Origin of the sequence: Mesorhizobium sp. M1182 (genome assembly GCF_040318335.1) — a bacterium.
Lineage (GTDB): Bacteria > Pseudomonadota > Alphaproteobacteria > Rhizobiales > Rhizobiaceae > Mesorhizobium.
Window position 1 is genome coordinate 1 of sequence record NZ_JAMYMD010000010.1, and the last position, 53,858, is coordinate 53,858.

Consider the following 53,858-nt stretch of genomic DNA (forward strand, 5'->3'; position numbering starts at 1 on the left):
CCTGAGGGCCTTGGCCGCCTGAGCACCGTCATGTGTCCGCCGCTCCGCTAAACACGGGGGCTGCGCGGCGGACACGCCGACGTCACCGCAATGCCACGCCATTTTGCAGAACTTGACGCACACAACTGCAATGGAGCCAGTGAACTCAAAAGATGGCGACGTCTTCATATGTTCAGTAAGCGACTTCCACACATGGTCCGACATACCGTCATCAGATGACTCGGGATTCGTCGCAGCTAACAAGGCCAGGAAATTTGATATCCAAGAATTTGCCGATCACTTCATTGTAACCAGCAAATCGGGCACGTTCAAACCATCGTCAACGAAATACGATATCTTCCGACGAAACGTATATCAGATCGCTGCATTTGACAGCACGACATTTATGCTCGACACCTTCGTTATGAGGACAGCAAATATTGAAGGTCCTCCGACCAAGGCGCGGGTCACGCTACAAACTCCAACATATCTGAACACGTGGTATTTGGACTGCACCTTGCAGAATTGATGCCCGCAGAACCGATGGCTATTCGCGTTCAGGTTTTGCAGTCCATCAGCTAAATCTCTGACGTGCGAAGTCACTAGGATCATTCAATCCTTTTCCGGCTCGTCGAATGAATGAATCCCGGCCGACTCATTGCCGAGGCGCTCAAACACGTCTAGCGCCCGCTCTGAAACAACAAGCGTGTGGTTCGAAGCCATGCCGAAGTCATCATGTCCTGGCTGCCCATGGATCTTCATCCAGACGAAGGTTGGAAGTTCTGTTTCTGGCTGCAGCCGATGAAACAACTCCGAAGCAGTAACCTCGACGTCGGCAAACGTCGCCCCTGAAACTCGCATCTTCAGCAGCTCCAGCTCGGCTTCTTTGGTGACAAGATAACAGGGAAAACTCCTTATCAGGACATCACCTATCCAAACGTCAATCTCGTAGTGAAGTTTGTGCACAATCGGCGGGTGAACGCGGTTATCGAGAACCGTATTTTTGCCAAAATCACCAGCAACAAATGGCTCTACATAATAATAATCCATTTTTCACCTATATTTTCCGACAGGCGGCACGAAATGATGGCCATATTTCTTATCCATCATTGTAGAATGATCCAGAATCTGCTGCTCCGTTGGATACGGGTACTTTTCATAGAATTTGTCATTTTCGCCCCTAATGATAACAAGATGCAGAATATCGTTTAAATCCTTAGGGATCCCGCGGAGATTTTCTATCGAATTGATCTTTTTCTTCGATAGGAAATTTAGAAGCCTCTTAAGTAATTGCTGCTCAGCCGGATGATGAATTACTACATCCTCGATGTTCACGTCGGGGTTCGCCTGAGCATACGCTTTCCGATAATTATTTGTAGTCGCCTCGCCAAATTTTGCACCGGGATGCTCTACGCGACTAGGGTCTCTGGCAAACAGCTCGCTCGCCACTGCGGCGATCATCTCGCGGTCCAATTTTGACTTCCGAGGCGAACGGGTCGTCTGGTGTCCGCCTTGCACGGGGCTGGGCGTCGTAACGCCAGAGAGGGCGTTGGAGTCAGCGATCGGAAGTTCTCCAGCGGCATCAAGCGACGTCCTGGGTAGTTTGGTGAAATCCTCCGGCTGTGCATTCGCCGGCATGGCTGGCGCAGTGCCTTCGCCAGCACCTAGCTTCTCAAGCTGACCGGGAGCAACCTTGGAACTTGGTGCGGCTTCCAGACTGCCTATGGATCGTTCTGCATGCCCTGCCGCCCCGGAACCGACCAACTCAATTGCTTGCGGGATTCCTTTCTCGGCAACAGCGGCTCGACCAAACGCGGGCGACGGTATCGACCAGCCCAATGCGTCAGATCCCTGATGCATCATCAGATTTTCGTCGCGGTTCGACGGCTCGTAGTAGGCATCCTTGTAATCTGGAGGGCTGATCGTTCCTCCGGCCATGCCGTAGGCAACCCAATCATTTACATTGGCCAGGGCGATCCCCGCATTGGCAACTACCTTGCCAAGGGCTTTCCCCTCTGATGCCAACACCAAAAGCGTCGAAGGGGCCTTGTAGCCAGACTCAACCGGTATAATCCAGGCCAGATCGGCATCCGCCAGTTGCCGGGCCACGCCTGCTCGAGCGGCAGGGCCGGACGTTCCGGCAAGCAGCGTGCTTACTTTCGCGTTTATGTCCTGCTGGTACATGCTCGCGCTGTCATAATTGTCGGAGAGATCACGGATAATGGACAGCGGCACGGGCTGAGGGTTCTCAATACCCAAATGTTCTTGCGCGGCGACCGACATGGCTATCGCTTTGTCATAGGCGTCCTTGTCATAGCCGTTTGGATCCTCAAGCCCGCCGCCGATCACGGCTTTCCAGGCGGCATCGACATTGGGAAACACCTCCCTGACGTAGCCTCCGGCATCGGTTCGCCTGTGGTTCATGACCAGCCCTACCGCGGCAGCGGTCGCCTGACGGCGCGTCTGGTCTTCCTGCGTACCGTTCGGCCCGGAATCGGGGTCGCGTAGCGCCGCATGGATCGCTTGGTTCGGCATGGTGCGCATCCCGAAAACCTGCCCACCGACATCGGCTCGCCAGTCGAAATCTCGGAAGCGTTTGTCGCCCTTGTCGAGCCCATAGGCGATCCTGAAGGCGTCCCGGCCAGGCATCTTGCCGGAATAAGCGCCAGTCCGTGCGATGGCGTCCGGCGCGTTCTGCTCGGCGAGACCGATGTTGGTGCGAAGCTCAACCTGCTGAGCAGTGTTGGCCGCCTGCGCCTGTCGGATCAGCGCTGCCTGTTCCTGTTGCGGAAGGTCGTCCCTGAACGCCTGCGCCACCCTTTCATCAGGCGTCTGCTTGCCGACGCGGTCACCCTTCGCTGCCGCCGCATTGGGCGCACCAAAGGCGCTGGAGCCACCCAGGGCCGCGGCGGTGTCGTCCTTGGTTCGGCTTCCAGCCTGCGCAGCACCCAACATCTCGGCAGCCCGCTTCGGATCCTGGGCGATCATCGCTTGAACCAGCGCCTTGGCCGTATTGCTGCGCCAGGCGACTTCCGCCGCTTGTCGGGCAAGCGGGTTGCGGAGTTTGGCGATCAGGTCAAAGCCGTTCTGCCGGATCGCCTCGAAGTTCTCGGTGTCCTTCGGGTTGCTTTGCGCGATGGCACTGGTTGAGATGTTATCGACCTTGGTCCACTCGGCCTGCTCATATTCGTCGCGCCGCTGAAGCTGCCTCGCAGCCATGCGTAGTGAGCCGGCCTCGCGCATGGCCTCCTTCTGCCTGGCGAAAGCGGTGCGCTGACTCTCGGGTATTTTCGGCAAGGCGTCGTCGAACAGCGTGTCGAACAGGCCAGGCTTGGTGACGAGGCCGGTGCGCGGATCGACCTGGCCGTACATCGTGTCATGCAGGCCTCCGCCATCGGCCGGCGCATTCGCCACCACCTCGTCTTCCGCCTGCGCGATCTGGCCGTTGAACCGACGCCGCGCGAGTTCAGCGTCGAACGCTTCCTGCTGCTGCTTCTGCTGCTGATAGCGCTCTGCGACCGCAGAGAGCTCGTCGCCAAAACCCTGCATCGCCCTGCCGATCGGCGACCCTTCGGGATAGGAGAGCACATTGCCGGTATCGAGCCGGCGCTGAGCAAGCTGGAGAGGTATAGTCGCCATTTAATATTCCTTGCCCAAGGAGCCCGCAGACTCGAACTGCCGAAGATCACCGCGCGGTCGGGCGCCGCACCGGCGATCCGGCCGGGTCCTGCCGCCTTCGTCGGGTCATGAATTTTGGAGAGGTCGCCAATGAGGAATTGGCCGACATTAATGATGCTCAAAGCCGACGGGCGTCGGCTAAACGGGGATTGGCCGCGGCAACCTATGGTGATCCTGCTGTGAACTGGCCGAGGTCGCCGGAATGATCGGCCGGAGCGGGCCGTGACCCCTGCAAGGCCGGCGCTCCTAAGCCCCTACGCCTCCGCCCTCGCCGCCTTCTCCAGTGCCGCCAGTTGCGCCTCGTCCAGCGTCAAAAACCCCATAATATGCTGCACCACTTCGGCCCGCGCGTTGCTCAGCGCGCTGTGCAGCTCGAAGCCGTTCGGCGTCTTGGTCTTGGCCAGCCACTCGCCATAGGATGGGCGGCGGTAATAGCCGGTTGCGGCCGCCAGGTCGGCCAGCACCATTTCGCCGTCCTGGCCCGAGAACACCCTGAGATAGGCCTTGGCCAGGGCATCCCGCGCCTTGGCCGGGCCGCCGGCCTGGCTGGAATGGGCGAAGCGTTTTTGGCTCATGCGCCCTGCCCGCCCGAAGCATCTTGCACATCCTGCGGCATCAGCCCGCCGAGCCCATCGAGCAGGCCGCTGTCGCGCGCCTGCACTGCCGCCGGCACGGCATCCCTGGCGACCTTGCCGGCGGCAGCCATCGCCGCCATGCCGGCCTGTTCAGCTTGAGCCTTGGCTCTGGCATCGCGGATGCCGGCCACCTCGTCCTGGCGGCGAAAAATGCGCTGCGGGCTGCGGCCGGCGCCCTGAACGATCTTCAGCGCCTCGTCGCCGTCGATATTGTCCATCACGCCGGGGTCGAACTGCGCCATCTGCATGGCCGTGGTGACAACCTGGATGGTGTCGCGCGCCTCGGCCGAACGGCGCAGCACGTCGAGCGGACCGGTGAAGGTCGGCCGCAGCGCCTTGCCGGCAAGGCTCGCCGGCGGCAGGAAGCGGCTATCTTCCTCGTAAAGTCCCTTGTCCTCGAGAATGCCCAGCTCGCGGTCGAGATTAGAGGCAAAGCCGGCCTGGATGATCGAACCGGACGGCCCGAGCAGCGCGCCCTTCTCCTCCTGCCGGATCAAGGCTTCGGTCGCCGTCATCTGCGGGTTCTGTACCAGCGTCTGGAACAGATTGACGAACATCATGTCGCGGATCTCCTCGGCCCGGCTGTCGGCATAATTGAACGCATAGGTCGGGTTCTGGCCGGTGGCGATCGGCGCGATCAGCGGCCGGCCGGCATCGTCGATCAGCCCGGGATAGTTCTCGCCGGGATTGAGCACCGGCACATAGTCTAGCCTTGCCTTGGAGGCCGTCGCCGGATCGGTGATCTGCTGCAGCGCGCGCAGGCCGGAGCGCCGCACGGCGTTCTCCTCGCGCACCGTCGTCAGCGCCTCGATGGTCGGCGAGATGCCGTACGGATCGCCCTCGTAGCGGCGCCAGTTGAAGCACGACACCGGGAACGAGCGAAAACCGCTTTCCCTGACGACCGCCTCCTCGTCCTCGATGACGTGATAGGAAGCGAACGCCGTATCGAGATACTGGTAGGAGCCACTCAAGCTGTACATCTTGCGCTCGTCGCGCGGCTGGATGCACTGGATCAGCGAGATCTTCGTCTCGCATTTGGCGGGGTCGTCGACCAGGATTTTGATCCGCGCCGGCAGTCTGTCATAGCCGAGCAGTTGCGCGGCCTGTCTTGCCGTGCGCTCGTAGCGGCGGTGGAAAATGTCGACCTGGCCCCAGCGGTTGCGCGAGAGATAGCCCTCGACCACCGGGATCGAGGCATAGCGGATCAGCGTGCCGCCAAAACCTTCCTCGGCATAGAGATAGGCCGGGCCGTAGCGCACGACATTGCGCAGGCAGGCCTGCGTTGCCGGCACGAAGTTCGAATTGGCGGAGTAGCGCAGCGAGAAAAGGAAATCGCGCAGCGCTTCCGCCCATTCCTTTTCCTCGTCGGTCTCCTCGTCGTTGATGGCCGCGGTCGACAACCCATGCCATTTCTCCGACTGCGGAATGATCAGGCTTTCCAGCCCGGCGGCCAGCCGGTTGGCGGCCGAGTTGATGGTGTTGGCGTAGACACGCGCACCGCGCCGCTCCTGCCGCTCGGCCTGCGAGTCCGTGCCCGCGTGGCGGCGGCCGCTCCACATGTCGGGAGCATCGGGATCGCAGAATTCGGACACCGCCTCCCAGACATGCTCGTATTGGCTGCGCTCGCTCTCCAGTTCAGCCTGTCGCGATAGAATATCGCGAGCACGGGAATCGCTCATGGTCAGCCTCGCTTGATGGATGAATGGGAAAAGAAAGATGGCGGGACGTCGAAACTGCCAATCTCCCCACTTGAGGGGGAGATGTCCGGTAGGACAGATGGGGTCGTCTCGCGTGGATCGGCGACCCCCTCTGTCGCCTTCGGCGACATCTCCCCCTCAAGGGGGGAGATCGGCAGCGCCTTATTCCGCCGGCGTCGTCTCCAGCGCGGCTTTGCGCCCAAAGCGCTGCACCACGAAACGGCCCATCTTCTGGCCGGGCACTTCGATCAGCGTATAGGTGATCCAGGACAGCAGGCACACCACCGGCAAGACGACGACAGTGACGACCGCGAAGCGCAGCGGCGACGACAATTCGTGACCGAACTGGGTGATGACCAGAGCCGCCACCGGCTGGAGAACCAGCAGATGGATCAAATAGATGCTGAAGGAAAGCTCACCCATCAAATGAAAGAACCTGTTGGCGAGCGTCATGGCGATCTTTCTGGCCACGATGCCCGCCATTCCCGGCAGCATCCGGTAGAGAACCAGGGCAAAGAACCCCAGGACGAGCGCTTCGCGCATCAACAGCTTGCCCAGCCCATAGCCGCCGCCGAAGGGCAGCGCCGCCAGCAGCATGGCCAGTGCCAGATGCACGAAGGGCCGCTTCTGCCTTTGATGGACGACACCCGCCAGCAGCATCCCGCACAGGAAAATCTGCATCTTCAACGGCAGGAACGACGGCATCGGAAAATGCACCGACAACTGCCCCATCAAGAACACCATCGCGCTGCCGATCGCGGCGGTCAGGATGGCCGCCCATAGCCAGTCAAGCCTGCGCACCAGCAGCATGATGGCCGGAAACAGCGCGTAGAACTGCATCTCCAAGCCCAGGCTCCAGTCGGGCAGCGGCGTGCGATAGGCGAAATTCGGCACCAGGCCGAACAGGAACAGCAGATGGGCGCCGATATTCTTCAGGCCGCTGTCGAGATAACGCTCGGGCGCCTGCGGCGACCTCAGCAGGAACTCGTCGATGACCATTCTCGACCCGTAGAGATAGGGGCCAAGCGCCAGGGCAACGAACAGCATGACGTAGAACAGCGGCGCTATCCTGAAGTAGCGGCGGGTCCAGAATTTCAGCCAGGTTTCCGGCCTTTGCCAGGGCTCGTTGTCCTGGCGCAGCTGGTAATGGAACACCATCAGGAAGCCGGACAGCATGATGAACAGATCGACGCCGAGGTCCGGTTCGCCAAGAATAGGAATCTGCCAGCCGGTCAACAACAAGCAGTGCCCGATGAGTACCCAGATCGCGGCGAGCGCCCGAAGCCCGTCCAGGCACTCGATGCGCGATGACCCGGCTTCTGTCATGCCGAACTCCTCGATGGCCATGTTGCAATGCAGCATGGCGGCTGAGGGAGGAATGTCAACCGTGCGGAAGGAACACGATTTGCGCTCGGTTGTTACGGAAAAGGCGGAACATCTGAGGGCAATTGTAGAGGCATGCACTTGAACACCCGGGGCGCGAAGGATCGCGGCTTACGCGATCCCGGCAGGCAAGCTCCCGTCTACCTCTTCTTCACCAACCGCGCGTGCCGGCGCCAGTACCACCAAGCCAGCACCCGGTTGCGGAACACTCTTCTCATGGCGCCCATGTCACACCCCCAGCAGCACGCGGCGCTGGCCGGTGAGCTCACTGGGCGACAAATCGGTCTTCACGGTTCCGGCGGTGCCATCATTGGCCGCAAGCTGGGCCCGCAAGGCGGCTTCGCGCGCCTGCACGTCCTTATCGGCAATGGTCGGTGTCGGCGGCAACGGCTTCAGCGCCGGCGGCTTTTGAAAAAGGCACATGGTTTTCTCCAAAGTGAGAGGCTCTTGTCCAGTCGTAGAGCAGAAAATCCTCGCCGTTCCGGCCATAGCCCGGCAGGCGGCAGCGTTGCGTCGCGCCCAGCCGGGCAAGCCAGCGCAGCGCTAGTTGATTGGCCGCCAAGGCGCGGGCCTCGACACGCCAGGCGCCGCGCGCGGCAACTTCAGGCCCGAGCACGGCCTGAAAGAATTCCGTAATCCCAGGGACGCAGCGCCTCATGCGGCGCGTGCCCCAGCTCCAGGCGATCCACAGCCCGCTGCGCTGCTCGGCAGCGCCGAAGCCGGCCTCCGGATTGCCGTCGAGCTCGGCGACATAGGCAAACCCCTGCAGCGCCGTCAACGCCAGCAGCGCCGGCGACCAGTGGTCGAACTGGCAATCGATCTCGGCGCGGTCCTCGAGCCGGAGGTTGGCAGCGATGTAGGAGAGGTCGCGCAAAGTGGCGGGAATGATGCGGAGGATCATGTTGGGTCACTTCCGGCACGCTGCGAAGCGGAGAGCCCTAGGGAAACGAGGCGCCAAGCTAGATTGACTCTCTTTGCCGTCTGGATTTCCTTGGCCTGTGACTTGTGGATGTACCTATGGGAACAAGCGCATGACTTGTAGTAACTGCGCGCCGATCGAGGAGACCCGTACGATCTTTAGCACCGGTCGTCTCGCGGCGGCGATCACGATGGCCAAAGAGGCCATACGCGACGGTATTCTGCAGGAAGTACCGGGTGGTCCTATGTCGAGTGTCATCCCGTTTTCGGATCTCAACCCGGATGGACCATGGGACGATCTGCTTCGTTACCGCTTTCGGTGCACGACCTGCGCACAGGTTTTCTTGCTCTCCGCAGAGACCTATCATGGCAGCGGCGGCGAATGGGCTAAGGAGCCCGGCTAAGCTTTTCGGCACTTCCTCACCGAAACGCCCCCAGCGGATCGCTCTGCCCAGCCTTCCGCCGCGCGGCCTTGAACATCGCCGGGTCGACCTGCGCCTCCCTCAGCATCATCACGCCGTAGCGGGTCGCGGCCATCAGATCGTGGCGCAGCTTCACCACTTGGCCGTCCCTGCGATGATAGAGACGGAACTCCTCGAACCAGGGCAAAAGCGTCGAAACCATCTTGAAGCGGCTTGATTGCATGCGGCCAAGCATCGGCCCGACCGCCACCGAACCGCCGGCGAACTGCGCGCGGGTGCCAAGCCTCTACTTGTAAGCCACTGCTGCGCTTGCAGGTCCCGCCAACGGAATAATCTCGCAGCGACTAAACCCTGCCTCTTTGCACCACTCGGTGAACTGGGCGCCGGTGAAGTCAAACGCCTCGCCAAATTCGATCAGCATGTTCAGCGACATCATGAGACCGAAGCCGTTTTGCCTGCGTTCGTCGTCGATGATGTTCTCGATGGCGACCAGCGCGCCACCGGTCGGCAATGCACGGTAGGCCTTGGCGATCAGCATTTTCTTGTTCTCGAGATTCCAGTCGTGAAGGATCATTCCCATCGTGATGATGTCCGCCTTGGGGAATTCGTCCGCGAAAAAGTCGATCGTCTCGGCGATGACCCGGCCGCCGAGATTGCGCTCCCTCAAGCGCCGTTCGGCGATCGGCTGCACATCGGCGAGATCGCACGTCCGGCATTGCATATGCGGATGCCGCGCCGCGACGATGGCCGAAAGCTGCCCGGTTGCGCCGCCTATATCGGCCAGCGTCTTATATTTGGAAAAGTCGAATTTCTCGGCAAACGCCGTGAAATTGCCCATGGAGATGCCGCTCATCGCGTCCATGAACTGCTCCAGGCGCGCCGGGTCCGCATAGAGCTCGCCGAACATCGACTTGCCTGTCTCCTTGATCTCGTTTTGAGGCTTTCCGGTTTGCAATGCCGGTGTGAGATCGCCCCAGAACCGATACAGTCGTGCGTTCGCCATCTCAAGGATTCCACCGATGTATTGGGGGCTCCGCTTGACCAGGAACAGCGCGGTCGATGGCGTATTGCCGTATTTGCCGGTTTCACCGGCGCCGTCCCTCTGCAGCAATCCGAGCGCGACGAGGGTGTCGAGAAAATCATACGTTGCGCGCGGATGCAGCCCCATCGCGCCTTGCAGTTCGAGGCCCGTTTTGGGGCCGTCCGCAAGCAGCGAGAAGAGTCCCAGTTCCACGGCGCTCAACAATGTCTTGGCTGGCCAGAACCCAAAGCCAATTTGCAGTATGTGGTCTGGAGAAATTCCGTCTTGCATCTGAGCCTCCCCTATCGGCGAACGCCCCCGTGAGGCCACGCCGATGCGTCCCTTGAGCGGGATCATTCGATGCTACACCACGTCCACGGACGTTCACTACAGTTTTCCAATCGGAGCCGGAGCGCATTGCCTCCCTCCCGATTTTCCTCACCGAAACGCCCCCAGCGGATCGGCCTGCCCGGCCTTGCGCCGCGCGGCCTTGAACACCGCCGGGTCGACCTGCGCCTCCCTCAGCATCATCACGCCGTAGCGGGTCGCCGCCATCAAATCGTCGCGCAGCTTCACCACCTGGCCGTCCCTGCGGTGATAGAGCCGGAACTCCTCGAACCACGGCAAAAGCGTCGCAAACACCTTGAAGCGGCCTGAATGCATGCGGTCGAGCATCTCCATCAGCCCGGCTTCGACCGAGACCGAACCGTCGGCGAACTGCGCATGGCTGGCGAGCATGTTCAGCCCGTGTGCGGAATATTGCTTCGCCAGTGCGGTGCCGGCACCTTCCAGCGTCTCGCGGCGGCCGTCGCGCGGCCATGCCCAAGGCAGCCATTCGCCCCATGGTTTCAAGGTCAGCGCCTGCATGGCGGGCGTCTGCTGCGAAGCCCGGCAGGCCTTTGTGACATAGACGACATCGGCCTCCGTATCCCAGGCGAGCTCGACCGCCGCCGAGGGATGGTCCCAGCCGAAATCGAGGGCCCCGAGCCGCGGCCAATAGCGCGGCAGCGGGAACGGCTCGCAGGCGATCAGCTCCTCGGCCACCGGAAAGATGCGGCCGGAGCCGAGCACCGGAATGCCCTTGGCCCGCGCCTCACGCTCATGCGCCGGATAGGCGGCAATGATCTCGGCGCGCTGCTGCGGCGTATAATGCCCGGCATCGTCGATGGTCATGAAGGTGACGTGGCGGGTCATTGTGCGCCCTCGCGGCATTGAATCGTGGTGGCAGGCGCTGGACGTATGGTGCTGTTTGACAAAGAACTTTCCGATGGCGGGACAGCGCCCCTCTCTGTCCTGCCGGACATCTCCCCCACAAGGGGGGAGATCGGATGCCACTCCAGCTTTCGCCAACCTCCAACGTCGACTGCAAAGCGCGGCCGGTGAAATTGCCAATCTCCCCCCTCGTGGGGGAGATGTCCGGCAGGACAGAGGGGGGCGCGAAGGAACGCAACGGATGAGAAGAGCGAATGCTTCTTTCCTGAACTTGCCTCACCCCCTCCCCATCCCTCCCACCTCCCCCGCAGACAAGAACAGCAGCACCACATCGCTCATGCCGAGCAGCGGCGTGAAGGTGACGATGGTGATGCCGCCGGTGGCGTTGGTGCGGGTCAGCCCTTCGGAATAGATGTCGAGCGGCGGTTCCTCGTCGAACCAGACGCCGTGCAGTGTTTCGCCCTGCCATTTCTCGCGGCCCTTCTCGTAGCTCTTGAACGACAGCACCGATTCGCCGGCCTGGACGTCGCCGCCGCCGCCCCAGCGCACCACGACGCTGTCGAGCGCGCCCGGCGCCCGCCCCGCCATCGTGCTGACGAGGGCGTCGGCCGGGATCATGCCGGTGCCCCAGGCCGCCTGCTGCTGCGGCGGGCCGATCAGGATGCGCTGCGGGTTGTCGCGCGTGCTTTCGCCGGTGACGCCGGCCGCCCACATCCGAACCGGACAATCGAAAACCTTGCCTTGCCACCAATCTGGATAGCGGCCGGTGAGATGCATCGCCCACTCGGCGCCGCCGGCCCTGGTCTTGCCGAGCTGGTTGCCGGCCATGAACAGGCGCTCGCGATTGGTAGCTCCAGCGGCGTGGAACTCGGCCTGCCGGGGATAGGGCCGATAGGCGGCAAGCTGGTTAGTGCGGCGCCTGCGGTCCAGCTCCGCCAGCAGGCTGAGATATTCCGTCCTTGCCGCCCGGCTCTGCGAGGCCTTTTGCGAAGCCCGGCTTCTCGAGGAACGGCCTAAGGACGGCTTCGAGGCCGCGGATGCGCTGCCTGATTTCGTCATCGCTCAATGCATCCAGATTGTTGATGTTGACACTAATATCCTTGGGCAGCACCGACAGCACGAGCTTCAGATACTGATCGGGCTTTTCGGCGCGCACCTCGGCGATGACGCCGGCGCCATGGGCGCGAAAATCAGCGCGGATCGCTTCGAGAAAGCCGTCAGCCAGCGTCTTCTTCGGCCGCCTGGTTCGGCTGCCGGGTGCTTGATCGTGCGGCTGCGGATCGCCGGTAGAAGGAGCCTTGGCCATGCCCTACTCCGCCGTCCCGGCGGACATCGGCTTCTTGTTGCCTGGCCGCACGATGCGCCTGCGCGGCCTGGCCTTCTTGCCGGCGCGTGCCGACTTCGGCTTCCGCGGCTGGCTTGCGGGTTTCGCATCAGTCGTCGTGCCGGGCTTCATCGCAGCGGCGTCAGGCAAGGCGTTCAGCCTTGCCCTGAGAATTGCCACCGCGTTGCCGTCGAGTGCTTCCGACGGGAAGCCGAAGCCGCCGACCGCATCGACGGTACCGCCGCGCACCATGCCGATCCGCACGCCGGCGGCGACCTGCTCGAAGCGGCCATGGCGTGCGTAGGGTGCGGCGCCGGCAAACTCGCCAATGGCGCTGACGACCTCGCGGCCGTCATCGTCGGTGATGATGGTGGCGTAACGGTTGGACATGGGGATGTTCTCTGAAGTGGGCGCACGGGCGCGTTGGGAAATCTATGGACGATAGGTGATTGCGGACCGGGATAGTCGGTCGCGTTCATTCGCGCCGACATACCTCGGCAGCACACGCAACATTCGGTCGAACAGGAGCCCGAAATGAAAAACCCGCCTCGACGGGCGGGTCGTTGGAGCCAATTAGCACCATACCGAAATTAGTAGCATAGCTGCCGGCACAAAGCAAGAACAAAATGTGGCGCGGCGGCAGAAAAATGCGCTGCCGACCTCGCATCCCCGTCGGTGAACGGATGGAAAGAGGGGCGAAAAAGGCGGGGCATTGCGTGAGACTTGCGTTGATGGGATGGTGGTTGCGCTTGAGGGGAACGCGTCATGGGCAATGTCACCAGTCACTACGGCAGCGAGGGCAGCGACGGCATCGTCGATCGCATATTGGCCGCGATCCCGGACGCCGACCCGGCCGGCAAACTCGCGGCCGCGCAACTCTATCCGTTCGATCAGTTCCATGGCCGCGAGCTGACCGCCACGCAGGAGCATGCGGCCCGTCTTGCTCCTTCGCCGACAGATCGAATCCTGGATATCGGCAGCGGCATTGGCGGGCCGGCAAGGTTTCTGGCCTCGGCCTATGGCTGCGAGGTCGACGGCATCGACCTGACACCAGCCTTTGTCGCCGCGTCGAGCCGACTGACCGCACTCAGCGGACTGGCAGACAAAGTTCGCTTCCATCAGGCCGACGCAACGAAACTGCCTTTTGGCGACAGCACCTTCGATGCGGCGATCTGCTTCTATGTGGGCATGAACATCGAGAACAAAGCCTCGGTCATCGACGAGGCCTGGCGCGTGCTGAAACCGCGAGGCAGGCTGATCTGGACCGAAGCCGTGCTCGCCGGCGGCGAGCCCTACTATCCCATGCCCTGGGCGGTTTCTGCGGCGACCAGCCACCTCGCCGATCGGGAAAAATTGAAAACCCTGTTTGTCGATGCCGGATTTCGCATCGACGAAATCGTCGACGAAACCGGCGAACATGTTGAGCTGGCGCTGAAGAGAGCCAATTCCGGCATCGTGCCCTCGCCGGCGCAGCAGCAGGCAAATGAAGTCGTCATGGGCGCGGAATTCCTGCAGCGCCGCCGCAACTACATCCGAAGCCTGAGTGACGGAAAACTCGCGTCGCTCGCCGTGATCGTCTCCAAACCGGCCTGAAACAAAAAAACCGCCTCGGCGGGCGGGTCGTTGGAGCCAATTGGCACCATACCCAGATTAGTAGCATAGCTGCCGGCACAAAGCAAGAACAAAATGTGGCGCGCGGCGGCAGAAAAATGCGAATTCCGTTCAGCGCCTCGCCTTGTCCGCCTCCCGATTGACCTTCCAAGAAGACCGCTAGGCTGCATTCCTTCGCGCCCCCCTCTGTCCCGCCGGACATCTCCCCCACTTGGGGGGAAATCGGCTTTCGCGCCGGCTTTCGCCAATCTCCAACGTTGCAGGAAGAGCGCAGCGCCGAAACCGCCAATCTCCCCACTTGAGGGGGAGATGGCCGGCAGGCCAGAGGGGGTACTGTCCCGAGCGCTGTCCCGCCGACTTCACAGCCGGCAACACAAGCAACGTTCGATCGAAAAGAAGCCTGAAAAACAAAAACCCGCCTCGGCGGGCGGGTCGTTGGAGCCAATTGGCACCATACCCAAATTAGTAGCATAGCTGCCGGCACAAAGCAAGAACAAAATGTGGCGCGGCGACAAAAAACCGAATTTCTCTTCGGCGCCTCGCGTTACCCGCCAGCCACTTTGTGGGCGCGAACGCAGCGTCGGCAATTGGCGCTTCCTCCATTTGCCGAGGCATCTCACCGGCCGACGAGCAGCCGCAGCCGCGGATCAGAACAGGCATTCGCGCGTTTGAACCCCAGCCAATGGGAGCAAAAGCCATGAACGTCGCCAATCTGCAACTCGAAGGCCTGCTGATGGCCATCGCATCGATCAATCAGGTCCTGGTCCGCAAGGGCGTGGTCTCCGTCGAAGAGATAGACATCGCCTTGCGCAAGGCCGAAGCCAGCGAGACCAACGAGGAAAGGTCCGAAGGCATGTCGGCGTCGAGCCGCGATGCCGTCAACTTCCCGATCCGGTTGCTGGAGTTGGCCAATCAATGTCAGCCGGAGACGGACATGCCGTCCTTCTCGAAACTGGCGCGCATGGTCGGTCAGATCAAGGAATCTTACAACGACCAGATGTGACGCGGCGACCGAGGATGACCGCCGCAGCAAGCTTGGCATCACCCCCTGCCAAGCCTCAGCGCCAGGACGCGGCCCGGCCCGTGCACGGCGGCAAACAGCAGCCCGGCCAGGAAGGTAAAGTGATCGACGAAGAAGCCGAACTCCGCCTGGTTGCCGGCCCAGTGCGACGGCCCGTGGAAGGCGAAGCCGAGGAACAGCACATAGGCGCCGGCGACGAGTGCTGCCCATGAGAAGAAGGCGCCAGTCAGGAAACATAGAACGAGGACGACCTCGAGCAGGGCTGCGCACCAGGCCAGGAACAGCGGGAACGGAAATCCAGCCGCCGCGATATAGCCGGCGGTGGCGCCGATATCGATGAATTTGAAGATCACGGCCATCAGGAAGACGGCGGCGAAGATCAGGCGGGCGATAAGGATTGCCGCGGTCTGCCACGGCGACTGAACGGTTGATTGAGCGGTTTCCAAGGTCATGATGTCCTCCCAAGAGTTACGGTGGTTGTGCCCCAAGGACGCACCACCAGCCGCAAGCCCGACATCATCCCCCGAAAAACCTGAGAGATACAAGCGCCGGCACCAAAGTGGCGCCTTCCCTTCTCCCCTTGTGGGAGAAGGTGTCGCCGAAGGCGACGGATGAGGGGTGCTCCAGCTTGGCGCCGGCGGCACTCCGTCCAACACCCCTCATCCGTCTCGGCGCTGCGCGCCGATCCACCTTCTCCCACAAGGGGAGAAGAAAGGTTGCGCTACCCCAACTTGACCCCCGGCTTGCTGATCGGCTCGCGTACCGTTCCATACTGGCTGCCCCAGCGGTCGGTCATCGCCCAGCGTATGTCCCAGAGTTCCGGGAAGAAGCGGTGGCGGGCGCCGGCTTCCAGCAATTCGACCGGCCGGCCCTTCAGCGATTTCGCGCCGAGGCCGATCGTGCGGTGGATGAGATAGAGGTGGTTGGCACGGAATTTCTGGAACAGCTCGTCGAACTCGATCAGCGCTTCGGCAACGACATAGCTGTCGCCGTGATCGTAGCCGGTATCGTAGACATCCTCGACCGAAAGGCCGCGGTCGTCGAGGTACGACGCCTTGAAGGCCCGCCACAGATCGGGCGGCAGGCGCAACAGCTGCTTGAAACCTGGCGATTCCTGGCCGCTGCCATTGCCGAGTTGCAGCCGGATCTGCTGGTATTCCTTGGGCGACATGGTTTCGAGCAGGTCGAGCTGCGCCGTCATCAGCCGCATCAGCCGGTGCACGCGCCCCATCAGTGTGACGATGCGATGCGTGTCCTGCTTTTCCAGGAAATCAACGACATCGACCAGCGTATAGGCGATGAGCTTCATCCACAGCTCCTCGACCTGATGAACGATCTGGAACTGCAGCTCGTCGGCATTCACCATCTCGGCCAGCGGCTTCTGGCAGGCCAGCAGCCTGTCGCATTTGAGGTAGACGCCATAGTCGCGCATCTCAGGCGTTTCGATGCGGGCATAATAATCCTGCTTGTCCATGGCCATGCTCCTTGCCGCGGCCGTTGGGCCGCAGGCGCTTGTTGGATCCCGTTCCCGAGTCTAATCGCTTTCTTGCCGAACATTGTCCCTTTCTGTTATTCGATTAGCGCAAAATGAAGGACAAACACTGCGTCTGAAGCGGATAGGAAGAACGAATGATGCTGGATGCGGTCGACCGGAAGATCATAGCTGCGCTCGAACGCGAGGCCCGCATCTCCTTTGCCGCGCTCGCCGACGAGGTCGGCTTGAGCAAGACGCCGTGCTGGAAGCGGGTCAAGACGCTTGAGGACGCCGGCGTCATCCGCGGCTACTCGACCCTGATCGACCCAGCCAAGCTCGGCTTCGGCATCGAAGCCTTCATCCAGGTGTCGATCGATTTCGAACTGTCGGACGCCTTCGAGGCGGCGGTCAAAAAGCATCCGCTGATCCGCCGCTGCCACGCCACGACAGGCGAGGCCGATTATCTCCTGCAGATCGTCACCGTCGACATGATGGCGCTCGACAGGATGCTGCGCGAGGAGCTCAGCCGGCTGCCCGGCGTGCGGCGCACCATCACCTCGATGGCGATGCGCGAGATCAAGGGCGGCATCTCGTTCGCCAATGCCGTCGGGCATGCGCAGACCAAGCGATAGTCAGGCCCTGGTCATCAATTCGCGTCCCAGCCGCTTCGGTTGCTCGGCGCGCAGAACCACATTTGTCGTCACCGTGCCGTACCGGCCGATGCTGTCGACGATGCTTTCAAGATCGGGCGGTGACGGGACCACGACCTTGACCAGAAAACAATCCTCGCCGGTCACCCGCAGCACCTCGACCACCTCCGGCAATTGGGCGAACTTCTTCAGGCAGGCCTGGATATGCTCATGCGTGGTGCGCAGGCGGATGACCGCCATGGTGCCGAGCCCGAGCGCTGCCGAATTGATCACCGCCTTGTAACCGGTGATGACGCCGCGCTCCTCCAGCCGCTTCACCCGTTCCGAGGTGGCGGGCTGGGACAGTCCGACGCGGCGGCCAAGCTCGGAGATGCCGATGCGGCCATCCTCCTGCATGATCTCAATGATCGCCAGATCGGTGGGGTCGAGCCTTGGCCGATAATCGCCGTTCCGCATGATCGCCCTTTAATCCATCGGATTTCGTCGCTGCTTTCCGATGATCTCTCATTCCGCCACCTGGGAGAAGACCTAGAATTGCACGCGCTGCATCAGGAAAGAAGGGCTTCGCATGACCGACTTCATCATTGTGCCGGGCATCGGCGGATCGGGCGAAGCCCACTGGCAGACACGTTGGCAGCAGGCAAACCCGGCGATGCGGCGGTTCAACCCGGCGAGTTGGGACGCGCCGAACCTCGACGACTGGGTGGCTGCGCTGGAAACCGCTGTATGCCAGGCAAGGACACCGCCGGTGCTCGTCGCCCATAGCCTCGGCTGTCTGCTCGTCGTACACTGGCAGCGGATCTCCCCCCGCTCTATCGGCGGCGCGTTGCTGGTCGCGGTTCCGGACCCTGCGTCGCCGGCCTTCCCCTCCTCCGCCCGGGCCTTCGCCGACGCACCGCAACAACGGCTTCGCTTTCCGTCGCTGATTGTCGCCAGCACCAACGATCCCTACGGCTCGCTGGACTATGCCAGGGCGAAATCCGAGCGATGGGGCAGCGATCTCCATATCGCCGGACCGCTTCGCCACATCAATGGCGACAGCGGGCTCGGCGACTGGCCGGCGGGAATGGAGCTGCTGACAGCTTTTCTAGGTCAAACGCAAGCAATCGCCCGAGGCGCCGTGCTTCAGCCGTAACCGCACCAGGACGGCTATCGCGCCGCCGCCCTGATCTGGTTTGCGCCGCGCCTCAGTTCGATGCTGCGGCAGGCGTGCTGAGTTCGAGGAACGGTACGGTCGAGCCCGGGATCATCGACTTCGGCAATTCGCCGTTCCATCTCTCCGCCTTGGTCAGTTCGACCAGCAGCGGATTGTTGGCGATTGCGGCGGCGCGAGCCTTGATGGCGCCCGCGGTCGCATCGCCTTCGACCCTGGTCTTGTAGGCGCTGGCCTCGGCTTCGGCCTTGACGCTGTCGGCGCGGCCCTTGGCCTGGGTGACGGCGATATCGGCCTTGATCTTTTCCTGCTGCAGGTTCTGTTCCTGCTTCTGCACCTCGACCTGCGCCGTCATCCTGGCTTCGACCGCCTGCTCGTAGGCATCGGAGAAGTCGATGTTCTCGACCTGCACGCTGTCGATCATCACCGGGCCGTCGGTTACCGCCGCGATGGCCTCGGCGACGTCCTTGTTGAACTTCGCCCGGTTCTGGATAACCGACACCGCGTCGTACTGGCCGAACACCGTCTTGATCTCCTGCGGTGCTTTCCTGGCAATGACGCGGTCGGCCAGTGCCTCGATCGATCCATAATTGGTGTAGACGTTGCTGACTTCGGCGGCCGGCACGTGGAAATTGACGGTGACGCGCATGTCGGCCGGTTGCTGGTCGCGCGAATAGGCCTGCATGGCCGGCAGGCCGCTGCAATCGTTCTGGTTCTCGCAGCCCCATTTGAGCACCTGCTGGCGCAGGCTGATCTTCTCGACACGCTGTAACCACGGCAGCTTGAAATGCAGTCCGGGATCAACGACCGAACTCAGCGCTCCGTTGGTCAAAAGCACGCCGCGGTCGCCCTGATCGATCGTGTACCAGGATCCAAACAGCGCAAAGACGCCGAGCGCCACGATGACGAGTGCGATCAGGCCGGAACCGATCGACCCCGATGCCATCCCCGGCTTGCCCTGCGGACGGCTTGAATTGCCTTGCGTTTCGGTCATCACCCCACCCCAACCTGATTGCCCGTGCTGCTTTTGCCCACAATAGTGGCGGCATTGCAATCCTCTGGATATGGAAAGACCTTCGGGGCAGCCGGCCGGACCGGCGGGTGGTTCAGGGTGGCCAGCCGATTTCCCCTGCAGCCGCGGCTGCGGGCTGGGACGCGTTGCCTGGCGTCTGCTTCTGCCGTCCGGCATCGGTTCTGCGCTTCGGGCAATCCTCGTAGTCGTGGTCGCAGATTGCGAAGGCTTGCGCACCGGCAAGGTCGATTTCGCCACGGAACCGCTGCCGCCGCATGAAAGTTATCTGCTCATTGCAACGGGAGCACAGGACATGGCCGACGACCCGAACCGCTACGAGACCGGAGCGAGGAAATATCCGGCAAAGACGAGCCGCGACGCGGCCGACGAATTTTCGCAGGATGCGGCCGGCAACAAGCCACCTCCCGGCGGCATGGGATTGACTAGGCCGGCTGACGATTTCGACGACAGGACCCTGCATTCGGAGGGCCAGAACCCGCCGCGCGCAGCGATCCGGCCAGACGGCAAGGCCACCGCCAAGAAGCCCGGCAAGGACGCAAGACGATGAACGTCGCCAATCTCCAGCTCGAAGGATTGATGATGGCGATCGCGGCCGTCAACAACGCGCTGGTCCACAAGGGCCTGCTGTCGGTCGACGAGGTCGACATGGCGTTGCGCCGGGCCGAGGCGGCGATGACCAGCGAGGAGCGTCTCTATGAAGACATGTCGCCATCCAACCGCGACGCCGTCTGCTTTCCGCTCAGGCTGCTGCAGGCGGCCAACAATGCCCAGGGTGAAACCGGCGTACCGTCCTTTGCCGAACTGGCCAGGATGGTCGGCCGGACCAAGGAGCCCTATAACGACCAGATGTGATGGAGGACGCCATGGCCGACGACAAATCCAAGACCAAGCAGGATCGCAAACTGGTCTCAGGCGAAGAGCCTTACGAGGTCGCTGCCTTTGCCCGCAAATACGGCATACCGCAAAGCGAGGCCGCGACCATCATCAAGCGTTACGGCCCCTCGAGGAGGAAGCTCGACGCGCACATGGCGAGCCGCAACGCCTGATCCAACTCTGGCGGCGGCCGCCGTTCACGCCGGAAGCGTCCCTGCCCTGCTGCCTTGTCGAGAGCATCGGCACCGTCAGCCGTGACCTGTCGGGTTCGCCCTTGTGGGGATTCAACGCCTGGTTTTGACAGCCGCGGAATACGCTCGCGGCGCAACAACTCATTTACCTCGACGCTGTACCAGTCCGATGAGCAAAGCCGGGGGGTCGGATGCAGGAACAATTATTGCGCTACGAATGTGTCATGGAGCCGAACGGCCGATGGATGGTGTGGGACATCGTTCACGATCTGCCGGCGCAATTTTCGCAAATCGCGCTGATCGGCCTGAGCCGTCGTGAAGCGGTTTCGCTCTGCCGGCTGCTCAACGAGACGAGCCGTTCCGAGACGCGGCAGAGCCGGGCCTCCTGAGAAGCATGCTCTCAGGCCTGCCCAAGCGCGAGGGGATCTACATGCGATCGACAATATTCGGTCTGGTCCTGCTGCTGCCGGCCGCCGCCCTGGCAGAACCGATCGAGACGCAGAAGATCATCACGGCGGCGACCGGCGACTGGAACAGCGACGGCGCCGCCGATCTGGCGATGATCGTGGAGACCGAGCCCGGCCATCCCATGGACATGTATTTTTTCCTCAAGGATCGCGATGGCGATTTTCTAAAACCTGCCGGGGTCGTGCATGAACAGATTTACGGCGAATGGAAGGATTATGACCGGCCGGGCCCCGCCACATTCGACACCGAGCCCGAACTCACCGCGCTCCCCAACGGTTCGATCAAGCTCTATGTTCCGGCGATGGAGATCGGCAGCGAGCGGACCAACAAGACGCTGACGCTCGCCTGGCGCAACGGCACGTTCGTCGTCGCCGGTTTTGCCTACGATTATTGGGATTACATGGACGACAATGTTGCCGGCGACTGCGACTACAATGTGCTGACCGGCAAGGGCAAAAGCAGCAAGAAGCTGGCGGACGGCAGCACCAGGCAAGCGACCGTATCGGTCGAAGGCAAGGTCATCGCATTCGCGGAATGGACCCCGGGCACTGGCTTCAGCGCTTGCGGAGAGTGAGAGGTTTCGGTTGCCTCACTGCAGCGGCGGCTTCCACAGCAGGCTGTTGCGATCGGCGGACTTGACGCGCAGCCAGGTTTCGCGGCCATCGCGCAGCACCCGGAGCGGGATCTCGGCACCCGCCGGGCCGCTCTTCCAAAGCTTGCGATAAAAATCGGCAAGCCCATCGACCGCCGTGTCGCGGACATCCGAGATGACATCGCCTTGGCGAAGGCCCGCCTGGGCGGCTGGACCGCCCTCGGCGACGCTCATCACCACGACCTTGCCGTCGCTCTCGGCCGAGAAGGCGCCGAGCCACGGCCGCGGCGGCCTGGCGACCTGCCCGCGCGTCAGCAGATCGTCGAGGATGGGCGGCAGAAGATCGATCGGCACCACCATGTTGATGTCGGCGACCTCGCCGTTGCGGCTCATCTGCAGGCGCAGTGAACCGATGCCGAGCAGCCTGCCATCCGCGCCGATGAGGCCGGCGCCGCCCCATGAGGGGTGAGCCGGCGCCGTGAAGATCGCCTCGTCGAGCAGATATTCCCAATAGCCGGCGAATTCCTGCTTGGTGACGATCCGCGCCCGCACGGAGCGGCCGACGCCGTCGGCGAGCACGACGGGATCGCCAATCTTGGCCCTGGACGCATCGCCGAGCGCAATGGCGGGCAGCCCGAGCGGCGCCAGCGCCTGCACCAGGCCGAAGCCCGACTCCTGGTCGTAGGCGAGCGCATGGGCGGGAACCACGCGCCCGTCCTGGTCGGCCAGCCAGACCTCCTCGGCCTCGGTGATGAGATAGCCGATGGTGAGTACCAGCCCGTCGCCGCGGATGACCACGCCACTGCCCTCGCGGCGGGTGCCAAGTGTATTTGCCGTGAAGGCGTCCTCTGGCACGGTGGCGCGGACGGCCACGATGGATCGCAAAAGGGGTTCGATATTCATGCTTTGGTTCCTGGCAATGTTCGCAGCTGATATGGGCTATAGGTATGGCGCAGGTGATCAGGCGCAAGAGGTGGCGCCGGCTTTGGCGTGGACCGGCGCCGCGCCGTTCGCGCCGGGGTTTTGCAACAGCGCCGGCAGCCCTATCTGTACCTACGGCTATCCCAAGCTGCCCTATGCAAAGTTCCTCCGCCATTGCCCACGTTGATATCTGATATCCTCCCAACCCAACCCTTCCAAAGGCCTCCCAAATGAACGACTACGCAACGGACCAATACACGCCGCCAAAAGTCTGGACCTGGAACAAGGCAAATGGCGGCGCTTTCGCCAGCATCAACCGGCCGATCGCCGGCCCGACGCACGACAAGAAACTGCCGGTCGGCAAGCATCCGCTGCAGCTTTATTCGCTGGCGACACCGAACGGCGTCAAGGTGACGATCATGCTGGAGGAACTTCTGGCGCTCGGCCACAGCGGCGCCGAATACGACGCCTGGCTTATCAGGATCAACGACGGCGACCAGTTCGGCAGCGGCTTCGTCGAGGTCAACCCCAACTCGAAGATCCCGGCCATGATGGATCGCAGTGGGAAAAAGCCGGTCCGCATCTTCGAATCCGGCTCGATCCTGCTCTACCTCGCCGAAAAATTCGGCGAATTCCTGCCGACGGAGCAGCCGGCTCGCGCCGAGACCCTGTCATGGCTGTTCTGGCAGATGGGCTCGGCGCCCTATCTCGGTGGCGGCTTCGGCCATTTCTACGCCTATGCGCCGACGAAGATCGAATATGCCATCGACCGCTTCGCCATGGAAACCAAGCGGCAGATGGACGTGCTCGACCGACGCCTCGCCGAAAGCGAGTATTTAGGCGGCAGCGACTATACGATTGCCGACATTGCGGTGTGGCCCTGGTATGGCGGGCTGGCCAAGGGCCGTATGTATGACGATTCCGGCGAGTTCCTTCAGGTGGAGCAGTACAAGAACGTGCAGCGCTGGGCCGACGCCATCGACGCGCGGCCGGCGGTCAAGCGCGGCCGCATGGTCAACCGCACCTTCGGCGAGCCTTCGATGCAACTGCACGAGCGCCATGACGCCAGCGATTTCGAGACCAGGACGCAAGACAAGCTCGCGGCGGCCAAAAGCTAAGCGGACGACTGAAACTGCTGATCTCCCCCCACAATGGGCAGGGCTATTGCAGATGGAAAGCCGAGGCTTTCGCTCTACGATGGACCCCCACCCCTAACCCCTCCCCACAAGGGGGAGGGAGACTTCCGTTGGCGCTGACCTCGGCAAATTGCCTGCCTTTCGGCGCCAAAAGGGGAAGTAAGGGCGCGCGGCAGCATTCCCTCCCCCTTGTGGGGAGGGTTAGGGTGGGGGTCCATCTTCGTAAGAATCCAAATGCGATTGCCCCGCCACAAGGGGGGAGATCGGGAGCTTCGGCCGACTGCTCAAGCTCGCCTTCACCGCCGCCATCCACAGCCGGTCGATGTTGGCCAGGAATTTCTCGTCGAGCTTTTCGAGGTGCTTCCAGTACATGCCGTCCTCGAAGAAATAGCCGAGTTCCTTCTCGATCCTGTCGGCCTCCTCCGCCTGATCGAGCCGCAGGCCGGCAAGCATCTCGGCCTTCATTTCCGAAAGCCGCGAGGAAGAAAGCGCGCCGACTTCATCGAGCGTCAGCCGCGGGAAGACCAGCCGGCTGCGCGGCAGGTCGGATAGGTTGACGCACAGGCAGCCGCGCCGAAGCGCATGGATGAGCAGGCGGGCCGACTTCGCCTCGAGGTTGCGCAGGGTGACGTCGTTGCGCAGCGGATCGGCGCGGCCGACGCCGTAAAAATGCGTGTTGCCGGGCTGGTCGTAAATCATGTCGCAGCCAAGGAATGCCAGCACGTCCGGCTTCTGACTGTGGATCGTCCAGTAGGCCGCCGTCATCGACATGGTGCCCCCGGCATAGACGAAGCCGCCAAAGCTGTTTTGCGCCGGCACGTAATGCGAGGCGCTGAAGATCTGCGCCTGCTGCAGGGGACCGCCTTGCGGCATCCGCTCCGCCGGGAAATCGCCGGCATGGACGAGGAAATCCCAGTCCGGCCGCACGCGCCAGGCGTTGTTGATGGCGACGATCTTGCCGAAGGCCTGCTTGGGCCAGGCGGCGCAGCGCACCACATCGGGGGCGCTGCCGATCAGCAAGATCACGTTTGGCGTTCCGTCGATCACCACAACCCTCTCGACCGGCCGAAATGCATCCCGATGCCGCCCGGTTGAACGGCTTTATAGCCTCAACCGCCCATCGAAAACACCAGCCGGATTTAGGCTGCGTCAACGAAAGGGAGCTTGCCAGCCGGTTGTAAAATGCGGACTTAGGCACAGTCGTACAAGCAGCAGGCAGGTTTTCCCGCTAGCCCAAAAACGACGATATGAGTTGGGCGATATATATTAGTTGGCTAAACTAGCGGAACGTCCAACGCACATTCCCAGAACCGAACATGTCCTGTCTAGACCATGATATCTATATGGGACATTACTGCATAAGCTGAATGCGACCTCGACGGTTCGGCGGCACAGCCCTCAGACGCCGCGGCTTTGCCGCCGCGCCTTTCGCCCCGGATCCGTAGATCAACCGGACGACGAACAGGAAATATCCAACCTGCATGACGATCAAGGTCAAGATCGTCCAGGCCAGCGTCTTCCAGATTGAACCCGTCGCAAAGTAAGTCGAGATCGCCACGATGGACGATGTGGTGGTCAGCCCCACCAGGAACTGTGGAAAGTTCATGACTTTTCTGCGCCGCCCCGAAACTCGCAACAGCCGGGACGAACTCCCCTAACCCATTACCCCGGGGCAACGTTTTCACTATTTTAGCAATTGCGCAAGCACCAAATAGAACAGCAGTTAACGCATGCTTCCGTGATCAAGGGCTGCATGTCAGGTCACCAAGGTGGGCTGGCTTGGACAGCGGCTGCGCGTCCCCTACTCCCCAGCAACCTCCCTATACGCCCTCACCGCCCCATCAAGCCCACGTATTCGCCACGTCTCCCCTTCGCGCGCCTCGAGATAGGACGGGCCGAGCGGGACTTTCCCTCCGCCGTCCGGCAGGTCCAGCACGTAGACGGGATTGCAGATGCCCGACAGGCGCGCACGCAAGGCGCTGACCAGCGCCTGGCCCTCGGCGATCGTGGTGCGCCGGTGCGCCATGCCGCGCACGAGATCGCCGTGGTGCAGGTAATAGGGTTTGACGCCAAGGCGATACATCAGCTCGCGGCACAGCTCTTCCAGCACCTCGACCGTATCGTTCACGCCTTTCAGCAGAACGCTCTGGTTCAGCAGCACGAAGCCGCCCTGCCGCAACGTGCGGCAGGCCCGCTCGGTCGCCTCCGTGATTTCGCGTGGATGGTTGAAATGGGTGACGACAGTAACCATCAGCCGGCCCTGCAAGGCTTGAATCAACCCGCCGGTGACGCGCGACGGCAGCGCGACGGGTACGCGAGTGTGGATGCGCAACAGCCGCACATGCTGGATCGCCTCGACACGGGCGCGGATTTCCGCCAGCGCCCTGTCCGGCAGCGACAGCGGGTCGCCGCCGGTCAGGATCACCTCGCGGATTTCCGGATGGGCCGCGATATAGGCGAAGGCCGGCTCCAGCGCCTCGCGCGAAAAACCCCGGCCGATCGAGGTCAGCTGCTCCTTGCGAAAGCAGAACCGGCAATAGACCGCGCATTGATAGGTCGGGAACAACAGAACCCGGTCGGCATGTCGATGCGTCAATCTAGGCACGGGACTGAAGGCGTGGTCGGCGATCGGATCGTCGAGTTCGCCCTCCTGCTCTGCCAGTTCGTCGGGCGACGGGATGACCTGAAGCCGTATCGGATCGGCGGGGTCGTTCCAGTCGATCAGGTCGAGATAGGCCTTGGGAATGCGAACCTTGTGGCGCGTGGCCGCGGCTTTGGCCGCCGCCCGCTCGGCTGGCGACAGCAGCAGCGAATCCAGATCGCCTACCTGCCGCACGCCCTCGCGAACATCGTCCCGCCATGCGGCATCCGCCTCGCGAGCGCGCCGGTCATCGGCTGCCACGCCGGCCGCATCGACCGCCATGCTGGCGTCGGGGATGTCGGGATGTGAGGTCATCGCAGGCTCCTTGAATTTCGGGCCGGGGTACAGCATTGAAGCCAGGACTTGAAGGCAATAAGCGGTGTTTGGCCGGATTGGAGGGCGCGGCAGGAAGCCACAACCGGCCATGGTCAGAACAATCGTCCAACATCGCTGACGCAAAACATTAGCTTGCTCTTATATTAGCTTGAGCGTATACACATAAACGGCCGGTGATCTACCCCCCAACCGGTTAGGCTCGGCGCCAGTTCCCTCCCTACCCCTCAGGTCAACGACGCCGGGCCGCCCGGTCGCCCGCGGTCGAGACCGGATCGTCGACCTCTTCGATGTCGATCATGCCCCCTGCTCAAGCAGCACCCAGCTGAACATGCCAGCTGAACACATCGGCGATGCCCGCGTCTCTCGGCCTTCCCGTCGCCGGCCGCGGTCGCTAGTCTCGGATTGTGAAAAAGCTGGAGAACAGCGTATGGCGAACGACTTGTCGCCAAGGCTTTTGGAGATCGTCAATGCGCTGCCTTTGCGGCAGGGCATGCGAGTGCTGGAGATCGGCTGCGGACCGGGTGCTGCAGCGCGCGAGATCGCGCGCCGGATCGGCGGCGGGCACGTGCTGGCGATCGACCGCTCGGCCAAGGCCATCGCGCAGGCCGGGGCCGCCTCGCGCGCCGAGATTGCGGCAGGCCGGCTGAGCCTTCGCCAGATCGCCATCGAGGATTTCGAGTTGGAGGCCGATGAGAAGCACTTCGACATTGCCGTTGCGGTGCGCGTCGGCGCGCTGGACGGGCGTCATCCCGAAGCAGGAAAAATTGCCCTGCGACGGCTCAAGGCGGCGTTGACCGCGCAAGGCCGGCTGTTCATCGACGGCGGCGATCCGCTGCGCGAAATTGCGATACATGGCTGAGCACCTCGTGCTTGGCCCCCGGAATCGAGCGTCTACGTGACCGTGCGCGGCAGAGCCGGCCTCAGCTCCGCAACCCCGGCGCCTCCTGCCCGGTGCGCTCGACATATTCGGTATAGCCGCCGCCATAGGTGTGGATGCCCTCGGGCGTCAGTTCCAGCACCCGGTTCGACAGCGCCGCCAGGAAATGGCGGTCGTGCGAGACGAACAGCATGGTTCCCTCGTACTGCGACAGTGCCGTGATCAGCATCTCCTTGGTGGCGATGTCGAGGTGGTTGGTCGGCTCGTCCAGCACCAGCAAATTGGGCGGATCGAACAACATCAGCGCCATCACCAGCCGCGCCTTCTCGCCGCCCGACAGCACGCGGCATTTCTTCTCGATCTCGTCGCCGGAAAAGCCGAAGCAGCCGGCCAGCGCCCTGAGCGGCGCCTGGCCGGCCTGCGGAAACGCATCTTCCAGCGTCTGGAACACGGTGCGCTCGCCCTCCAGCACTTCCATGGCGTGCTGGGCGAAATAGCCCATCTTGACGCTGGGCCCGCGCGCCACCGTGCCATTGTCCGGCTCGGAAGCGCCAGCGACCAGCTTCAGCAGCGTCGACTTGCCGGCGCCGTTGACGCCCATGATGCACCAGCGCTCGCGGCGGCGCACCTGAAAATCCAATCCCTCGTAGATCGAGCGGCTGCCATAGCCCTTGTGCACGTTCTTCAGCGTCACCACGTCCTCGCCGCAGCGCGGCGCCGGCTGGAAGTCGAACGATACCTTCTGGCGGCGCTTGGGCGGCTCGACCCGGTCGATCTTGTCCAGCTTCTTCACCCGGCTCTGTACCTGGGCAGCATGCGAGGCACGCGCCTTGAAGCGCTCGATGAAGGCGATCTCCTTGGCCAGCATCGCCTGCTGGCGCTCGAACTGCGCCTGCTGCTGCCGGTCGGCAATCGCCCGCTGCTGCTGGTAGAATTCGTAGTTGCCGGAGTAAGCGGTCAGCGAACCGCCGTCGATCTCGACCACCTTGTTGACGATGCGGTTCATGAACTCGCGGTCGTGCGAGGTCATCAGCAGCGCGCCGTCATAGTTCTTCAGGAACTGCTCCAGCCAGATCAGGCTTTCCAGGTCGAGATGGTTGCTCGGCTCGTCGAGCAGCATGGCGTCGGGCCGCATCAAAAGGATCCTGGCCAGTGCCACGCGCATTTTCCAGCCGCCGGACAGCTTGCCGACGTCGCCGTCCATCATCTCCTGGCTGAAGCCGAGGCCGTCCAGCACCTCGCGCGCCCGGCCATCCAGCGCGTAGCCGTCGAGCTCCTCGAAGCGGTGCTGCGCCTCGCCGTAGCGGGCGATGATCTCGTCCATCTGGTCGGCCTGGTCAGGGTCGCCCATGGCGTGCTCGAGCTCGCGCATCTCGGCCGCCACTTCGCTGACCGGTCCGGCGCCGTCCATCACTTCGGCCACCGCACTGCGGCCTTCCATGTCGCCGACATCCTGGCTGAAATAGCCGATGGTGACGCCGCGATCGACCGAGACCTGGCCTTCGTCGGGCTGCTCCTCGCCGTTGATCATGCGAAACAGCGTCGTCTTGCCGGCGCCGTTAGGCCCGACCAGCCCGACCTTCTCGCCCTTCTGCAACGCGGCGGAGGCTTCGATGAAGACGATCTGCCTGCCGTTCTGCTTGCTGATGCTTTCGAGACGAATCATGGTTTTCCGGGGAAGGCCAAAGGAGAGTTCCTGCGCCAATACGCGATAGACCGCGCCGGCGGAAGCCCGCAGTAGTGAGGCGCCCCGCGCCAAATTGTCTGAACCCGCCAGTTGCTTCCCGGCTGGATCAGGCTTTGACGGCGTAGGGATGAGCCGGCGGATCAGCTATCGGTCAGGGCTTTTGTCGTCGCCAGCTTGACCCCGGCGGCGGCAAATGCCGCATTGTGCCGGGCGATGATCTCCGCGGCGGTCTCGCTGGCCGCGTCGAGCGTGCTGTGGGCGTCGGAAACCACGGTGACGCCCAGGCCCGCTGCAAAGGCGCCCTTCACCGTGGCCGCCACGCAGAAATCGGTCTGCGCGCCGATCAGAACGACCTCGCCGGCGCCCTGCCCGGCCACCCATTCTGCAAGGGCGGCATTGCTGAACGCATCGCCGACACACTTGGCGAAAGTCGGCTCGTCCTCGGCCTGGCCGAGCGCCGGCCACACCGGCCAGCCCGGCTCACCCGGCGCCAGAGGATCGCCCTGCGGCCCGTCATGCCTGATGAAGGCGACTTTGCGCCCGCTGCGCCGCGCCCATTCGATCAGCGCGCGGGTGCGGGCAACGATGCCGTCGGCATCATGGATCGGCGGTTCGGCAACACCGTCGAACATGCCGGTCTGAAGATCGATCACGATGAGCGGCACGGTGGCCGCGGGGCTGGTCTCTGACATGGCCGCGAACATAGCGTTGGTGGTAGGCGGGTCAAGTATACGCGCCGAAGCCGACGCTGGAGCTGCCGATCTCCCCCCACCAGCGCAGGGCTATGGCAGATGGAAAGCCGAGACTTTCGCTCTACGATGGACCCCCACCCCTAACCCCTCCCCACAAGGGGGAGGGAGACTTCCGTTGGCGCTGACCTCGGCAAATTGCCTGCCTTTCGGCGCCAAAGGGGAAGTAAGGGCGCGCGGCAGCATTCCCTCCCCCTTGTAGGGAGGGTTAGGGTGGGGGTCCATCTTCGCAAGAATCCAAATGCGGTTGCCCAGCGCAACAGTGGGGGTGTCCAAGCCCCGGCGACGAAATTGGATATCCCGCAATCAATCCGGCGCCCCGGCGAAAAGCACCATCCTATCGGCGCCGCCAGCCGGCCAGTCCCTGATGCTGCGGTCGTAGCCGCCGGTCAGCACCGTGCCGCCCGCGGCAAAGGCAACCGCATAGATCGGGCCGGACTGGCTGTCGAACATGGCGAGCTGGTTGCCGGTCTGCCGGCGGTGAAACTGAGGCCGTTCGGCACCTCGCGAGCACGCCTCGCCCAGCGCCAGATACGCCTCGATGAAGCAAGCCGTGCCGATCACGATCATGAGGGCTGCAAGCAGCCTGTCAGCAAACCTGTTCATCTATCCGCTCTGCAATGATGGCGCTCGGCGCCTGGCTGTCGGTGATGGCTCAAGTCCACCCCAGCCCTTCGGCAGCAGCCGCAGGCATCGCCGCGTTTGCCGGGAGGCCGGTCGTGCGCTAGATCGCTGGCAGAGGCTAACGCGAGGCCAGCAATGGACGATTGGAAGCTACCTTGGGGCGGCGGTTGCCTGTGCGCCGGAATACGCTTTCGCATCAGCGCCCCGCCCTTGCTGACGATGGCGTGTCACTGCACCGGCTGCCAGAAGCTGAGCGCCAGCGCGTATTCCCTGACCATCGCCGTGCCCAGCGACGGTTTCGCCGTCACCCAGGGCGAGCCGGTGGTCGGCGGCCTGCACGGCCCGCACCGGCAGCTCTATTGCCCGCATTGCAAGAACTGGATGTTCACGCGCCCGCATGGCCTGGACTTTTTCGTCAACGTTCGTGCGACCATGCTGGACCAGCACCAATGGTACGTGCCTTTCGTCGAAGTCTTCACTTCGGAAAAGCTGCCCTGGGCTTCGACCGCCGCTAGCCACAGTTTCGCTACGCAGCCCGACCTCGAGGGATACGCCCCTCTGATCGAGGCGTTCGCCCGCGAAGCGGCGCGGCCAACTTGACTGGTTGCCGCCCGGAAAGGCGGCGCCAGCCTCCGTGCCTCACTTCAACTCCACCCAGACCGGCGCATGATCGCTGGCGCCGGTCTCGCCGCGCACGTCGCGGTCGATGCCCGCCGCTACCAGCCGGCGCGACAGCTTCTTGCTGAGCAAGATATGGTCGAGGCGCAGGCCGGCATCGCGCGGCCAGCGGTTGCGGCGATAGTCCCAGAATGTGTAGAGCGTCTCGTTCGGGTGCTTCTTGCGCAGCGCGTCAAGCCAGCCCTGGTCGAGCAGCCGCTGGAACGATGCGCGGCTTTCCGGCTGGACCAGCGCGTTGTCGTCATAGGAGCGGGTCGGGTAGATGTCGCGCGGCTCGGGCACGATGTTGTAGTCGCCGGCCAGCACCACTGGCAGGTCGGTGTCGAGCAACTGTGCCGCATGCGCCTCCAGCCTTTCGTGCCAGTTGAGCTTGTACTGGAATTTCGGGCCGGGCTGCGGATTGCCGTTCGGCGCGTAGAGGCAGGCGACGACGATGCCGTTGACCGCCGCTTCGATGTAGCGCGCCTGCTGGTCGCTATCGTCGCCGGGCAGCGCCTCGCGGGTCAGAACGGGTTCTGCGCCACGCGAAAGGATGGCGACGCCGTTCCAGGTCGGCTGCCCGACCCAAACCGCGCCGTAGCCGGCCGCCGCCAGCGCAGTGCGCGGAAACTGCGTCTGTCTCGCCTTGAGCTCCTGCAGGCAGGCGATGTCGGGTTTGGCGGCAGCCAGCCATGCGAGCAGGTTCGGCAGCCGGCTGTTGATGTTGTTGACGTTGAAGGTGGCGATCTTCATCGGCCTGCTTCAGCGCACGATGCGTTCGGTCCACGCCTTCACCGCATCAGCGAGCGTCTTCAGATGATCGGCGGTGGAGAAGCCGGAGATGTTTTTGCGCGGCTTCAGATCATGGTCGCCGTCTTCCAGCCAGAAGATCTCGATTGCATCGGACAAAGCATAGGTCGCGACCTCGTCTTTGGTCCCGAACTCGTCGCGCGTGCCCTGGAAGATCACTGTCGGCGTCTTGAGATCGGCCAGGTGCTTTGTCCGAAGCTGCGTCGGTTTGTCAGGCGGATGGAAGGGATAGCCGAGACAAAGCAGCCCTGAAATCTCGCCCTTCGAAAACATCTCGTCGGCGATCATCGAAGCGACGCGTCCGCCCATCGACTTGCCGCCGATGATCAGCGGACCCTTCACGCCCTTCGCCCGGAGGTCGGCGATCGCCTTGACGTATTCCGGGTTAACCGTCTCGGCGCGCGGCGGCGGCTTGCGGTGGCCGTAGCGGCGAGCCGCCATGTAGTGGAATTCGAAGCGCGCGACGCGGAAGCCGGCTGCGGCCAGCGCCTTGGCGGTGGCGGTCATCGAGGGCGAGTCCATAGGAGCGCCTGCGCCATGGGCGAGCAGGATGATGATGGCGGCGGTGTCGGGGCCGTCGAAGAGGAAGGTTGTCATGGGGACTCCAACGCTGGTGACCCCTTCTCCCCTTGTGGGAGAAGGTGACCGAGCGAAGCTCGGTCGGATGAGGGGTGTTCCAGGGAACGCCGACGCCTCATTTCTTCCAACACCCCTCAACCGTCTCGGCGCTGCGCGCCGATCCACCTTCTCCCACAAGGGGAGAAGGAGGCGCTACCACCTATCCCGCCGACATCCGCGCCAGCTGCAAATCCACGAACTGTATCCCCTTGCCCGCCGTGCGCGCCCATTCGGAATTGGCGTCGAGCTCGAGGTAGCGCACCCAGCGACGCCGCGCCTCGGCGAGATTGCCGGCGTCGAACTCCAGCCTGGCAAGGTTGAACACCGCGTCGGCATAATTGGGATCGAGTGCGATCGCCTTCAGCAAATGGCGGCGCGCCGAGGCTACCCGCCCCTCTTCGCTCATCAGCCCGGCGAGATTGAACCAGGCCTCGACGAAGCCGGGATCGAGCTTTATGGCGCGGGCATAGTCGTGCGCCGCCTCGGCCGCGTGGCCGGCGGCGCGCAGGCAGTTGGCGCGGTTGAAGGCGGCGATGGCATCGCTTGGGTCGATGGCCAGGCAGCGCTGGTAGAGCGCCGCCGCCTGCTCGTGGTCTTCAGCCCCTTCCGCCGCCTCGGCATCGGCGAACAGCTCTTCCAGCGTGTCGTCATCCTGCGTTCCCAGATCGAACAGCAGCTGGCCGTCGAGTTCGCTCTGGCCTCCCTCGAGATAGATCGCGTCGGCCCGCCCATGCTGCGAGCCGACGGCGAGCGACTTGGCGGTGAGCGAGGCGACCGGGCCCGAGCGGTGCACCGAGCGCGCAATCGCCCCCCACGAGGCGCCGCCGGCAACCAGCCCGGCATATTTGCGGGCGAGGATCAGGTCGCGAAAGGAATACGGTTCGCAATCATGCTCGAAGGCATCGAACAGCGACAAAAGGTCGAGATCCGCGCCGGTCAGCCGCGACTGGTCGATCAGCGACTGCCGCGACAGCGCCGAAGCCTCCGGCGCTTTCATCAGGCCGAGCAGGCGCAGGAAGCCGTTCTCGCTGACCAGCTTGCGCCCGGCCGCGCGCTCCGCAGCAGCGCGACGCTCGATCTCGCCATCGCCGGCTTTGGCGAGCAACTTGCGGCCCAACACGACATGTGTGGTGCGCCGAGTGACGCCGCGCCGCAACTGGCCGTACTGGCGCTCGACCTCGCGCGCCGCCAGCCTGAGCGGAAAGGCCGCCAGCGCGCCGACGATGCCGAAGACCGTGCCGGCGAGAGCCGTCACGCCTTGCTCTTGCCGACGGCTTTGAGAAGGTTCGCCTTGAGCGGGTTTTCCTTGACCGCGGCGGCGCTGGCCTTGGCGGATTTCGCCGCGGGCTTGGCCGTTTCATCGGCCTTGCTCTTCGACTTGGCCGGCGGCTTGGCCGATTGCGACAGGCTCGCCTTCAGCGCATCCATGAGATTGATGACATTGCCGCGCTCGGGGGCCGCCGCGATGATCGGCTTATGGCCCTTCAGCTTCTCGCGGATCATCGCCATCAGCGCGATCTCGTAGCGGTCCTCGTAATTCTTCGGATCGAAGGTGGTTTCCTTCTGCTTGATCAGCGCTTCGGCCAATTGCAGCATTTCGGGATCGGGGTTTCCGGCCGGGATATTGCCGAAATATTCAGCCGTGCCACGCACTTCGTTCGGATTCCTCAAGGTGCAGACGAACATGCCGTTCTCGCGCGCGCCGATCGTCACCACGCGCTCGCGGCTGGACAGCACCAGGCGGGCGATCGCCAGCTTGCCGGATTTGCGCATCGCTTCGCGCAACACGGCAAAGGTCTCCTCGGCCATTGCGCCGTCCGGCGCCAGGTAATAGGGCGCGTCCTGATAGATGACGTCGACCGAATGCTCGTCGACAAAAGCCTCGATGTTCATCGTATGGTTGGATTCGATGCGCACCGCATCGAGATCGGAGTCCTCGATGATGATGTACTGCTTGTCCTCGTATTCGTAGCCCTTGACCAGGTCCGAACGCTCGACCAGCCCGAGCTCGGGGTCGACCGGCTTCATGTTGATGCGGTTGTGCGTCTTCTTGTGCAGCTGGTTGAAGCTGATGCGCTCGCTGGCGCTCGTCGCCGGATAGAGCCGGACCGGACAGCTGACCAGACTGAGCTTGAGGTAACCTTTCCAACTTGCCCTGGGCGCCATGAAATACTCCTACGCGGCCTTGTGCTGTCGAACTGTTCGCAGCGTTCATTCGTCCGGAGGACGAATGCGGCTGCCGAAATCCTACATTGCCCTTACAATACCGGCAAATCCCTAGCGAAATCTTCCTCCGCCGGAGCCCCTGCAGGTAAGAGGTCCGTGGCGAAGAATAATTCAAATTTTCCGGAGCGTCGATGGAGTCTGGGGCCGCGCCCGCGGGACTATCTCGCAGTGCCCATCACCGGCAAATCCCGGGCGAAATCTTCCATGTCGGCCCAAGGGTCGCCTGACGTCGCCAGCAGGCCCGGCAGTGACGAATAATTCAGATCCTGCGGGGCATCGATGGTCGCCAGGTCGCTCCAGCTCACCGGCGTCGAGGCCGGCAAATTGGTGCGGGCGCGCAGCGAATAGGGAGCCGCCGAGGTGTGGCCGCGCGCATTGCGGTGATAATCGATGAAGATGCGCCGCTTGCGGTTATCCTTGCCCATGGTGGTGGTGAAAGTGTCGGGCGCGGTGGCGGCAAGATGCGTCGAGATGGCGCTGGTCGCCTGGTGCAATTTCTTCCAGTTCTGCTTTTGCGTCACCGGTACTGATATGTGGATGCCGTGGCCGCCGGACGTCTTGGCGAACGGCACCAGCCCTAGCGCTTCCAGCTCGCCCTTAATGTGCACCGCCGCCTCAACCACCTCGCGCCAGGCGATCCCCTCGCCCGGGTCGAGGTCGAAAACGACCAGGTCCGGCTTGTCGAGCCGCGTGCGATGGGTGCCCCAGGTGTGGAACTCGACGACACCGAACTGCGCCAGGGCCAGATAGCCCTTGGCGTCTTCCACCGAGAGATAGGATTTGGTCTCGCCCTCCGAATTGGTCGCTTCGAAAGTCGCCACGGATGACGGCATGCCGGTGAAGGCGTGGCGCTGGAAGAAACAGTCCTGCGGCCTGCCGGTCGGGCAGCGCACCAGCGACACCGGCCGGCCGAGAATGTGCGGCAGCATGAAATCGCCGACCAGCGCATAATAGACGGCAATGTCGAGCTTGGTCGGGCCGGTCTTGCCGAACAGCCGCCGCGTCGGGTTGGTCACCCAGATGGTGGCGAGGTCGGCCTCGGCGATCAGCCGCTTGCGCTTGGCCGAAACCGGCGTCGACAGGCCGACGTCGCGCAGGCCGCGGAACACCGCATGGCGCAGCGCATTGTCGGTGGTCCGGTTGGCGTAGTGGATATGCGCCGAAAGCAGCGGCCGCACCCATTTCATCTCGCGCATGATTTCGCGCGGAACGCCTTCTGGCGCGGATGCACCCGCCCTTAGCGGCTCCAGCCTGGCCAGCAATTCGCCGGCGGTTCCCGCATCGAAGCCGGTGCCGACCTTGCCGCGATAGTGCAGCTCGCCGTCCTCGAATTCGCCGAGGCCAAGTGCAGCCAGCCCCTCGGCCGCGTCGGAAACTGTGTAGCCGGCGATGACGAAGTCGCCGGTCTGAAGCGCCTTGGTCTTGGTCCAGGTCTTGGTACGGCCGCTCTGGTAGATTGCCGTGGCGCGCTTGGAGACGACACCCTCGAGCCCCATCTCGGACGCCTGGTCATAAAGTGCCTGGCCGTCTCCTTCGACATGATCGCTGAGCTGGATGGCCGAATTGGCGCCGAGACCGGACAGCAATTGCGAAAGCAGCGCCTTGCGCCGGCGGAGCGGCGCTTGTCTCAGGTCCCAGCCGTCGAGATACAGAAGATCGAAGGCGTAGAAGTGGAGCTTGTTGCCGGCGCCTTCGGCCAGCGCATTCTGCAAAAGGGCAAAGCGGCTGATGCCCTTGGCGTCGAGCGCGACGACCTCGCCGTCGATGATCGCCTCGCGGCACGGCAGCCTGGCGAAGGCAAGCGGCAGGTCGCCATAGCGCTTCGTCCAGTCGAGGCCGGCGCGGGTGATCAGCCTGACTGCGCCGTTAGCGAGATGCGCCATGGTGCGGTAGCCATCGAATTTGATCTCGTGCAGCCAGACTTCGCCCGTTCGGGCCGCTGGGTCATCGCCGCCCGGCGGTTTCGAAACCTGCGTCGCCAGTTGCGGCTCGATGCGGGTGGGCAGCGGCGCCTTGACGGCGCCCGGCAAAGCACCTGGCTTCAGCACCACCGGCCTGGCAGGCTTGGCGGCCGGCTTCGGCGTTGCCGCCAGTTCCTCAATGCGGCGTCCGGATTTGACGCTTTCCGGCCGGGCTTCCAGTATGTCGAGCTTGGCGTCGGCGGCGAGATCGCGCTCCTTGAACAGCAGCCAGTTCTTCTTGCCCGCATCCTCGCCGGGCTTCGGTTTCAGCCGCGTCAGCATCCAGCCGCCATTCAGCTTTTCGCCGGCGAGGCGGAACTTGAAGGAACCGGTGCGCAGGCTCTTCTCGACATCGTCCATCGGCGCCCAGACGCCGGTGTCCCAGACGATCATCGGCCCGCCGCCATATTCGCCTTCGGGAATGACACCTTCGAAGTCGATATACTCGAGCGGATGGTCCTCGGTCTCGACCGCCAGCCGTTTGTCGGCGGGGTTGAGCGACGGGCCGCGCGGCACCGCCCAGCTCTTCAGCACGTCGCCGACCTGCAGGCGAAGGTCGTAGTGGTCGGCGGTGGCGTGGTGCTTGTGAACGACGAAGCGGTTGCCTTCCCCGGCAACCAGCCCGCCGGCGGGTTCCGGCGTCCTCGTGAACTCGCGCTTGGCGCGATAGGCCTTGAGCTTTGGCGGGGCGGTCACGGCCACATGCTCTTGCGCAAAAACAACGGCTTGATGCGCATGTCTTGAATCATTTTGTCAGCATGCGGCAGGTCGGCGTCATGCCGCTCAATCGTCGGTGGCCGGCGTCAATTCGAGCTCGGCCGGCGACAGGCCCTGCTGCAGCTGGCTGAGCCGGAATTCGTCGACCCAATAGGCCTCGCCGTTGACCAGCACCCGCGCGCTGTAGCTGCCGGCCGAAAAACGCTGCGCGGTGATGTACACCTTGTGGCGGTCGAGCGCGTTCCGCACCGCGGCGCGCTTGGATTTCTGACTGGCGACGGAACTGGCCATGCTGGTTACTCACGCACAAGCCGCAAGGCGGCGTGCCTTAAGGATGGCCGAGAGCGTGTCGGCTGTCAATTTGGCGGTCGCTGCGAGCCGCGCGCGGTAGCGTGTTCTTGCGCAAAGCTCCGGCCTTGGCTAGCATCCGCCGGCAGGCACCGAGCGGAGGAGAACGTCGCGGTGGACCGGCTGGAGCGCCGTTGCGTCCCTTCAAACACGAGTTGGGCGCTCGAAGGACACTCCATTTTTGAATCGACGCAAGGAACCTTCCGGAAAACCCATTCCGGTTTCGGGTCGTGCGCTCATCTGGGAGGAGACTAAATTGATCAACAGACGTGAATTCCTGCTGTCGACCGCGGCGATGGGCGCTTTAGCGCTGGCCGCCCCGCAACTGGCTTTTGCCCAGGACAAGCTGACCATCCTGGGTTCGGTGCCGAGCCTCGGCTTTCCGTTCTTCGTGCACATGCTGAACCAGATCAAGGCGGAAGCCCAGGCGCAGGGCGTCAACCTGGTCGAAAGCGACGGCCAGAACTCGGCGCCCAAGCAGACCGCCGATATCGAAGCGGCGCTCGTGCAGAAGGTCAACGCCATCGTCATCTCGCCGCTCGACGTCAACGCGCTTGCCCCAGCCATCGAGGAAGCGGTCAAGGCCGGCGTTCCCGTCGTCACCATCGACCGCCGTGTCGAAGGCGTCGAGGGCATCCTTGCCCATGTCGGCGCCGACAACGTCAAGGGCGGCGAGGCTGAAGCCAAGGCCATGGTGGCGGCGTTCCCGAACGGCGCCAAGATATTCCATCTGCAGGGCCAGCCCGGTGCCGGCCCGGCGATCGACCGCAACAAGGGTGTGCACAACGTCCTCGATCCGATGAAGGACAAGTACCAGATCATCTTCGAGCAGACCGCCAACTTCGCCCGCGCCGAGGCGCTGTCCGTCACCGAGGCCGGCCTTGCCGCCAACGGCAAGCCCGACGCGATCATCTGCGCCAATGACGACATGGCGCTTGGCGCGGTTGAAGCCTGCGCGGCGCGCAACTTCACCGACGTCAAGATCTACGGCTTCGACGCGCTTCCCGAAGCGCTGGTCGCCGTGCGCGACGGCAAGCTGGCCGGAACGGTCGAGCAATTCCCCGGCGAACAATCGCGCACTGCGGTGCAGATCGCGGTCGCCTACGCCAGGGACAAGACCGAGCCGAAGGAAAAGCTGGTGCTTTTGACGCCGATCGTCATCGGCAAGGACAATCTCGACAAGGCAGAGAGGCTGGGCGAGACGAAGTGAGGTTGCACAAAGGGCGCGCAGCGGCAAAAGTAGCATTCTGTCGCGCCCCCCTCTGCCCTGCCGGGCATCTCCCCCACTTGGGGGGAGATCGGAAGCTTCGCCGATGGCGCCTTTTCTGCAACGCAGGAAGATTGGCGAAAGACATCCAATCTCCCCCCTCGTGGGGGAGATGTCCGGTAGGACAGAGGGGGGCGCTGACCCGCCGACAATCGCAATCCAGGAGCAAACTTTGCCCAAGGCAGCCGCCATCGCGCCCTCTCCCGCCCTGCTCACCGTCGAGGGCGTGACCAAGCGCTTTGCCGGCGTCACCGCGCTGAACGACGTTTCGCTCGAAGTCCGCCCCGGCGAGATTCTCGGCCTGCTCGGCGAGAACGGAGCCGGCAAATCGACGCTGCTCAAGATCCTGTCCGGCGTGATGCCGCCGTCCAGCGGCCGCATCGTCTTCGATGGGGTCGAATTCAGCCCGCACAATCCGCAGGATGCCAAGCGCCACGGCATCGTAACAATCTACCAGGAACTGAGCCTGATCCCGACGCTGACGGTAGCGGAGAATATCTTCATCGGTCGCGCGCCGCTCGGCCGGTTCGGGCTGGTCAGCTGGCGAAAGATGGTGGAAGACTCACGCGCGATCATCGCCCGCGTCGGCCTCGACCTCGACCCGGCGACGCCGGTGTCGGCGCTGTCGGTGGCCGAGCAGCAGCTGGTCGAGATCGCCCGCGCGCTGTCGCTGAAGAGCCGCTTGATCATCATGGACGAGCCGACCTCTGCGCTGACCGAAACCGAAGTGCACAGGCTGATGTCGATCATGGACCGGCTGCGCAAGGATGGCGTCGCCATCATGTTCGTCACCCACCGGCTGGAGGAGGCCTCGGCGATCTGCGACCGCATGACGGTGCTGCGCGACGGCAGGCTGGCCGGCCATCTCGACCGCGAAGGCGGGCCGATCAAACTGCCGAAGATCATCGAGAAGATGGTCGGCCGCGCCGCTTCCGAGCTCTATGCCAGGCCGACGCAGCGCGACGTCGCCGGCGACGTCCGGCTCTCGGTGCGCGGCCTGCGCACGGTGCGCGATCCGCAGGCGCCGCACGCCATCGTGCTCGAAGGCGTCGATCTCGACCTCAAGGCGGGCGAAATCCTCGGCGTCGCCGGGCTCGTCGGCTCCGGCCGCACCGAGCTCGCCCGCGCCATCTTCGGCGCCGACCGCATTGCCGCCGGCACCATCAGGCTCGACGGCAAGCCGATCGCGCCCGCCTCACCCGCCGACGCCATCGAGCTCGGCATCGGCCTGGTGCCGGAGGACCGCAAGCACCAGGCAATCTTCGCAGCACTCGCCATCCTCACCAATTTCTCGATCGCCGCGCTCGACCGCTACTCCAGTGTCGGCTTCATGGCCGAGCGGCGCGAACGCGAGGCGCTGGCGAACTACAGGAAGATGCTGTCGATCCGCATGGCCTCGCCCGAGCAGGCGATCGAGGGCCTGTCCGGCGGCAACCAGCAGAAGGTGATCCTTGCCCGCTGGCTGGCGCGCGATCCCAAGGTACTGATCGTCGATGAACCGACGCGCGGCGTCGATGTCGGCGCCAAGGCGGAAGTGCACCAGATCCTGGTGGAGCTCGCCGCGCGCGGCATCGCCATCATGATGATCTCGTCCGAGCTGCCCGAAGTGCTTGCGGTGTCGGACAGGATCGTCACCATGCGGCGCGGGCGCATTACCGGCGAGATGCCCGGCGTCGAGGCGACCGAGGAGAAATTGATGGAACTGATGGCGCTCGACCAGAAGCAGGAAGCAACCCAATGACCAGCACGACCGAACGGAGCCAGCGCGGCGGTGTCAATATTGCGCGGCTGCTGATGAGTTTCGGCCCACTGATGTTCCTGGCGTTGCTGATCGTCGTCTTCACCGTGCTGAAGCCGAGCTTCATCGACCCGATCAACCTGTTCAACATCATGCGCCAGATCTCGATCACCGGCCTGATCGCGCTTGGCATGACCTTCGTCATCCTCACCGCCGGCATCGACCTGTCGGTCGGCTCGCTGCTCGCCTTCTGCGGCATGGTCGCGGCGGTGGTGGCCAAGGGCGGCACCGCCAACACGCTGTCGCTGTCGACAACGGGCACGCAGGGCTATGGCTGGTTCGCCGCCCTTCTCGCGGCCGTCGTCGTCGGTGCCGTGGCCGGCGGCGTCCAGGGCTTTGCCATCACCAGGCTGAAAGTGCCGCCCTTCGTCGTCACGCTTGGCGGCCTCACCGTGTTTCGCGGCCTGACCTTGACGATTTCCAATGGCGGCCCGATCTCCGGCTTCGACGCCTCGATGCGCTGGTTCGGTACCGGCCTGATCGGCCCGGTTCCGGTGCCGGCGATCATCTTCGCGATTGCCGCGATCCTTTGCCATATCGTGCTGCGCTACACACGTTACGGCCGCGCGGTCTATGCCGTCGGCGGCAATGCCGAGGCGGCACGACTCTCCGGCCTGCGTGTCGACCGCATCCTGATCTCGGTCTACATCATCGTCGGCTTCTTCGCCGGCCTTGCCGCCTTCGTTTTGTCGGCGCGGCTCAACTCCTCCGAAGCCGTCGCCGGCATCGGCTACGAGCTGACGGTGATCTCGGCGGTCGTCATCGGCGGCACCTCGCTGTTCGGCGGCATCGGCAGCGTCGGCGGCACGGTGGTCGGTGCAGGACTGATCGGCGTCTTGCAGAACGGGCTGCAGTTCAACAATGTCTCGTCCTACACGCAAAGCATCGTCATCGGCCTGATCCTCATCCTCGCCGTGGCCTTCGACCGCTGGCTGAAATCGCGGGTAAGGCGGTGATACAGGTGCCATGCCTATCCAGGTCGGCGGGCCAGCACCCCCCTCTGTCCTGCCGGACATCTCCCCCTCAAGGGGGGAGATTGGACGTCGCTCCAGCTTTCGCCAATCTCTAAAGAAGGGAGAATTTTCGGCGAAGCTGCCAATCTCCCCCCTTGAGGGGGAGATGTCCGGCAGGACAGAGGGGGGTGTTCAAGCGCAGCATAGAGAAGATGGGCAAGGTTCGCGCTGAGGAATAGAAGTAGTGAATCACTATCCCGTACCTCCCCGTAACCGCGGCAATGCGCGCAAGATGCGCAAGGCCATGACGGATGCCGAGCTGAAGCTCTGGAATGAGGTCAGGGCGCATCGACTCATGGGGCTGGCATTTCGGCGGCAGATGCCAATTGCAGGCCATATTGTCGATTTTGCCTGCCCGGACAAAAAGCTGATTGTCGAACTGGATGGCTCCCAGCATGCCCGGGCCGATGCCTCAATATCGGACGCTACCAGAAGCGCACGGCTTGAAGCGCTGGGCTGGACTATCCTGCGGTTCTGGAACGACGACGTCATTCGCGATATCGACAATGTCTGCCAGCACATAGTCATGGTGGCCGGCGCGGATGTGCGCTGAACTCAGCCGTGCAGGGCCGGCGGGACAGCACCTCTCTGTCTTGCCGGACATCTCCGCTCAAAAGGGGCAGGTTTCTGAGGCGAGGTGCCAATGACCCAAATAAGAACCATGACCGAACAGGACGTTCCGGCGGTGTCGCGGCTGCTTGGAGGGTCCTGGCGACACACCTATTCGCCAATCCTGGGTGCCGAGACGACGGCACGGCTGTCGGATGAGAAGCACGCGCCGGAGCGGCTGGCGGCCGAGCTCGGGGATGACAACAAGATGTCCTTCGTCGCCGAGCGGGCTGACGGCTCGCTCGCCGGTTATGCGATGGCAGCGATGGACGACAAGGGCGAGGTCATGCTCGAGCGGCTCCATATAGACAAAACAGAGTACGGCACCGGCCTTGCCGCCGACCTGCTGCATGCCGTTCTTGCCGCGCATGCGGGTATTCCCAGCATCGCCCTGGAAGTGATCGGGGGCAACGACCGCGCAATCGCCTTCTATCGCAAGCACGGCTTCGAGGTCGTCGAGCGCCGGCCGGCTGCACACGGGGTGGGCGGCCATGCCTCGCTGATCATGCGCCGGCTGCTACCGATGGCTTAGTAGGCGAAAGCGGCTGAGCGCGTAATCTCCCCCCTCGAGGGGGAGATGGCCGGCAGGCCAGAGGGGATAGCCGCGCGTGAGGCGCCAACTTTCTCTTTCGTCCAACATGGCGTCGCGCCAGGACGTACCGACCCCCTCTGTCGCCTTCGGCGACATCTCCCCCTCAAGGGACCCTCAAGGGGGGAGATTGGCGACTTCTCCAACCGCTCAGGCCGGGGCGTTGACGCGCTGTGCGCGCGTTGCCCAGTCGGCAACCGTCGCGCCAGCAACACTCTCGCCGGCAACCATCCCGTTCGCCTGCGGCGCAAGCAGGTCGTTGCGGCGGGCGAAGGCGACGAAGGTGGCGCGCGCCGTCTCGGCGTCGATCTCTCCTTCCATTGCCGCCCGGCAGGCCTTGGCGGCGATGTCATGCGCGGCCGTCCGGCTCGTTGCCGGCCACTCAGCCAAAAGTGCATAAGCCTCAGCCGCGCTTTCTATCTTCGTCGGCGTACCGAGGCCGGTGAGGATGGTAACTGGCTTGTCGAACGAAGCACGATCCATGAAACTCTCCTTTCCTGGCTCAATCGGCTGCTTGCGGAACTCAACCGCGCGGGCGCTTCGATCCGCCTGCAGGACGGCGTCGATCGGTGAATGCAACACGGCTTGCATGCTCGGCCGCGGCAGCAGCCGATGCACCTTGACCAGCGCCTCGAGCCAGGCCGCCACGCCCAGCGGCGGATGTTCGCGCCCGTAGAGCCACGCCTTTGCCTTGGCGAGCGGGTATCCCGCCTCTTCGGCGAAATCGGTTTCCGACCAACGCAGCAGGCGCAGGCATTCGCGCATCCGCGCCGCGATCATTTGCGCTCCTCCGTGCCGGCCCCCACGCGTTGAGCCGACAGAAACATCAGCGTGTAGGCCGCCTTGCGGCGGTCCCAGCCGGCCGACTCGGCCATATCCAGCAAGCCGTCGACCAAAGGCGCCAGCGCCGCCCTGCAGTCGGCTTCATAGTTGAAATCGTTTTTCGGGCGGGTCGGCGCCGCGATCTTTCCAAAACTGTCCATCATATCCATGGCAACACCTGCTCAGCATTAGTCCCGGACCGGCAAGACCGTGCCCGCTTTTGGCGGACACGGTCCATCTGCCGTTTCGAAGTCGCGCTTTGGAAGCCTGGCCTTAGAAGTCCATGCCGCCACCGCCGGGCATGGCCGGCGCGGCAGCTTCCTTCTTCGGCTTCTCGGCCACCATCGCCTCGGTCGTCACCAGCAGGCCGGCAACGGAGGCGGCACCCTGCAGGGCAGTGCGCACGACCTTGGCCGGGTCGATGACGCCTTGACTGTAGAGGTCGCCGAACTCGTTGGTCTGCGCGTTCCAGCCATAGCCGAAGTCGGTCGTCTCGCGCAGCTTGCCGACGATGATCGAACCTTCGGCGCCGGCATTCTCGGCGATCTGGCGCACCGGCGCTTCGATGGCGCGACGCACGATGTCGACACCGGTCTTCTGATCGGGATTGTCGACGACGACATTATCGAGCGCCTTCGCCGCTCTCAGCAGCGCCACGCCGCCGCCGGGCAGGATGCCCTCCTCAACCGCCGCGCGTGTGGCGTGCATGGCGTCGTCGACGCGATCCTTGCGCTCCTTGACCTCGATCTCGGTCGAGCCGCCGACACGGATGACGGCGACGCCGCCGGCGAGCTTGGCCAGCCGCTCCTGCAGCTTTTCGCGGTCGTAGTCGGAGGTGGTTTCCTCGATCTGCGCCTTGATCTGGCTGATGCGCGCATGGATTTCATCCTTGCGGCCGGCGCCGTCGACGATGGTGGTGTTCTCCTTCTCGATCAGCACCTTCTTGGCGCGGCCGAGCATCTCCAGTGTGACGTTCTCGAGCTTGATGCCGAGGTCCTCCGAGATCGCCGTGCCGCCGGTCAGGATGGCAATATCCTCCAGCATGGCCTTGCGGCGATCGCCGAAGCCCGGTGCCTTGACGGCCGCGACCTTAAGGCCGCCGCGCAGCTTGTTGACGACCAGCGTCGCCAGCGCCTCGCCCTCGACGTCCTCGGCGATGATCAACAGCGGCTTGCCGGATTGCACGGCGGCTTCGAGCACAGGAAGCATGGCCTGCAGGTTGGACAGCTTCTTCTCGTGGATCAGCACATAGGGTTCTTCGAGTTCGACGCGCATCTTATCCTGATTGGTGATGAAATAGGGCGAGAGGTAGCCACGGTCGAACTGCATGCCTTCGACCACTTCCAACTCGGTCTCAGCGGTCTTCGCTTCCTCGACAGTGATGACACCCTCATTGCCAACCTTTTCCATCGCCTCTGCGAGGAAGCGGCCGATCTCGGCATCGCCATTGGCAGAGATGGCGCCGACCTGAGCGATTTCGTCGTTCCTGGTCACCTTGCGGGCATTGGATTTCAGGTCGGCGACCACGGCGTCGACCGCCTTGTCGATGCCGCGCTTCAAATCCATCGGGTTCATGCCGGCAGCGACCGCCTTGGCCCCTTCCCTGACAATGGCCTGAGCAAGAATCGTCGCGGTCGTGGTGCCATCGCCTGCGGTGTCGCTGGTCTTCGAAGCAACTTCGCGGACCATCTGAGCGCCCATGTTCTCGAACTTGTCCTCGAGCTCGATCTCTTTTGCCACCGTCACGCCGTCCTTGGTGATGCGCGGCGCGCCGAACGATTTGTCGAAGACAACGTTGCGGCCCTTGGGACCGAGCGTCACCTTCACCGCATTGGCAAGCATATCGACACCGCGTAACATCTTCTCGCGGGCTTCGGTATGAAATTTCACATCTTTGGCAGCCATTGGAACACTCCTCGATAGGCAGCTTTTCGTTGACTGGAATGCTTGTTCAGGCCCCGCTCAGGCAGCCCTCTTCATCTCGCCCGTGGCTTCGATCACGCCCAGCACGTCGCTCTCTTTCATGATGAGCAGATCCTCGCCATTGAGCTTGATCTCGGTGCCGGACCATTTGCCGAACAAAATGCGGTCGCCGACCTTGACGTCGAGCGGCTGCAATTGGCCGCTGTCGTCGCGCGCGCCCGGACCGGCGGCAATGACCTCGCCCTCCTGCGGCTTCTCCTTGGCGGTGTCGGGGATGATGATGCCGCCCGCGGTCTTTTCGTCGACCTCGATGCGGCGGACCAGGATGCGGTCATGCAATGGACGGAACGCCATGTCGTTCTCCTCTCGGGACAAACAGATCTTCGAACATCCTCCTGACCGCACCGGCAATATCGGCCCGGCACGGGGTGCGCGATCTCTTCTTCAGGCATCGCGCGCATACGAACTAGTCGCGCTTTTTTCAGCTTTCAAGAGGATCATGCAAAAATTTTAGCACTCGACACCTGAGAGTGCCAATACGCTGTAATTGTTCGCACATTCGCCGTTTCCGGCGCGATGACCCGGCCGGATTTCCAAATCTGTCCGTCTCCTGAGCCGCTTGCCGGCGGCTGGAACCTATGTGGAAGGCGAGGCGTTTTGCAGACCGAGGTTCATTGGGAAAGGAAGGATTGCATGACCAGCAGGGACTTTCAGCTCCAGATGCAAGGGTTTGGCCTCACCACGGCGGAGATCCACTACCGCCTGCCCGATCATCGAAGCCTGCTTCAGCTCTATATCTGGCAGGAATACGATATCGCCCCTGATTTCCCGACGCTGAAGCATTTCCTCGATTTCTGGGAGCGCGAGATCGAAGGCCCGCTGCATTCGGTGCGCGTGGCTCATCACCGTCTGATCCAACCGTCCGAATGGCGGGCCGTAAATGGCATTATCACCGTCCACTGAGGAGCAAGCCGATCTGCCGCCAGACAGCAAACAAAGTGCCTCCGAAGCGGGGGAGAGGGGTAGCTGACTCTCCCCCACTTTGTTTTGGATCTCACAATATCGGAGGGCGTCCGGACTAGCCGGCGTGGTCGACAGGCTTGCGGGCCGCTGCGAGCAATCCAGCCTTGCGCGCCGCCCTGACGAAGGCCTTGCGCGCATCACGCGCGGTGCGCCAGCCGTCGAGCGCGTCGCGGCAGGTCCGATAGGCGGCGCGCCAGCTCCGGCCGCGTGCACGGTCCGGCCACTGCTGGCGCATGCATTCGATGGCTTCCCAACTGCTGGCGACCTTGCGCTCGCTGGATTGGAATTTCAACGTGATCGGCTCGGCGAAGCGGACGTCGTCCATCACTTCCTCCTTGTTTTCTGATCGTCTTCTTGTTTGAGCAAGCAACGTTATGCTGGCGGCACCGGCGGCCGGCCGGCGCCGCTGAAGGACATGGTTCGTCCCTTTGCGCGGTTCAAGAGCATCGCGGCAGCAGCCGGTTATTCCTCCTCGTCCGGCCCTTGCAGCAGTTCGATCAGCGTCGCTACCCTTGCCGTCGGCAGCGGTCGGCCCTCGTTCACCAGCGCCTCGTCGGCGGCGATCCAGGCCAGGGCCTCGCGCAATTCCTGGACCGTCCCGTCCGTCGCCGCAATGTCGGCGATCACGGCTTCGTCGACCGGGCCCAGCACAGAAATGATCTCGTCGCGTGTCATGGTCAGCTCCATCTGCGAGTGCCGGGAACGGGCCCGGCAACACAAGAAATCTGGATCTTGACCTGCTGCAGACAATAACCGGCCGGGGAAGTCAGCGTTGGCAATTGAAACCAACAGGCAATCTCCTGCCGGACATCTCCCCACTTGTGGCGAGATTGGCAGCCTCGCCGAACCGACCGAAAACCGGCCCGAAAAACCGGCAACGCGAGAGCCACCGGGTCTTGACTTGCGGCGGACAATAACCAGATCGAAGGCACCGGTCGCCGAAATGGGGCCGGCGGAACCAGGGAGCGCCAGCTCTTTGGCGCCCCTCGTATCTATGTTGCTCGATGGAGGATGTAGCTATGAGAACCGCATTCGACTTTTCCCCGCTCTATCGGTCGAGCATCGGCTTCGACCGCGTCTTCAACCTGCTGGAAAATGCTCCGCAGGCCTTCGACGCCTGGCCGCCCTATGACATCGCGCGCAGCGGCGAGAACAACTACCGCGTCACCATCGCCGTAGCCGGGTTTTCCGAGGACGACCTCGAAATCACTCATGAACCCAACCTCCTGATTGTCTCCGGCCAGCACAAGGAGCCGGACAACACGGAGTATCTGCATCATGGCCTCGCCACACGGCCCTTTACCCGCCGTTTCGAGCTTGCCGATCACGTCAAGGTCGCAGGCGCCTCGCTCGACAACGGCCTGCTCAGCATCGATCTGGTACGTGAGGTGCCAGAGGAGATGAAGCCTCGGCGCATCGCCATCGCGACCGATGTCGCCTCGCCGAAGACCGGGCCGAAGGTCGCGCAGGGCGAAGCAAACAAGCAGGCTGCCTGAATGCACCAGTCGAGAAAGGAGACTATGCAATGGCTATTCGTGATCTCATTCCGTGGGGCCGGGAGAACAATCAGCCCCCCAGCCTGTTCCGCAACGGCGACGGCGATCCCTTCCTGACGCTGCATCGCGAAATGAACCGCCTGTTCGACGAGGCGTTCCGCGGCTTCGACGCGAGGCTGCCGTCGCTCGGCGGCTTCTCCGCTGCCCGCGCCAGCTGGCCGAGTGTCGAAATCTCCGATAGCGAAAAGGAGATCCGCGTCACCGCCGAGATCCCCGGCATGGACGAGAAAGACGTCGAGCTGCTGCTCGATGACGGCGTGCTGACGCTGCGCGGCGAGAAGCGCGAAGAGACCGAGGACAAGGACAGGCAGTTCTCCGAACGCTTCTATGGCCGTTTCGAGCGGCGTATCCCGCTCGGCTACGAAGTCGACGAAGACAAGGTGAACGCCGCGTTCCGGAACGGTGTGCTCAGCGTGACGCTGCCCAAGACGGAGCGCGCCCAGGCAAAGGCCAAGCGTATCGCCATCACCGGCGGCGACGGCAAGTCCTGACGGCTCGTAGGACGACGTCCCTTCTGCCTGTCGGTTCCGGCGGGCAGAAGCGGGCAAATGTCGATGACCCGTTCTCCCGACGCTGCGGTTCCGCCTGACCAGGCGCAGCACGCCCTGCAGTGCCTGACGACCGAGCATTTCGTGCTGCAAAACGCTCGCGCCGCGACCATTCAGGAAGCGAACCAGAGAGCCGATCTGTTCCTGACCTCGGTCTCAAGCGCAACGATTGCCTTGTCCTTCGTCGCGCAGGTCACGGAGATGGGCAGGCCGTTCGTGTTGTTCAGCCTGATCTTGCTGCCTTGCCTTTTCTTCATCGGACTGGTCACCTTTGTGCGCGCGGTGCAGGTTGCCATCGAGGACATGGTGCATGCCCGCGGCATGGCCAGGATCCGCCACTATTTCGTCGAACTGGCGCCCGTCCTGCAAAGATACCTCGTCAATTCCACGCATGACGACCCCTCGGCGGTGCTGGTCGACAAGGGCCTCAGACCCTCGCCGCTGCAATATTTCATGACCACCGCGGGGATGGTGGGCACGATCAACGGCGCCATTGCCGGCGTCTTCACCGGCATCGTTGTTAAGTCCGCTTTCGGCGGGGGCATGTCGCCCGGCGTGATTTGCGGGCTGGCGGTCTTCGCGACATGCATTCTCATCCTGCGGCGCTATCATAGTCGCGCCTGGGCGGCGGCCGAAGAAAGCTTGCCCGCACGGTTCCCGGGCGACAATGGCAGGGAAAGCTAGCGCCGACATATCCGGATGTCGAAAAGTGGCAGGGCGCCGCCCTTGCGTCTTGCGCGCCAATTGACCATCCTCGCCAACATCATTTGCACCGCGGCCGGGGGGTTCGCATATGCCGACGCTTTATGCGCTGAAACCGGCCTTCCAGGCCAGGCTGCGGCCGCTTGCCGATGGCCTGGCCAGGGCCGGCGTCACCGCCAACCAGATCACACTGCTGGCCGCTGCCCTCTCGCTCGCCGCCGGCCTTGCGGTGGCAGTCCTTGCAGGCCATCGCGCGGTCTTTCTGCTGATGCCGCTCGTGCTGTTTACGCGAATGGCGCTGAATGCCATCGACGGCATGCTCGCAAGGGAACATGGCCAGGCCTCGAAGCTCGGCATGTATCTCAACGAGCTCTGCGATATGATCTCCGACCTCGCTTTGATCCTGGCATTTGCCGTCATTTTTCCCGCCTGGGGTGTCGTTGCATTTGCGATCGCGGCTATGATCACTGAGTTCGCCGGCGTGCTCGGCATCGCCGCCGGAACCGGGCGCAACTATGCCGGCCCGTTCGGCAAAAGCGACCGGGCGCTGGCGCTCGGCATCCTCGCCGTGCTTATCGCGTCCGGCCTGTGGGTCCCGGCGCTCACGCCGCTCGTGTTTCCGGCCATGGCTACACTCTCGCTGGCGACCGCCATCAACCGGATACGCAGCGGCCTTAACGGGAGCGGCAGCTGAATTCCGGTCTCGCCAGGGAGAACAACATGCTTCACCAACAGACGGTTGCCGCAGTGGCTTCAGCCAATATCGAGCGGGTGGCGCAGGAGCGCAGCTTCAAGAGCCATGACGGCACCGAGATCTTCTACCGCTATTGGCCGGCGCTGTCGGAAAACCGCAAGGGCGCCATCCTGCTGTTCCATCGCGGCCACGAGCATGGCGGCCGCATGGCGCATCTGGTCGACGAGCTCCAGATGCCCGACCACGCCTTCTATGCCTGGGACGCGCGCGGCAATGGCCGCTCCGCCGGCGAACGCGGCTATGCGCCATCGTTTGCCGCACTGGTGCGCGACATCGATTGTTTTGTGCGCGAGATCGGCAGCGACGGCTTTGCCCGGCGCGATATCGCGCTGATCGCGCAATCCTTCGGCGCCGTGCTTGCCGCCGCCTGGGTGCATGATTACGCGCCCGACATTCGCGCCCTGGTGCTGGCCTCGCCGGCCTTCTCGGTCAAGCTCTACGTACCCTTCGCCAAGCAAGGCATTGCGTTGTGGCAGAAGCTGAAGGGCCGCTTCTTCGTCAATTCCTACGTCAAAGCGAAATTCCTGACGCATGACCCCGAGCGCATCGCCTCCTTCGACGCCGACCCGCTGATCACCCGGCCGATCGCCTCCAACATCCTGGTCGAGCTCTACGATCATGCCGCGCGCATCGTCGCCGACGCCCGCGCCATCACCGTGCCGACACAGCTTCTGATCTCCGGCAGCGACTGGGTGGTGCGGCATGGACCGCAGCACGAATTCTTCGTCAATCTGGCGAGCCCGGCCAAGGAGCGGCACGTGCTGCCCGGCTTCTTCCACGACACGCTGGGCGAGCGCGACCGCCACAAGGCACTCGACCTGATCAGGCCCTTCCTCGAAAAGCAGTTCGCGGCGCCGGAAGAGCCGGTCGACCTGACCTGGGCCGACCGCGCCGGCTACACACGCGACGAGGCCGACCGGCTGGCCTCGCCGCTGCCGCTGCTGTCTCCCAGGGGACTCTACTGGGCAATGAGCCGCGCCTCGATCCGCATGGGCGCCTGGCTGTCATCCGGCATGAAGACGGGGATTGCCACCGGCTTCGATTCCGGCTCGACGCTCGACTATGTCTATGAGAACGAGGCGCGCGGCATCAGCCCCATCGGCCGCATGATCGACCGCACCTTTCTGGACGCCGTCGGCTGGCGCGGCATCCGCCAGCGCAAGCTGCATCTGGAGGAGCTGATAGGCAGCGCCGTTGAGACGCTGAAGGCCGCCGGTCGGCCGGTCCATATCGTCGATATCGCCGCCGGCCATGGCCGCTATGTGCTCGATGCCGTGCAGAAAGGCGCCGCGTCGCCGGCAAGCGTGCGGCTGCAGGATTTCTCCGAGCTGAACGTCTCGCTCGGCCGCAAGCTGATCGCCGAGCGCAAGCTGCCGGCGACCGTCTCGTTCCATCGAGGTGACGCCTTCGACGCCACGATGCTGGCCGGGCTCGACCCGGCGCCGGATCTCGCCATCGTCTCGGGGCTCTACGAATTGTTTTCCGACAATGCCATGATCGCCCGCTCGCTCGGTGGACTGGCCAGCGCCATGCAGCCCGGAAGCCTGCTGGTCTACACCAACCAGCCTTGGCATCCGCAGCTCGAGATGATCGCGCGCAGCCTGACCTCGCACCGCGGCGGCCAGGCATGGGTGATGCGCCGCCGCACGCAGACCGAGATGGACCAGTTGGTGGCGGCCGCCGGCTTCGAGAAGCTCGACCAGCGCATCGACCAGTGGGGCATCTTCACCGTTTCGGTCGCGCGGCGCGTCTGAGCATGGACCTGCCTGCCTGTGCCTCACCTCGCGATGCCCCTGCCCTTCCGGCCTTGCCACGCGAGCCGTATCACGGGATAGTCCTGCGCGCCGCATTGTGGCTGGCATTTCTGGCGCCGTTCTTCTACGCCACCTACGGCTTCGCCAACTGGCTGGCGTCGCGGCGCGACGACGTCGGCAGCATCGTCTTTGGCTGGGAGCGCGGCATCCCGTTCCTTGCTTGGACGATCGTGCCCTACTGGTCGATCAACCTGTTCTACGGCTTGTCGCTGCTGTTGAACAATTCGAAGAGCGGCGTCGACCGCCTCGCCGGCCGCTATCTGACGGCACAGATCGTTGCCGTCGCCTGCTTCATCCTGTTCCCGCTGACTGCCACGTTCGTGCGCCCACAGACGAGCGGCCTGCCCGGCTTCATGTTCGCCGTGCTCGGCGGCTTCGACAAATCCTTCAACCAGGCGCCGTCGCTGCATATCGCGCTGCTGGTCATCATCTGGGACCATTGGCGTCACAGATTGGCCGGCATCGCCGGCGTCGCCTGGCATGTCTGGTGTTTCCTGATCGGCGCCTCGGTGCTGACGACGTGGCAGCACCATTTCATCGACATACCGACCGGCGCGCTGCTCGGCCTTTTCGCGCTGTGGCTGTTTCCGCGCGACGGCGCCTTGCCTTTCGTCGGCTTCCGCCTGACCGCGGACCCGAAAGCGCGGCTTCTGGCGCTGTTCTATGCGCTTGGCGCAGCCTTTGCGCTGGCCGGCGCTGCTGCCGGCGCATTGGTCTCGGCGCTATGGCTCATCCTGTTGTGGCCGGCACTGGCGCTGGCCATAGTCGCTTTCGCCTATGCCGGCGCCGGCGCCAAGGTGTTCCAGAAAACAGCCGATGGCCGCGTGTCGCTGGCCAGCCGTCTTCTGCTGTGGCCCTACCGGGTTGCCGCCAAGGTCAATGTGTGGGCATGGACGCGAAAGCTCCCGGCGCAGATCGTCATCGCCGACGGTGTTTCCCTTGGCCGTTTTCCGACCGCCGCCGAGGCCGACGCCTTTGGCACGGTGATCGACCTTGCCGGCGAATTGGAACGGCCGCGTGGCGCCTCGATCCACTGGATGAGCCTGCCCATGGTCGACCTTTTGCCGCCGTCTCGCGAGGCGCGTGCGCAAGCGGTGGCGGCGATCGAGACGGCGCAGAGCCAGGGCACGGTGCTGGTCTGCTGTGCGCTCGGCTTCCAGCGCAGCGCCGCCGTCGTCGCCGAATGGCTGGTCGCCAGCGGCCGGGCCGCCACGCCGGATCAGGCGCGAGGCCAGCTCGCCGCCGCGGGCCGGCCTGTGCATCTTGGCATGGACGCGGCGACATGACCGCTTTTCGAGATAAGGCCGAGACGTTCGCCGCCGGACTGATGGTGCAGGTGGCGTGGCCGCTGCTGTTGATTGCTGCTGCCTTGCTGGCGGCGCCGGTCATCGGCCTGGCGACTGCGCCGCAAACATCGTCGCTGTCCGCGGCGGCCTGGCTGATCGCCGCCGCGGGTGCCATAGCCACAATCATTCTCTCGGCCCTGCTTTTGTTTGACGCGCTGCTGTTCCGGCTGATGGCCAGCCACGCCAGCGAAGCAGGCGGCGCTGCGGCGATCGACGACGTGCTGGCGCGCATGCGGCTGAAACCCACGGCGGCCGGTGGCCGCTCGCTCGACCAGCGGATGGCCGGCACGCGCCGTCTGCTCGCCAAGCAGCGTATCGCCTTCAGCCTGTTCGCGGCGGCCTCGGTCGTCGCGGCATTCTTTTGAGCCCGTCCATGACAAAGCTTCGCGTCAGCACCTATACCCTGCTGCAGACGGTGACCTCGGTCGGCCTGTCAGCACTGGCCTGGGTG

The 53,858-nt window shown here is 63.6% G+C and carries 62 protein-coding genes and 1 pseudogene (1 of these 63 running past the window's edge); 26 read left to right on the plus strand and 37 right to left on the minus strand.

Annotated features, from left to right (window positions below):
• Window positions 1-591 precede the first annotated feature (591 nt).
• The 13 genes and pseudogenes from NKH33_RS14250 to NKH33_RS14310 all read right to left on the minus strand — a co-directional run bounded on the left by NKH33_RS14250 (window position 592) and on the right by NKH33_RS14310 (window position 12,659).
• Window positions 592-1,029 carry a hypothetical protein gene (locus NKH33_RS14250; RefSeq protein ID WP_352501181.1) on the minus strand — a complete coding sequence of 146 codons (438 nt, stop codon included), beginning with the start codon at window positions 1,027-1,029 and terminating at the stop codon, window positions 592-594.
• Between the two features lie 3 nt (window positions 1,030-1,032).
• Window positions 1,033-3,618 carry a hypothetical protein gene (locus tag NKH33_RS14255; protein ID WP_352920138.1) on the minus strand — a complete coding sequence of 862 codons (2,586 nt, stop codon included), beginning with the start codon at window positions 3,616-3,618 and terminating at the stop codon, window positions 1,033-1,035.
• 293 nt (window positions 3,619-3,911) lie between these two features.
• Window positions 3,912-4,232 (minus strand): Bbp19 family protein, encoded by a 321-nt coding sequence (locus tag NKH33_RS14260; RefSeq protein ID WP_352816921.1) that lies wholly within the window; start codon window positions 4,230-4,232, stop codon window positions 3,912-3,914.
• Window positions 4,229-5,971, minus strand: coding sequence for a portal protein (locus tag NKH33_RS14265; RefSeq protein WP_352920140.1), 1,743 nt, complete (start codon window positions 5,969-5,971; stop codon window positions 4,229-4,231). Before NKH33_RS14265 ends, NKH33_RS14260 begins: the two co-directional genes overlap by 4 nt.
• A 180-nt stretch (window positions 5,972-6,151) precedes the next feature.
• Window positions 6,152-7,315, minus strand: coding sequence for an acyltransferase family protein (locus tag NKH33_RS14270; protein WP_352920142.1), 1,164 nt, complete (start codon window positions 7,313-7,315; stop codon window positions 6,152-6,154).
• Window positions 7,316-7,600: 285 nt separating this feature from the next.
• A complete protein-coding gene (locus NKH33_RS14275; RefSeq protein WP_352816928.1) occupies window positions 7,601-7,795 on the minus strand; it encodes a hypothetical protein in 195 nt (64 codons plus the stop codon).
• Window positions 7,731-8,273: a hypothetical protein gene (locus tag NKH33_RS14280; RefSeq protein ID WP_352920145.1), complete on the minus strand. Its 543-nt coding sequence runs from the start codon at window positions 8,271-8,273 to the stop codon at window positions 7,731-7,733. The genes NKH33_RS14275 and NKH33_RS14280 overlap by 65 nt, the downstream gene beginning before the upstream one ends.
• A gap of 437 nt (window positions 8,274-8,710) precedes the next feature.
• Window positions 8,711-8,962, minus strand: a complete 252-nt coding sequence (locus tag NKH33_RS14285; RefSeq protein WP_352920147.1) for a hypothetical protein — start codon at window positions 8,960-8,962, stop codon at window positions 8,711-8,713.
• Between the two features lie 36 nt (window positions 8,963-8,998).
• The gene (locus NKH33_RS14290; protein WP_352541145.1) at window positions 8,999-10,090 is read right to left on the minus strand and encodes a methyltransferase; all 1,092 of its coding nucleotides are present in this window, start codon (window positions 10,088-10,090) and stop codon (window positions 8,999-9,001) included.
• 81 nt (window positions 10,091-10,171) lie between these two features.
• Entirely contained in the window at window positions 10,172-11,068 is an 897-nt protein-coding gene (locus NKH33_RS14295) for a phage terminase large subunit family protein (protein WP_502896439.1), read from the minus strand.
• Between the two features lie 189 nt (window positions 11,069-11,257).
• A pseudogene (locus NKH33_RS14300) lies at window positions 11,258-11,887 on the minus strand (terminase large subunit domain-containing protein); the annotation flags it as partial.
• Window positions 11,853-12,251 (minus strand): hypothetical protein, encoded by a 399-nt coding sequence (locus NKH33_RS14305; protein WP_352920151.1) that lies wholly within the window; start codon window positions 12,249-12,251, stop codon window positions 11,853-11,855. The gene NKH33_RS14305 and the pseudogene NKH33_RS14300, both read right to left, overlap by 35 nt.
• Window positions 12,252-12,254: 3 nt before the next feature.
• Complete coding sequence (locus NKH33_RS14310; protein WP_352920154.1) at window positions 12,255-12,659, minus strand: hypothetical protein; 405 nt, start codon at window positions 12,657-12,659, stop codon at window positions 12,255-12,257.
• Window positions 12,660-13,034: 375 nt separating this feature from the next.
• Here NKH33_RS14310 and NKH33_RS14315 point away from each other — a divergent pair, with 375 nt between their 5' ends.
• Window positions 13,035-13,862: a class I SAM-dependent methyltransferase gene (locus NKH33_RS14315; protein WP_352920157.1), complete on the plus strand. Its 828-nt coding sequence runs from the start codon at window positions 13,035-13,037 to the stop codon at window positions 13,860-13,862.
• A gap of 377 nt (window positions 13,863-14,239) precedes the next feature.
• Here the strand turns inward: NKH33_RS14315 and NKH33_RS14320 are convergent, their stop codons facing one another.
• Window positions 14,240-14,467: a hypothetical protein gene (locus NKH33_RS14320; protein WP_352920160.1), complete on the minus strand. Its 228-nt coding sequence runs from the start codon at window positions 14,465-14,467 to the stop codon at window positions 14,240-14,242.
• 110 nt (window positions 14,468-14,577) lie between these two features.
• Between NKH33_RS14320 and NKH33_RS14325 the strand changes: the two genes are divergently transcribed.
• Window positions 14,578-14,883, plus strand: a complete 306-nt coding sequence (locus tag NKH33_RS14325) for a hypothetical protein (protein ID WP_352920162.1) — start codon at window positions 14,578-14,580, stop codon at window positions 14,881-14,883.
• 38 nt (window positions 14,884-14,921) lie between these two features.
• Here NKH33_RS14325 and NKH33_RS14330 read toward each other — a convergent pair whose 3' ends face one another.
• Window positions 14,922-15,353 (minus strand): DoxX family protein, encoded by a 432-nt coding sequence (locus NKH33_RS14330; RefSeq protein WP_352816941.1) that lies wholly within the window; start codon window positions 15,351-15,353, stop codon window positions 14,922-14,924.
• 269 nt (window positions 15,354-15,622) lie between these two features.
• Window positions 15,623-16,375, minus strand: a complete 753-nt coding sequence (locus NKH33_RS14335; RefSeq protein WP_352816944.1) for a tryptophan 2,3-dioxygenase family protein — start codon at window positions 16,373-16,375, stop codon at window positions 15,623-15,625.
• 155 nt (window positions 16,376-16,530) lie between these two features.
• On the opposite strand from NKH33_RS14335, the gene NKH33_RS14340 reads away from it, so the two are divergent.
• Window positions 16,531-17,007 (plus strand): Lrp/AsnC family transcriptional regulator, encoded by a 477-nt coding sequence (locus NKH33_RS14340; protein WP_352920166.1) that lies wholly within the window; start codon window positions 16,531-16,533, stop codon window positions 17,005-17,007.
• Here the strand turns inward: NKH33_RS14340 and NKH33_RS14345 are convergent, their stop codons facing one another.
• Window positions 17,008-17,481: an Lrp/AsnC family transcriptional regulator gene (locus tag NKH33_RS14345; RefSeq protein WP_352472087.1), complete on the minus strand. Its 474-nt coding sequence runs from the start codon at window positions 17,479-17,481 to the stop codon at window positions 17,008-17,010. It lies immediately after the preceding gene.
• 112 nt (window positions 17,482-17,593) lie between these two features.
• Between NKH33_RS14345 and NKH33_RS14350 the strand changes: the two genes are divergently transcribed.
• Complete coding sequence (locus NKH33_RS14350; RefSeq protein WP_352820018.1) at window positions 17,594-18,160, plus strand: RBBP9/YdeN family alpha/beta hydrolase; 567 nt, start codon at window positions 17,594-17,596, stop codon at window positions 18,158-18,160.
• A 52-nt stretch (window positions 18,161-18,212) separates the two neighbouring features.
• On the opposite strand, the gene NKH33_RS14355 is transcribed toward NKH33_RS14350, so the two are convergent.
• Window positions 18,213-19,172, minus strand: a complete 960-nt coding sequence (locus tag NKH33_RS14355) for a prohibitin family protein (RefSeq protein ID WP_352465360.1) — start codon at window positions 19,170-19,172, stop codon at window positions 18,213-18,215.
• Between the two features lie 226 nt (window positions 19,173-19,398).
• On the opposite strand from NKH33_RS14355, the gene NKH33_RS14360 reads away from it, so the two are divergent.
• From NKH33_RS14360 to NKH33_RS14380, 5 genes are all read left to right on the plus strand, one after another.
• On the plus strand, window positions 19,399-19,758 hold the full coding sequence (locus NKH33_RS14360; RefSeq protein WP_352820019.1) for a hypothetical protein: 360 nt from the start codon (window positions 19,399-19,401) through the stop codon (window positions 19,756-19,758).
• A complete protein-coding gene (locus NKH33_RS14365) occupies window positions 19,755-20,063 on the plus strand; it encodes a hypothetical protein (RefSeq protein WP_352472092.1) in 309 nt (102 codons plus the stop codon). The genes NKH33_RS14360 and NKH33_RS14365 overlap by 4 nt, the downstream gene beginning before the upstream one ends.
• 11 nt (window positions 20,064-20,074) lie before the next feature.
• Window positions 20,075-20,257 carry a DUF3606 domain-containing protein gene (locus tag NKH33_RS14370; RefSeq protein WP_023675702.1) on the plus strand — a complete coding sequence of 61 codons (183 nt, stop codon included), beginning with the start codon at window positions 20,075-20,077 and terminating at the stop codon, window positions 20,255-20,257.
• A 209-nt stretch (window positions 20,258-20,466) separates the two neighbouring features.
• A complete protein-coding gene (locus NKH33_RS14375; RefSeq protein ID WP_352472094.1) occupies window positions 20,467-20,664 on the plus strand; it encodes a hypothetical protein in 198 nt (65 codons plus the stop codon).
• 41 nt (window positions 20,665-20,705) lie between these two features.
• Complete coding sequence (locus NKH33_RS14380) at window positions 20,706-21,317, plus strand: hypothetical protein (RefSeq protein ID WP_352920171.1); 612 nt, start codon at window positions 20,706-20,708, stop codon at window positions 21,315-21,317.
• Window positions 21,318-21,332: 15 nt separating this feature from the next.
• On the opposite strand, the gene NKH33_RS14385 is transcribed toward NKH33_RS14380, so the two are convergent.
• Window positions 21,333-22,238, minus strand: a complete 906-nt coding sequence (locus NKH33_RS14385; protein ID WP_023675699.1) for a S1C family serine protease — start codon at window positions 22,236-22,238, stop codon at window positions 21,333-21,335.
• A 248-nt stretch (window positions 22,239-22,486) separates the two neighbouring features.
• On the opposite strand from NKH33_RS14385, the gene yghU reads away from it, so the two are divergent.
• Window positions 22,487-23,374: a glutathione-dependent disulfide-bond oxidoreductase gene (gene yghU, locus NKH33_RS14390; RefSeq protein ID WP_352685185.1), complete on the plus strand. Its 888-nt coding sequence runs from the start codon at window positions 22,487-22,489 to the stop codon at window positions 23,372-23,374.
• Between the two features lie 219 nt (window positions 23,375-23,593).
• Here yghU and NKH33_RS14395 read toward each other — a convergent pair whose 3' ends face one another.
• From NKH33_RS14395 to NKH33_RS14405, 3 genes are all read right to left on the minus strand, one after another.
• On the minus strand, window positions 23,594-24,418 hold the full coding sequence (locus tag NKH33_RS14395; protein ID WP_352490956.1) for a hypothetical protein: 825 nt from the start codon (window positions 24,416-24,418) through the stop codon (window positions 23,594-23,596).
• Between the two features lie 325 nt (window positions 24,419-24,743).
• Window positions 24,744-24,998, minus strand: a complete 255-nt coding sequence (locus NKH33_RS14400; protein ID WP_352472098.1) for an exopolysaccharide production repressor protein — start codon at window positions 24,996-24,998, stop codon at window positions 24,744-24,746.
• A 195-nt stretch (window positions 24,999-25,193) separates the two neighbouring features.
• Window positions 25,194-26,315: a KamA family radical SAM protein gene (locus NKH33_RS14405; RefSeq protein ID WP_502896442.1), complete on the minus strand. Its 1,122-nt coding sequence runs from the start codon at window positions 26,313-26,315 to the stop codon at window positions 25,194-25,196.
• A 481-nt stretch (window positions 26,316-26,796) separates the two neighbouring features.
• Here NKH33_RS14405 and NKH33_RS14410 point away from each other — a divergent pair, with 481 nt between their 5' ends.
• Window positions 26,797-27,228, plus strand: a complete 432-nt coding sequence (locus NKH33_RS14410; protein ID WP_023675692.1) for an SAM-dependent methyltransferase — start codon at window positions 26,797-26,799, stop codon at window positions 27,226-27,228.
• A 61-nt stretch (window positions 27,229-27,289) separates the two neighbouring features.
• On the opposite strand, the gene NKH33_RS14415 is transcribed toward NKH33_RS14410, so the two are convergent.
• From NKH33_RS14415 to NKH33_RS14425, 3 genes are all read right to left on the minus strand, one after another.
• On the minus strand, window positions 27,290-28,912 hold the full coding sequence (locus tag NKH33_RS14415) for an ABC-F family ATP-binding cassette domain-containing protein (RefSeq protein ID WP_352472101.1): 1,623 nt from the start codon (window positions 28,910-28,912) through the stop codon (window positions 27,290-27,292).
• Between the two features lie 161 nt (window positions 28,913-29,073).
• The gene (locus tag NKH33_RS14420) at window positions 29,074-29,625 is read right to left on the minus strand and encodes an isochorismatase family protein (RefSeq protein WP_352920177.1); all 552 of its coding nucleotides are present in this window, start codon (window positions 29,623-29,625) and stop codon (window positions 29,074-29,076) included.
• A 363-nt stretch (window positions 29,626-29,988) separates the two neighbouring features.
• Window positions 29,989-30,288: a WD40 repeat domain-containing protein gene (locus NKH33_RS14425; RefSeq protein WP_352501204.1), complete on the minus strand. Its 300-nt coding sequence runs from the start codon at window positions 30,286-30,288 to the stop codon at window positions 29,989-29,991.
• A 153-nt stretch (window positions 30,289-30,441) separates the two neighbouring features.
• Between NKH33_RS14425 and NKH33_RS14430 the strand changes: the two genes are divergently transcribed.
• Window positions 30,442-30,906, plus strand: coding sequence for a GFA family protein (locus tag NKH33_RS14430; protein WP_352920179.1), 465 nt, complete (start codon window positions 30,442-30,444; stop codon window positions 30,904-30,906).
• A 39-nt stretch (window positions 30,907-30,945) separates the two neighbouring features.
• Here the strand turns inward: NKH33_RS14430 and NKH33_RS14435 are convergent, their stop codons facing one another.
• The 6 genes from NKH33_RS14435 to NKH33_RS14460 form a co-directional block, all read right to left on the minus strand.
• Complete coding sequence (locus tag NKH33_RS14435) at window positions 30,946-31,716, minus strand: exodeoxyribonuclease III (RefSeq protein ID WP_352920181.1); 771 nt, start codon at window positions 31,714-31,716, stop codon at window positions 30,946-30,948.
• 9 nt (window positions 31,717-31,725) lie between these two features.
• The gene (locus NKH33_RS14440) at window positions 31,726-32,370 is read right to left on the minus strand and encodes an alpha/beta hydrolase family protein (protein WP_352920184.1); all 645 of its coding nucleotides are present in this window, start codon (window positions 32,368-32,370) and stop codon (window positions 31,726-31,728) included.
• Between the two features lie 181 nt (window positions 32,371-32,551).
• Window positions 32,552-33,646, minus strand: a complete 1,095-nt coding sequence (locus NKH33_RS14445; protein WP_352920186.1) for a tetratricopeptide repeat protein — start codon at window positions 33,644-33,646, stop codon at window positions 32,552-32,554.
• Window positions 33,643-34,557, minus strand: coding sequence for a non-homologous end joining protein Ku (gene ku / locus NKH33_RS14450; protein WP_352773121.1), 915 nt, complete (start codon window positions 34,555-34,557; stop codon window positions 33,643-33,645). Before ku ends, NKH33_RS14445 begins: the two co-directional genes overlap by 4 nt.
• A gap of 218 nt (window positions 34,558-34,775) precedes the next feature.
• Window positions 34,776-37,274 (minus strand): DNA ligase D, encoded by a 2,499-nt coding sequence (gene ligD / locus NKH33_RS14455; protein WP_352501210.1) that lies wholly within the window; start codon window positions 37,272-37,274, stop codon window positions 34,776-34,778.
• A gap of 87 nt (window positions 37,275-37,361) precedes the next feature.
• Window positions 37,362-37,586: a hypothetical protein gene (locus NKH33_RS14460; protein WP_352472112.1), complete on the minus strand. Its 225-nt coding sequence runs from the start codon at window positions 37,584-37,586 to the stop codon at window positions 37,362-37,364.
• Between the two features lie 316 nt (window positions 37,587-37,902).
• Here NKH33_RS14460 and NKH33_RS14465 point away from each other — a divergent pair, with 316 nt between their 5' ends.
• The 5 genes from NKH33_RS14465 (at window position 37,903) to NKH33_RS14485 (ending at window position 42,862) form a co-directional block, all read left to right on the plus strand.
• The gene (locus NKH33_RS14465; RefSeq protein WP_352472200.1) at window positions 37,903-38,853 is read left to right on the plus strand and encodes a substrate-binding domain-containing protein; all 951 of its coding nucleotides are present in this window, start codon (window positions 37,903-37,905) and stop codon (window positions 38,851-38,853) included.
• Window positions 38,854-39,082: 229 nt separating this feature from the next.
• On the plus strand, window positions 39,083-40,651 hold the full coding sequence (locus NKH33_RS14470) for a sugar ABC transporter ATP-binding protein (RefSeq protein WP_352920190.1): 1,569 nt from the start codon (window positions 39,083-39,085) through the stop codon (window positions 40,649-40,651).
• Window positions 40,648-41,664, plus strand: a complete 1,017-nt coding sequence (locus NKH33_RS14475; protein WP_254819652.1) for an ABC transporter permease — start codon at window positions 40,648-40,650, stop codon at window positions 41,662-41,664. Before NKH33_RS14470 ends, NKH33_RS14475 begins: the two co-directional genes overlap by 4 nt.
• Before the next feature lie 241 nt (window positions 41,665-41,905).
• A complete protein-coding gene (locus tag NKH33_RS14480; RefSeq protein WP_352472114.1) occupies window positions 41,906-42,274 on the plus strand; it encodes an endonuclease domain-containing protein in 369 nt (122 codons plus the stop codon).
• 90 nt (window positions 42,275-42,364) lie between these two features.
• Window positions 42,365-42,862 carry a GNAT family N-acetyltransferase gene (locus NKH33_RS14485; protein ID WP_352920192.1) on the plus strand — a complete coding sequence of 166 codons (498 nt, stop codon included), beginning with the start codon at window positions 42,365-42,367 and terminating at the stop codon, window positions 42,860-42,862.
• A gap of 207 nt (window positions 42,863-43,069) precedes the next feature.
• On the opposite strand, the gene NKH33_RS14490 is transcribed toward NKH33_RS14485, so the two are convergent.
• The 4 genes from NKH33_RS14490 to NKH33_RS14505 all read right to left on the minus strand — a co-directional run bounded on the left by NKH33_RS14490 (window position 43,070) and on the right by NKH33_RS14505 (window position 46,018).
• Window positions 43,070-43,699 (minus strand): DUF982 domain-containing protein, encoded by a 630-nt coding sequence (locus tag NKH33_RS14490; protein ID WP_352920195.1) that lies wholly within the window; start codon window positions 43,697-43,699, stop codon window positions 43,070-43,072.
• Window positions 43,696-43,911, minus strand: coding sequence for a hypothetical protein (locus NKH33_RS14495; RefSeq protein WP_254819654.1), 216 nt, complete (start codon window positions 43,909-43,911; stop codon window positions 43,696-43,698). Before NKH33_RS14495 ends, NKH33_RS14490 begins: the two co-directional genes overlap by 4 nt.
• A 103-nt stretch (window positions 43,912-44,014) precedes the next feature.
• The gene (groL, locus tag NKH33_RS14500) at window positions 44,015-45,646 is read right to left on the minus strand and encodes a chaperonin GroEL (RefSeq protein ID WP_352501213.1); all 1,632 of its coding nucleotides are present in this window, start codon (window positions 45,644-45,646) and stop codon (window positions 44,015-44,017) included.
• A 57-nt stretch (window positions 45,647-45,703) separates the two neighbouring features.
• Window positions 45,704-46,018 (minus strand): co-chaperone GroES, encoded by a 315-nt coding sequence (locus tag NKH33_RS14505; protein WP_352472118.1) that lies wholly within the window; start codon window positions 46,016-46,018, stop codon window positions 45,704-45,706.
• A gap of 339 nt (window positions 46,019-46,357) precedes the next feature.
• On the opposite strand from NKH33_RS14505, the gene NKH33_RS14510 reads away from it, so the two are divergent.
• Window positions 46,358-46,627: an usg protein gene (locus tag NKH33_RS14510; RefSeq protein ID WP_352457304.1), complete on the plus strand. Its 270-nt coding sequence runs from the start codon at window positions 46,358-46,360 to the stop codon at window positions 46,625-46,627.
• A 115-nt stretch (window positions 46,628-46,742) separates the two neighbouring features.
• Here the strand turns inward: NKH33_RS14510 and NKH33_RS14515 are convergent, their stop codons facing one another.
• Together NKH33_RS14515 and NKH33_RS14520 are read right to left on the minus strand one after the other, a co-directional pair.
• Window positions 46,743-47,012: a DUF982 domain-containing protein gene (locus tag NKH33_RS14515; protein WP_352541165.1), complete on the minus strand. Its 270-nt coding sequence runs from the start codon at window positions 47,010-47,012 to the stop codon at window positions 46,743-46,745.
• 137 nt (window positions 47,013-47,149) lie between these two features.
• Window positions 47,150-47,362, minus strand: a complete 213-nt coding sequence (locus tag NKH33_RS14520) for a hypothetical protein (RefSeq protein ID WP_245274651.1) — start codon at window positions 47,360-47,362, stop codon at window positions 47,150-47,152.
• 344 nt (window positions 47,363-47,706) lie between these two features.
• On the opposite strand from NKH33_RS14520, the gene NKH33_RS14525 reads away from it, so the two are divergent.
• From NKH33_RS14525 to NKH33_RS14560, 8 genes are all read left to right on the plus strand, one after another.
• Entirely contained in the window at window positions 47,707-48,183 is a 477-nt protein-coding gene (locus tag NKH33_RS14525) for an Hsp20 family protein (RefSeq protein ID WP_352472122.1), read from the plus strand.
• Between the two features lie 29 nt (window positions 48,184-48,212).
• On the plus strand, window positions 48,213-48,734 hold the full coding sequence (locus NKH33_RS14530) for an Hsp20/alpha crystallin family protein (protein ID WP_352472123.1): 522 nt from the start codon (window positions 48,213-48,215) through the stop codon (window positions 48,732-48,734).
• Window positions 48,735-48,797: 63 nt separating this feature from the next.
• Window positions 48,798-49,475, plus strand: coding sequence for a hypothetical protein (locus tag NKH33_RS14535; RefSeq protein WP_352920200.1), 678 nt, complete (start codon window positions 48,798-48,800; stop codon window positions 49,473-49,475).
• A 109-nt stretch (window positions 49,476-49,584) separates the two neighbouring features.
• The gene (locus NKH33_RS14540) at window positions 49,585-50,187 is read left to right on the plus strand and encodes a CDP-alcohol phosphatidyltransferase family protein (RefSeq protein WP_352501216.1); all 603 of its coding nucleotides are present in this window, start codon (window positions 49,585-49,587) and stop codon (window positions 50,185-50,187) included.
• Between the two features lie 26 nt (window positions 50,188-50,213).
• On the plus strand, window positions 50,214-52,001 hold the full coding sequence (locus NKH33_RS14545; protein WP_352920204.1) for a bifunctional alpha/beta hydrolase/class I SAM-dependent methyltransferase: 1,788 nt from the start codon (window positions 50,214-50,216) through the stop codon (window positions 51,999-52,001).
• A 2-nt stretch (window positions 52,002-52,003) separates the two neighbouring features.
• The gene (locus tag NKH33_RS14550; protein WP_352920207.1) at window positions 52,004-53,347 is read left to right on the plus strand and encodes a phosphatase PAP2/dual specificity phosphatase family protein; all 1,344 of its coding nucleotides are present in this window, start codon (window positions 52,004-52,006) and stop codon (window positions 53,345-53,347) included.
• Window positions 53,344-53,772: a hypothetical protein gene (locus NKH33_RS14555; RefSeq protein WP_352501219.1), complete on the plus strand. Its 429-nt coding sequence runs from the start codon at window positions 53,344-53,346 to the stop codon at window positions 53,770-53,772. Before NKH33_RS14550 ends, NKH33_RS14555 begins: the two co-directional genes overlap by 4 nt.
• Before the next feature lie 8 nt (window positions 53,773-53,780).
• A protein-coding gene (locus tag NKH33_RS14560) for a lysophospholipid acyltransferase family protein (protein ID WP_031211476.1) crosses the window boundary here: on the plus strand, window positions 53,781-53,858 show its 5' end (the start). It continues 585 nt past the right edge of the window; 78 of the gene's 663 nt are visible here — the first part of the coding sequence; the start codon lies at window positions 53,781-53,783; the stop codon falls past the right edge of the window.

What these genes read in the sequence shown, in the direction of transcription:
- NKH33_RS14410 (WP_023675692.1), top strand. Translation starts at nt 26,797, where the DNA reads ATGGCGAACGACTTGTCGCCAAGGCTTTTGGAGATCGTCAATGCGCTG.
- NKH33_RS14525 (WP_352472122.1), top strand. Translation starts at nt 47,707, where the DNA reads ATGAGAACCGCATTCGACTTTTCCCCGCTCTATCGGTCGAGCATCGGC.
- NKH33_RS14440 (WP_352920184.1), bottom strand. Translation starts at nt 32,370, where the DNA reads ATGACAACCTTCCTCTTCGACGGCCCCGACACCGCCGCCATCATCATC.
- NKH33_RS14370 (WP_023675702.1), top strand. Translation starts at nt 20,075, where the DNA reads ATGGCCGACGACAAATCCAAGACCAAGCAGGATCGCAAACTGGTCTCA.
- NKH33_RS14400 (WP_352472098.1), bottom strand. Translation starts at nt 24,998, where the DNA reads ATGAACTTTCCACAGTTCCTGGTGGGGCTGACCACCACATCGTCCATC.
- NKH33_RS14335 (WP_352816944.1), bottom strand. Translation starts at nt 16,375, where the DNA reads ATGGACAAGCAGGATTATTATGCCCGCATCGAAACGCCTGAGATGCGC.
- NKH33_RS14345 (WP_352472087.1), bottom strand. Translation starts at nt 17,481, where the DNA reads ATGCGGAACGGCGATTATCGGCCAAGGCTCGACCCCACCGATCTGGCG.
- NKH33_RS14270 (WP_352920142.1), bottom strand. Translation starts at nt 7,315, where the DNA reads ATGACAGAAGCCGGGTCATCGCGCATCGAGTGCCTGGACGGGCTTCGG.
- NKH33_RS14460 (WP_352472112.1), bottom strand. Translation starts at nt 37,586, where the DNA reads ATGGCCAGTTCCGTCGCCAGTCAGAAATCCAAGCGCGCCGCGGTGCGG.
- NKH33_RS14545 (WP_352920204.1), top strand. Translation starts at nt 50,214, where the DNA reads ATGCTTCACCAACAGACGGTTGCCGCAGTGGCTTCAGCCAATATCGAG.
- NKH33_RS14430 (WP_352920179.1), top strand. Translation starts at nt 30,442, where the DNA reads ATGGACGATTGGAAGCTACCTTGGGGCGGCGGTTGCCTGTGCGCCGGA.
- NKH33_RS14275 (WP_352816928.1), bottom strand. Translation starts at nt 7,795, where the DNA reads ATGTGCCTTTTTCAAAAGCCGCCGGCGCTGAAGCCGTTGCCGCCGACA.
- yghU (WP_352685185.1), top strand. Translation starts at nt 22,487, where the DNA reads ATGAACGACTACGCAACGGACCAATACACGCCGCCAAAAGTCTGGACC.
- NKH33_RS14255 (WP_352920138.1), bottom strand. Translation starts at nt 3,618, where the DNA reads ATGGCGACTATACCTCTCCAGCTTGCTCAGCGCCGGCTCGATACCGGC.
- NKH33_RS14425 (WP_352501204.1), bottom strand. Translation starts at nt 30,288, where the DNA reads ATGAACAGGTTTGCTGACAGGCTGCTTGCAGCCCTCATGATCGTGATC.
- NKH33_RS14420 (WP_352920177.1), bottom strand. Translation starts at nt 29,625, where the DNA reads ATGTCAGAGACCAGCCCCGCGGCCACCGTGCCGCTCATCGTGATCGAT.
- NKH33_RS14530 (WP_352472123.1), top strand. Translation starts at nt 48,213, where the DNA reads ATGGCTATTCGTGATCTCATTCCGTGGGGCCGGGAGAACAATCAGCCC.
- groL (WP_352501213.1), bottom strand. Translation starts at nt 45,646, where the DNA reads ATGGCTGCCAAAGATGTGAAATTTCATACCGAAGCCCGCGAGAAGATG.
- NKH33_RS14355 (WP_352465360.1), bottom strand. Translation starts at nt 19,172, where the DNA reads ATGACCGAAACGCAAGGCAATTCAAGCCGTCCGCAGGGCAAGCCGGGG.
- NKH33_RS14260 (WP_352816921.1), bottom strand. Translation starts at nt 4,232, where the DNA reads ATGAGCCAAAAACGCTTCGCCCATTCCAGCCAGGCCGGCGGCCCGGCC.
- NKH33_RS14485 (WP_352920192.1), top strand. Translation starts at nt 42,365, where the DNA reads ATGACCCAAATAAGAACCATGACCGAACAGGACGTTCCGGCGGTGTCG.
- NKH33_RS14350 (WP_352820018.1), top strand. Translation starts at nt 17,594, where the DNA reads ATGACCGACTTCATCATTGTGCCGGGCATCGGCGGATCGGGCGAAGCC.
- NKH33_RS14515 (WP_352541165.1), bottom strand. Translation starts at nt 47,012, where the DNA reads ATGGACGACGTCCGCTTCGCCGAGCCGATCACGTTGAAATTCCAATCC.
- NKH33_RS14540 (WP_352501216.1), top strand. Translation starts at nt 49,585, where the DNA reads ATGCCGACGCTTTATGCGCTGAAACCGGCCTTCCAGGCCAGGCTGCGG.
- NKH33_RS14310 (WP_352920154.1), bottom strand. Translation starts at nt 12,659, where the DNA reads ATGTCCAACCGTTACGCCACCATCATCACCGACGATGACGGCCGCGAG.
- NKH33_RS14315 (WP_352920157.1), top strand. Translation starts at nt 13,035, where the DNA reads ATGGGCAATGTCACCAGTCACTACGGCAGCGAGGGCAGCGACGGCATC.
- NKH33_RS14475 (WP_254819652.1), top strand. Translation starts at nt 40,648, where the DNA reads ATGACCAGCACGACCGAACGGAGCCAGCGCGGCGGTGTCAATATTGCG.
- NKH33_RS14375 (WP_352472094.1), top strand. Translation starts at nt 20,467, where the DNA reads ATGCAGGAACAATTATTGCGCTACGAATGTGTCATGGAGCCGAACGGC.
- NKH33_RS14435 (WP_352920181.1), bottom strand. Translation starts at nt 31,716, where the DNA reads ATGAAGATCGCCACCTTCAACGTCAACAACATCAACAGCCGGCTGCCG.
- NKH33_RS14555 (WP_352501219.1), top strand. Translation starts at nt 53,344, where the DNA reads ATGACCGCTTTTCGAGATAAGGCCGAGACGTTCGCCGCCGGACTGATG.
- NKH33_RS14505 (WP_352472118.1), bottom strand. Translation starts at nt 46,018, where the DNA reads ATGGCGTTCCGTCCATTGCATGACCGCATCCTGGTCCGCCGCATCGAG.
- NKH33_RS14385 (WP_023675699.1), bottom strand. Translation starts at nt 22,238, where the DNA reads ATGAATATCGAACCCCTTTTGCGATCCATCGTGGCCGTCCGCGCCACC.
- NKH33_RS14280 (WP_352920145.1), bottom strand. Translation starts at nt 8,273, where the DNA reads ATGATCCTCCGCATCATTCCCGCCACTTTGCGCGACCTCTCCTACATC.
- NKH33_RS14265 (WP_352920140.1), bottom strand. Translation starts at nt 5,971, where the DNA reads ATGAGCGATTCCCGTGCTCGCGATATTCTATCGCGACAGGCTGAACTG.
- NKH33_RS14495 (WP_254819654.1), bottom strand. Translation starts at nt 43,911, where the DNA reads ATGGATATGATGGACAGTTTTGGAAAGATCGCGGCGCCGACCCGCCCG.
- NKH33_RS14415 (WP_352472101.1), bottom strand. Translation starts at nt 28,912, where the DNA reads ATGATTCGTCTCGAAAGCATCAGCAAGCAGAACGGCAGGCAGATCGTC.
- NKH33_RS14330 (WP_352816941.1), bottom strand. Translation starts at nt 15,353, where the DNA reads ATGACCTTGGAAACCGCTCAATCAACCGTTCAGTCGCCGTGGCAGACC.
- NKH33_RS14305 (WP_352920151.1), bottom strand. Translation starts at nt 12,251, where the DNA reads ATGGCCAAGGCTCCTTCTACCGGCGATCCGCAGCCGCACGATCAAGCA.
- NKH33_RS14510 (WP_352457304.1), top strand. Translation starts at nt 46,358, where the DNA reads ATGACCAGCAGGGACTTTCAGCTCCAGATGCAAGGGTTTGGCCTCACC.
- NKH33_RS14250 (WP_352501181.1), bottom strand. Translation starts at nt 1,029, where the DNA reads ATGGATTATTATTATGTAGAGCCATTTGTTGCTGGTGATTTTGGCAAA.
- NKH33_RS14535 (WP_352920200.1), top strand. Translation starts at nt 48,798, where the DNA reads ATGACCCGTTCTCCCGACGCTGCGGTTCCGCCTGACCAGGCGCAGCAC.
- NKH33_RS14290 (WP_352541145.1), bottom strand. Translation starts at nt 10,090, where the DNA reads ATGATCCCGCTCAAGGGACGCATCGGCGTGGCCTCACGGGGGCGTTCG.
- NKH33_RS14520 (WP_245274651.1), bottom strand. Translation starts at nt 47,362, where the DNA reads ATGACACGCGACGAGATCATTTCTGTGCTGGGCCCGGTCGACGAAGCC.
- NKH33_RS14405 (WP_502896442.1), bottom strand. Translation starts at nt 26,315, where the DNA reads ATGGCGGTCGATGCGGCCGGCGTGGCAGCCGATGACCGGCGCGCTCGC.
- NKH33_RS14365 (WP_352472092.1), top strand. Translation starts at nt 19,755, where the DNA reads ATGAACGTCGCCAATCTCCAGCTCGAAGGATTGATGATGGCGATCGCG.
- NKH33_RS14325 (WP_352920162.1), top strand. Translation starts at nt 14,578, where the DNA reads ATGAACGTCGCCAATCTGCAACTCGAAGGCCTGCTGATGGCCATCGCA.
- NKH33_RS14380 (WP_352920171.1), top strand. Translation starts at nt 20,706, where the DNA reads ATGCGATCGACAATATTCGGTCTGGTCCTGCTGCTGCCGGCCGCCGCC.
- ku (WP_352773121.1), bottom strand. Translation starts at nt 34,557, where the DNA reads ATGGCGCCCAGGGCAAGTTGGAAAGGTTACCTCAAGCTCAGTCTGGTC.
- NKH33_RS14550 (WP_352920207.1), top strand. Translation starts at nt 52,004, where the DNA reads ATGGACCTGCCTGCCTGTGCCTCACCTCGCGATGCCCCTGCCCTTCCG.
- NKH33_RS14490 (WP_352920195.1), bottom strand. Translation starts at nt 43,699, where the DNA reads ATGATCGCGGCGCGGATGCGCGAATGCCTGCGCCTGCTGCGTTGGTCG.
- NKH33_RS14340 (WP_352920166.1), top strand. Translation starts at nt 16,531, where the DNA reads ATGATGCTGGATGCGGTCGACCGGAAGATCATAGCTGCGCTCGAACGC.